The organism is Methylobacterium sp. C33D, assembly GCF_053345825.1.
Map to the genome: position 1 here is coordinate 1 of NZ_JBKFAV010000040.1, position 55,581 is coordinate 55,581.

General features: G+C 71.3%; 48 protein-coding genes and 1 pseudogene. 26 read left to right on the top strand and 23 right to left on the bottom strand.

Annotated features, from left to right (window positions below):
• Positions 1–329: 329 nt before the first annotated feature.
• From ACLBXO_RS25415 to ACLBXO_RS25425, 3 genes are all read right to left on the bottom strand, one after another.
• On the bottom strand, positions 330–1,697 hold the full coding sequence (locus tag ACLBXO_RS25415; protein ID WP_331314838.1) for an aminotransferase class I/II-fold pyridoxal phosphate-dependent enzyme: 1,368 nt from the start codon (positions 1,695–1,697) through the stop codon (positions 330–332).
• Complete coding sequence (locus ACLBXO_RS25420) at positions 1,694–9,136, bottom strand: SDR family NAD(P)-dependent oxidoreductase (RefSeq protein ID WP_447687132.1); 7,443 nt, start codon at positions 9,134–9,136, stop codon at positions 1,694–1,696. The genes ACLBXO_RS25415 and ACLBXO_RS25420 overlap by 4 nt, the downstream gene beginning before the upstream one ends.
• Before the next feature lie 368 nt (positions 9,137–9,504).
• Positions 9,505–10,848 carry a UDP-glucose dehydrogenase family protein gene (locus ACLBXO_RS25425; RefSeq protein WP_447687133.1) on the bottom strand — a complete coding sequence of 448 codons (1,344 nt, stop codon included), beginning with the start codon at positions 10,846–10,848 and terminating at the stop codon, positions 9,505–9,507.
• A gap of 311 nt (positions 10,849–11,159) precedes the next feature.
• Here ACLBXO_RS25425 and argB point away from each other — a divergent pair, with 311 nt between their 5' ends.
• The 3 genes from argB (at position 11,160) to rplS (ending at position 13,624) form a co-directional block, all read left to right on the top strand.
• The gene (gene argB / locus ACLBXO_RS25430; RefSeq protein WP_012317957.1) at positions 11,160–12,053 is read left to right on the top strand and encodes an acetylglutamate kinase; all 894 of its coding nucleotides are present in this window, start codon (positions 11,160–11,162) and stop codon (positions 12,051–12,053) included.
• Between the two features lie 199 nt (positions 12,054–12,252).
• The gene (locus ACLBXO_RS25435; protein WP_447687134.1) at positions 12,253–13,002 is read left to right on the top strand and encodes a pyrimidine 5'-nucleotidase; all 750 of its coding nucleotides are present in this window, start codon (positions 12,253–12,255) and stop codon (positions 13,000–13,002) included.
• A gap of 220 nt (positions 13,003–13,222) precedes the next feature.
• Positions 13,223–13,624 (top strand): 50S ribosomal protein L19, encoded by a 402-nt coding sequence (gene rplS, locus ACLBXO_RS25440; protein ID WP_091683176.1) that lies wholly within the window; start codon positions 13,223–13,225, stop codon positions 13,622–13,624.
• Between the two features lie 1,108 nt (positions 13,625–14,732).
• Here the strand turns inward: rplS and ACLBXO_RS25445 are convergent.
• Complete coding sequence (locus ACLBXO_RS25445; RefSeq protein ID WP_331314825.1) at positions 14,733–15,116, bottom strand: RidA family protein; 384 nt, start codon at positions 15,114–15,116, stop codon at positions 14,733–14,735.
• Positions 15,113–16,327, bottom strand: a complete 1,215-nt coding sequence (locus ACLBXO_RS25450) for a lytic murein transglycosylase (protein WP_447687135.1) — start codon at positions 16,325–16,327, stop codon at positions 15,113–15,115. The genes ACLBXO_RS25445 and ACLBXO_RS25450 overlap by 4 nt, the downstream gene beginning before the upstream one ends.
• 171 nt (positions 16,328–16,498) lie before the next feature.
• Between ACLBXO_RS25450 and ACLBXO_RS25455 the strand changes: the two are divergent.
• Positions 16,499–16,838, top strand: a pseudogene (locus ACLBXO_RS25455) (carboxymuconolactone decarboxylase family protein).
• A gap of 54 nt (positions 16,839–16,892) precedes the next feature.
• Here ACLBXO_RS25455 and ACLBXO_RS25460 read toward each other — a convergent pair.
• Entirely contained in the window at positions 16,893–17,546 is a 654-nt protein-coding gene (locus ACLBXO_RS25460; RefSeq protein WP_447687136.1) for a TetR family transcriptional regulator, read from the bottom strand.
• Positions 17,547–17,640: 94 nt separating this feature from the next.
• Between ACLBXO_RS25460 and ACLBXO_RS25465 the strand changes: the two genes are divergently transcribed.
• Positions 17,641–18,312 carry an O-methyltransferase gene (locus ACLBXO_RS25465; protein WP_447687137.1) on the top strand — a complete coding sequence of 224 codons (672 nt, stop codon included), beginning with the start codon at positions 17,641–17,643 and terminating at the stop codon, positions 18,310–18,312.
• A 73-nt stretch (positions 18,313–18,385) separates the two neighbouring features.
• On the opposite strand, the gene leuD is transcribed toward ACLBXO_RS25465, so the two are convergent.
• Entirely contained in the window at positions 18,386–18,988 is a 603-nt protein-coding gene (gene leuD, locus ACLBXO_RS25470) for a 3-isopropylmalate dehydratase small subunit (protein WP_029359938.1), read from the bottom strand.
• A gap of 69 nt (positions 18,989–19,057) precedes the next feature.
• Positions 19,058–19,789 (bottom strand): HisA/HisF-related TIM barrel protein, encoded by a 732-nt coding sequence (locus tag ACLBXO_RS25475; protein ID WP_331314813.1) that lies wholly within the window; start codon positions 19,787–19,789, stop codon positions 19,058–19,060.
• 9 nt (positions 19,790–19,798) lie between these two features.
• Between ACLBXO_RS25475 and ACLBXO_RS25480 the strand changes: the two genes are divergently transcribed.
• From ACLBXO_RS25480 to ACLBXO_RS25495, 4 genes are read left to right on the top strand one after another with little or no spacing between them, the layout of a single operon-like run.
• Positions 19,799–20,848 carry a hydantoinase/oxoprolinase family protein gene (locus tag ACLBXO_RS25480; protein WP_447687138.1) on the top strand — a complete coding sequence of 350 codons (1,050 nt, stop codon included), beginning with the start codon at positions 19,799–19,801 and terminating at the stop codon, positions 20,846–20,848.
• Complete coding sequence (locus tag ACLBXO_RS25485) at positions 20,845–21,045, top strand: hypothetical protein (protein WP_012317969.1); 201 nt, start codon at positions 20,845–20,847, stop codon at positions 21,043–21,045. The genes ACLBXO_RS25480 and ACLBXO_RS25485 overlap by 4 nt, the downstream gene beginning before the upstream one ends.
• A gap of 23 nt (positions 21,046–21,068) precedes the next feature.
• Positions 21,069–21,851, top strand: coding sequence for a hypothetical protein (locus ACLBXO_RS25490; protein WP_447687139.1), 783 nt, complete (start codon positions 21,069–21,071; stop codon positions 21,849–21,851).
• Positions 21,852–21,885: 34 nt separating this feature from the next.
• Entirely contained in the window at positions 21,886–22,506 is a 621-nt protein-coding gene (locus ACLBXO_RS25495) for a GNAT family N-acetyltransferase (RefSeq protein WP_447687140.1), read from the top strand.
• A gap of 80 nt (positions 22,507–22,586) precedes the next feature.
• On the opposite strand, the gene hpnH is transcribed toward ACLBXO_RS25495, so the two are convergent.
• The gene (gene hpnH / locus ACLBXO_RS25500; RefSeq protein ID WP_331313932.1) at positions 22,587–23,750 is read right to left on the bottom strand and encodes an adenosyl-hopene transferase HpnH; all 1,164 of its coding nucleotides are present in this window, start codon (positions 23,748–23,750) and stop codon (positions 22,587–22,589) included.
• 620 nt (positions 23,751–24,370) lie between these two features.
• Between hpnH and ACLBXO_RS25505 the strand changes: the two genes are divergently transcribed.
• Positions 24,371–27,037 (top strand): MMPL family transporter, encoded by a 2,667-nt coding sequence (locus ACLBXO_RS25505; RefSeq protein ID WP_331314400.1) that lies wholly within the window; start codon positions 24,371–24,373, stop codon positions 27,035–27,037.
• A gap of 91 nt (positions 27,038–27,128) precedes the next feature.
• On the opposite strand, the gene ACLBXO_RS25510 is transcribed toward ACLBXO_RS25505, so the two are convergent.
• From ACLBXO_RS25510 to ACLBXO_RS25535, 6 genes are all read right to left on the bottom strand, one after another.
• Complete coding sequence (locus ACLBXO_RS25510; protein WP_447687141.1) at positions 27,129–28,004, bottom strand: bifunctional helix-turn-helix transcriptional regulator/GNAT family N-acetyltransferase; 876 nt, start codon at positions 28,002–28,004, stop codon at positions 27,129–27,131.
• Positions 28,005–28,036: 32 nt separating this feature from the next.
• Positions 28,037–28,879: a hopanoid biosynthesis-associated protein HpnK gene (gene hpnK, locus ACLBXO_RS25515; RefSeq protein ID WP_447687142.1), complete on the bottom strand. Its 843-nt coding sequence runs from the start codon at positions 28,877–28,879 to the stop codon at positions 28,037–28,039.
• A gap of 106 nt (positions 28,880–28,985) precedes the next feature.
• Positions 28,986–30,419 carry a hopanoid biosynthesis associated radical SAM protein HpnJ gene (gene hpnJ / locus ACLBXO_RS25520; RefSeq protein WP_012317976.1) on the bottom strand — a complete coding sequence of 478 codons (1,434 nt, stop codon included), beginning with the start codon at positions 30,417–30,419 and terminating at the stop codon, positions 28,986–28,988.
• Positions 30,420–30,476: 57 nt separating this feature from the next.
• Positions 30,477–31,685 (bottom strand): bacteriohopanetetrol glucosamine biosynthesis glycosyltransferase HpnI, encoded by a 1,209-nt coding sequence (hpnI, locus tag ACLBXO_RS25525; protein ID WP_331313936.1) that lies wholly within the window; start codon positions 31,683–31,685, stop codon positions 30,477–30,479.
• 87 nt (positions 31,686–31,772) lie between these two features.
• Positions 31,773–32,396, bottom strand: a complete 624-nt coding sequence (locus ACLBXO_RS25530) for an MlaC/ttg2D family ABC transporter substrate-binding protein (protein ID WP_331313937.1) — start codon at positions 32,394–32,396, stop codon at positions 31,773–31,775.
• Entirely contained in the window at positions 32,387–33,499 is a 1,113-nt protein-coding gene (locus tag ACLBXO_RS25535) for a flippase-like domain-containing protein (protein ID WP_331313938.1), read from the bottom strand. Before ACLBXO_RS25535 ends, ACLBXO_RS25530 begins: the two co-directional genes overlap by 10 nt.
• Before the next feature lie 210 nt (positions 33,500–33,709).
• Here ACLBXO_RS25535 and ACLBXO_RS25540 point away from each other — a divergent pair, with 210 nt between their 5' ends.
• Positions 33,710–34,885, top strand: a complete 1,176-nt coding sequence (locus ACLBXO_RS25540) for an amidinotransferase (RefSeq protein WP_091980931.1) — start codon at positions 33,710–33,712, stop codon at positions 34,883–34,885.
• Positions 34,886–34,951: 66 nt separating this feature from the next.
• Here the strand turns inward: ACLBXO_RS25540 and ACLBXO_RS25545 are convergent, their stop codons facing one another.
• Positions 34,952–35,971, bottom strand: a complete 1,020-nt coding sequence (locus ACLBXO_RS25545) for an alpha/beta fold hydrolase (protein ID WP_447687143.1) — start codon at positions 35,969–35,971, stop codon at positions 34,952–34,954.
• Positions 35,972–36,137: 166 nt separating this feature from the next.
• Here ACLBXO_RS25545 and ACLBXO_RS25550 point away from each other — a divergent pair, with 166 nt between their 5' ends.
• Positions 36,138–36,626: a hypothetical protein gene (locus ACLBXO_RS25550; protein WP_447687144.1), complete on the top strand. Its 489-nt coding sequence runs from the start codon at positions 36,138–36,140 to the stop codon at positions 36,624–36,626.
• Positions 36,627–36,636: 10 nt separating this feature from the next.
• Positions 36,637–37,491, top strand: coding sequence for a 3-deoxy-8-phosphooctulonate synthase (kdsA, locus tag ACLBXO_RS25555; protein ID WP_331313941.1), 855 nt, complete (start codon positions 36,637–36,639; stop codon positions 37,489–37,491).
• A gap of 5 nt (positions 37,492–37,496) precedes the next feature.
• On the opposite strand, the gene ACLBXO_RS25560 is transcribed toward kdsA, so the two are convergent.
• Positions 37,497–38,171, bottom strand: coding sequence for a class I SAM-dependent methyltransferase (locus tag ACLBXO_RS25560; RefSeq protein WP_447687145.1), 675 nt, complete (start codon positions 38,169–38,171; stop codon positions 37,497–37,499).
• Between the two features lie 330 nt (positions 38,172–38,501).
• Between ACLBXO_RS25560 and ACLBXO_RS25565 the strand changes: the two genes are divergently transcribed.
• On the top strand, positions 38,502–38,840 hold the full coding sequence (locus ACLBXO_RS25565; RefSeq protein WP_331313943.1) for a hypothetical protein: 339 nt from the start codon (positions 38,502–38,504) through the stop codon (positions 38,838–38,840).
• A 64-nt stretch (positions 38,841–38,904) separates the two neighbouring features.
• Here the strand turns inward: ACLBXO_RS25565 and queF are convergent, their stop codons facing one another.
• Positions 38,905–39,357, bottom strand: a complete 453-nt coding sequence (gene queF, locus ACLBXO_RS25570; RefSeq protein WP_331314401.1) for a preQ(1) synthase — start codon at positions 39,355–39,357, stop codon at positions 38,905–38,907.
• 195 nt (positions 39,358–39,552) lie between these two features.
• On the opposite strand from queF, the gene eno reads away from it, so the two are divergent.
• Both eno and ACLBXO_RS25580 read left to right on the top strand, forming a co-directional pair.
• Positions 39,553–40,842, top strand: coding sequence for a phosphopyruvate hydratase (eno, locus tag ACLBXO_RS25575; RefSeq protein ID WP_447687146.1), 1,290 nt, complete (start codon positions 39,553–39,555; stop codon positions 40,840–40,842).
• Positions 40,843–40,946: 104 nt separating this feature from the next.
• A complete protein-coding gene (locus ACLBXO_RS25580) occupies positions 40,947–41,243 on the top strand; it encodes a DUF3574 domain-containing protein (protein ID WP_447687154.1) in 297 nt (98 codons plus the stop codon).
• Between the two features lie 117 nt (positions 41,244–41,360).
• Here ACLBXO_RS25580 and ACLBXO_RS25585 read toward each other — a convergent pair whose 3' ends face one another.
• Positions 41,361–42,596, bottom strand: a complete 1,236-nt coding sequence (locus tag ACLBXO_RS25585; protein ID WP_331313944.1) for an adenylate/guanylate cyclase domain-containing protein — start codon at positions 42,594–42,596, stop codon at positions 41,361–41,363.
• Between the two features lie 112 nt (positions 42,597–42,708).
• Between ACLBXO_RS25585 and ACLBXO_RS25590 the strand changes: the two genes are divergently transcribed.
• The 8 genes from ACLBXO_RS25590 (at position 42,709) to lpdA (ending at position 50,322) form a co-directional block, all read left to right on the top strand.
• Positions 42,709–43,020 carry an FtsB family cell division protein gene (locus ACLBXO_RS25590; RefSeq protein ID WP_012317989.1) on the top strand — a complete coding sequence of 104 codons (312 nt, stop codon included), beginning with the start codon at positions 42,709–42,711 and terminating at the stop codon, positions 43,018–43,020.
• A 160-nt stretch (positions 43,021–43,180) separates the two neighbouring features.
• Positions 43,181–44,266 carry a pyruvate dehydrogenase (acetyl-transferring) E1 component subunit alpha gene (gene pdhA / locus ACLBXO_RS25595; protein WP_331313945.1) on the top strand — a complete coding sequence of 362 codons (1,086 nt, stop codon included), beginning with the start codon at positions 43,181–43,183 and terminating at the stop codon, positions 44,264–44,266.
• A 54-nt stretch (positions 44,267–44,320) separates the two neighbouring features.
• Entirely contained in the window at positions 44,321–45,763 is a 1,443-nt protein-coding gene (locus tag ACLBXO_RS25600) for a pyruvate dehydrogenase complex E1 component subunit beta (protein WP_331313947.1), read from the top strand.
• Between the two features lie 58 nt (positions 45,764–45,821).
• Positions 45,822–46,109, top strand: coding sequence for a DUF5076 domain-containing protein (locus ACLBXO_RS25605; RefSeq protein WP_058607365.1), 288 nt, complete (start codon positions 45,822–45,824; stop codon positions 46,107–46,109).
• Between the two features lie 15 nt (positions 46,110–46,124).
• The gene (locus ACLBXO_RS25610) at positions 46,125–46,718 is read left to right on the top strand and encodes a Uma2 family endonuclease (RefSeq protein ID WP_331313952.1); all 594 of its coding nucleotides are present in this window, start codon (positions 46,125–46,127) and stop codon (positions 46,716–46,718) included.
• A 4-nt stretch (positions 46,719–46,722) separates the two neighbouring features.
• A complete protein-coding gene (locus tag ACLBXO_RS25615) occupies positions 46,723–48,156 on the top strand; it encodes a pyruvate dehydrogenase complex dihydrolipoamide acetyltransferase (RefSeq protein ID WP_447687147.1) in 1,434 nt (477 codons plus the stop codon).
• Positions 48,157–48,412: 256 nt separating this feature from the next.
• Entirely contained in the window at positions 48,413–49,012 is a 600-nt protein-coding gene (locus ACLBXO_RS25620; RefSeq protein ID WP_447687148.1) for an endonuclease domain-containing protein, read from the top strand.
• On the top strand, positions 48,907–50,322 hold the full coding sequence (lpdA, locus tag ACLBXO_RS25625; RefSeq protein WP_447687155.1) for a dihydrolipoyl dehydrogenase: 1,416 nt from the start codon (positions 48,907–48,909) through the stop codon (positions 50,320–50,322). The genes ACLBXO_RS25620 and lpdA overlap by 106 nt, the downstream gene beginning before the upstream one ends.
• Before the next feature lie 59 nt (positions 50,323–50,381).
• On the opposite strand, the gene ACLBXO_RS25630 is transcribed toward lpdA, so the two are convergent.
• A complete protein-coding gene (locus tag ACLBXO_RS25630) occupies positions 50,382–50,555 on the bottom strand; it encodes a hypothetical protein (RefSeq protein ID WP_447687149.1) in 174 nt (57 codons plus the stop codon).
• A 154-nt stretch (positions 50,556–50,709) separates the two neighbouring features.
• Complete coding sequence (locus ACLBXO_RS25635; protein ID WP_447687150.1) at positions 50,710–50,928, bottom strand: hypothetical protein; 219 nt, start codon at positions 50,926–50,928, stop codon at positions 50,710–50,712.
• A gap of 238 nt (positions 50,929–51,166) precedes the next feature.
• Here ACLBXO_RS25635 and ACLBXO_RS25640 point away from each other — a divergent pair, with 238 nt between their 5' ends.
• A complete protein-coding gene (locus tag ACLBXO_RS25640; RefSeq protein ID WP_447687151.1) occupies positions 51,167–52,183 on the top strand; it encodes a threo-3-hydroxy-L-aspartate ammonia-lyase in 1,017 nt (338 codons plus the stop codon).
• 132 nt (positions 52,184–52,315) lie between these two features.
• The gene (locus ACLBXO_RS25645) at positions 52,316–52,693 is read left to right on the top strand and encodes a HesB/IscA family protein (protein WP_331313961.1); all 378 of its coding nucleotides are present in this window, start codon (positions 52,316–52,318) and stop codon (positions 52,691–52,693) included.
• 117 nt (positions 52,694–52,810) lie between these two features.
• Here the strand turns inward: ACLBXO_RS25645 and ACLBXO_RS25650 are convergent, their stop codons facing one another.
• Together ACLBXO_RS25650 and ACLBXO_RS25655 are read right to left on the bottom strand one after the other, a co-directional pair.
• Positions 52,811–53,869, bottom strand: a complete 1,059-nt coding sequence (locus ACLBXO_RS25650; protein ID WP_331313962.1) for a GGDEF domain-containing protein — start codon at positions 53,867–53,869, stop codon at positions 52,811–52,813.
• Positions 53,870–53,970: 101 nt separating this feature from the next.
• A complete protein-coding gene (locus tag ACLBXO_RS25655) occupies positions 53,971–55,542 on the bottom strand; it encodes a DEAD/DEAH box helicase (RefSeq protein ID WP_447687152.1) in 1,572 nt (523 codons plus the stop codon).
• Positions 55,543–55,581 lie beyond the last annotated feature (39 nt).

The window sequence follows — 55,581 nt, forward strand, 5'->3', positions numbered from 1 at the left end:
TGCGCAACCGCGACCTGGTCTACGTGTCGAACGCGCCCTTCACCGAGGTCCAGAAGGTCCTCACCGCCTTCAACGGCGTCACCGGACCGGTCGCCTCCGCCGCGACCGCCTACGCCTACGCGAAGTAAGTGGCCGCCCGGCGACGGGGGCGCTCGCTCCCGTCGCGCGAGGGACGCCGGAATCGTGCCGCGTCGCTCCGGTCGACGCGCGCGTCCGATCGCGGCTGCTGAACTCGGTCGCTCGAATGCCGAAGGGGGCGCGGATGACATCCGCGCCCCCTTCGGTTTCGTGGCGGCTCTCGGTAGACCGGGGCGCGGCCCCGGCCGGGCTCAGACCCGCTTGGCCAGCAGCTGCTCGATCAGCGAGCCGCCCTTGTCGATGGCCGCCAGTTCCTCGGCCACCGCGTTCACGGTGTCGCGGATCTGGTCGGGCGTGTGCTCGGAGGTGAGGAAGAAGCGCAGGCGCGAGGCCCGCTCCGGCACCGCCGGGTGGATGATCGGCTGCACGTTGATGCCTCGGCGGAACAACCGGTCCGACAGGGTGACGGCCTTGAGCGAATCGCCGACGATGATCGGCACGACCGCGAGGCCGAGGCTGAAGCCGGTGTCCAGGCCGAGCTTCTTGGCGGTCGCCAGGAACAGGGTGCCGTTCTGGCGCAGCCGCTCGACCCGCTCCGGCTCGGCATGCATCACCGCGAGGGCCGCCTCGGCGGCCGCCGCGAGCGGCGGCGACATGCCGACGCTGTACACGAAGCCGCCGGCCGTGTGCTTGAGGTACTCGATCAGCGCGATCGGGCCGCAGATGTAGCCGCCGCAGGTCGACAGGGTCTTCGACAGCGTGCCCATCCAGATGTCGACCTCGCGGGGATCGACACCGCAATGCTCGAACAGGCCCGCGCCGGTGCGGCCGGTGACTCCGAGGCCGTGCGCCTCGTCGACCATCAGCCACGCGTCGTAGCGCTTCTTGAGGGCCACGAGCCCGGCGAGGTCCGGCGCGTCGCCGTCCATGCTGTAGAGGCCCTCGACCACGATCAGCGCCCGGCGATGCTCGTGGCGGGTCGACTGGAGCAGGGTCTCCAGGGCGTCGAGGTCGTTGTGCGCGAAGGAGCGGCGCTGGGCGCCCGACAGCTGCGCGCCGGTGACGATGCTGTTGTGGGACAGCGCGTCGTGGAAGATCACGTCGCCGGCTTCCAGCAGGGCGCCGATGGTCGTGACGTTGGTGGCGTGGCCGCTCACCATCACGATGCAGCCCTCGGACTGGTAGTGCTTGGCCAGCGCCTGCTCGAGGCTGATGTGTCCGGGCCGCTCGCCCGCCACCACGCGGCTCGCCGAGGCCGACGTGCCGTAGGCGTCGATCGCCTCGCGGGCGGCGTTGCTCACGCGCGGATGGCCGTTCAGGCCGAGATAATCGTAGGACGAGAAGTTGGTGAAGCTCTTCTGGTCGATCCGCGTGGTCGCGCCGGCCTTGGCGTCGTGGACGCGGAAGAACGGGTTGCCCAGGCCGATCAGCTCGGCCGCCTGGCGCTGGAGCTTCAGCTCGCGGTAGCCCGGCAGGTTCTCGAAGTTCTGCGCCGCCGACTTGCCGGCGGGAGAGGCCGTCTTGACGGGGGCCGGGCGCGGCGTGGCGCGCCCGAGCCGGTTGGTCACGAAGCCGGCGAGCGCCGCGCGCCCGCCGTCCGGCCGTGCCGTGTCGGTCATGAGTTGGTCTCTTTGATCTCGCTGGACGTCTGCTCGATGAGTTCCTTGAGAGGCGCGAGGATCTGCGCATCGACCTCACCGCCGACATGCTTCGAGACGAGGCTCATCGCGACGCCGGCCGTCTCGTCCATAGGCGCGGAAACCGCCTGAATTAAGGACTCCGACAGCTCATTGACGGTCATGCCCGACGAAAGTCCGGCGGGCGGCGCGTCGAGGGCGAAGCGCTCCTGCAGGCTGGCACCGAGTTCGACACCCATCAGCGAGTCGAGGCCGATCTCCGAGAGCTGGCGCACGCGGCTGATGTCGTCCTTCGGCAGGCGCAGGATGCGGGCGATGTCCTCGACGATCGCGTCCGACACGGTCTTGCGGACCGCGTCGATGTCGCCGCCCTTGAGCAGCGCCCCGATGTTGATCGCCTGGACGCCGCCGGCCTCGGTCTGCTGATCGGACCCGAGTTCGGCGTAGCTCGGCGAGCGCATGGTGGCGAGACGCTCGCGCGCCTTGCCCCAGTGCATCGCCGCGATGGCGATGACCGCCTCGTCCGGGGACGCACCCTGGCTGCCCAGCGCCTCGGCCATCAGGTCGAGGCAGCGACGGGCCTCCATCGGCGTGACGCCGACGCGGCCGGCGAGCCCTTCCATGACCGCCTTGTTGCGGGCGAGCATGCCGACATCGCCGATCGCGCCCCAGGCCACCGCCAGAGCGGGCAGGCCGCGGCGGCGACGCTGCCGCGCGAGGCCCTCCATGAAGCCGTTGGCGGCCACGTAGGAGCCCTGGCCCGGATTGCCGATGAAGGTCGTCGCCGACGAGAACAGGACGAAGTAGTCGAGGCTCCGGTCGCGGGTGGCGGCGTCGAGGTGCTGGGCGCCGATCACCTTCGGGCCGATCACCGCGTCGAGCGCCGCGGCGTCGATGTTGGAGATCAGGCCGTCCTGGAGCACCGCCGCGGCGTGGAGCACGCCGGCCAGCTTCTTGCCCTTCTGCTCGATCTCGGCGAGCAGCCGGTCCACCGAGGCGCGGCTCGTGATGTCGACGGCCTTCGCCTCGACGGTCACGCCCCGGGCCGACAGCTCGGCCACGATCGCCTTGGCCTCGTCGGTGGCCGCGCCCTTGCGGCCGGCCAGCACGAGATGCTTGGCACCCCGGTCGATCAGCCAGCGCGCCGCCTCCAGGCCGAAGCCGCCGAGGCCGCCGGTGAGAAGGTGGACACCCGTCTCCGAGACCGTGAACGGCTTCGCCGTGTCCTTCATGATCGTGCCGGCCTTGGGCGGGCTGATCACGATCTTCCCGATGTGACCCGACTGCTGCATCAGCCGGAACGCGTCCGAGGTCTCGGCCGCCGTGAAGGGCTGGTAGGGCAGGGGCTTCAGGCCGCCGTCGTTGAACAGGGCCATGACCTCGCGGAACATCCGCGCGCCGTCGTCGCCCTGGTGCTGGATCACCTGATCGAGGTCGACGCCGAAGTAGCTGAGGTTCCGCCGGAACGGGCGCAGGCCGATATGGGTGTTGGCGACGTAGTCGCGCTTGCCCAGCTCGATGAAGCGGCCGAACGGCCGGAGCGCGTTGAGCGAGCGCTCCATCGCCTCGCCGAACAGGCTGTTCAGCACGATGTCGACGCCGTCGCCGGTGATCGCCCGGACCTCGTCCACGAAGGCGAGCGAGCGGGAATCGAGCACGTGCTCGGCACCCAGCGCCTTCACGAGCGCCCGCTTCTCGCGGGAGCCGGCGGTAGCGATGACACGCGCACCCTTGAGCTTGGCGATCTGCAGGGCCGCCAGACCGACGCCGCCCGCACCGCCATGGACCAGCACCCACTCGCCGCGCCGCATCCGGGCGCAGGAGACGAGGCCGTAATAGGCGGTGAGGAAGGCGACCGGCACGGTGGCGGCGGCCATCGGGTCGAGGCCCTGCGGCATCGGCGCGACGACGAGGTCCGGCACGACGATGTGCGTGGCGAAGCCCGACTGGGCGAAGGCGACGACCGGGTCGCCGACCTTGAACCCCTTCACGCCAGGGCCGACGGCCGTGACGCGGCCGGCGCATTCGAGGCCGAGGCGGGGGCCGGCGAAGCCGTCCTCCAGGATTTCTTCCGGGAGCATCGAGAGCGCCCAGAGAACGTCGCGGAAGTTGAGGCCGGTGGCCTCGACCGCGATCTCCATCTCGCCCTTGCCGGGGGTGCGGCGCTCGGCCGGACCCCAGACCATCTCGCTGAGGCCGCCGGTGTTGCTGCGCTCCAGGCGCGCGGCCTCGGCCGGGACCAGATCCGCCGGATCGCGGTGCTGCGGCCGGCCGGCGTGGAAGCGCACGACCTGCGTCCGCTCGTCGTCCAGCACGATCTCGGTCTCCGGGGTGCCGGAGAGGATGAGGTCGCGCAGGCGCTCGGAGGCCCGCTTCGACGACATCTCGGGGGAGAGGTCGATGCGGCGGACGTCGAGGTTCGGGGCCTCGTTGGCGAGCGTGCGGGAGAAGGCCCACACGCCGGCCTCGATGTTGGTGGTCTGGCCGCCGCGGTCGCGGGTCGCGCCGGGGGCGACGACCCAGAGGCGGGTCTGGCGGGCACCGAGGTGCTCGGTGCAGCGCTTCAGGCTGAGGCAGCGGTCACGCAGCCGCTCGGACGCCTCGCCGCCGCGGGTGAAGGCGCCGGCCAGGAACACCACCGTGTCGGGGGTCTCCTTCTCCAGCTCCATCAGGGAGGTCTCGGAGTCGAGGATGATCGAGACGTGCACGCCGCCCGCGACCAGCAGGGTCGCCAGGGAGGAGGCGGTCTCGGCCGCGAACTCGTCGTCGGAGCCGATGATGAAGGCGAAGCTCTGCGCCGGGGCCGGGCCCGGACGCACCGGCGCCTCGGCCGTCAGCAGCAGGTCGTCGCCGTTGGCGGACGCCGCCCGCTCGACCTCGACCTTGACGAGGCCGTGGGCGCTCAGGATGCGCTGCCAGCCCTCGATATCCTCGAGACGGCCCACGGGCAGGCCGCCCGCGGCCTCCTCGAACCAGCCGGCCGTCAGCCCGAACACGAGGTCGCGGAACAGGGAGGCGCCCGGCTCAACGGCCACCAGCAGGCCGCCGGTGGCGAGCGCCCCGGCGAGCTGTCCCGGCAGGCCGCGGTCGCCGCGGTGCAGGCTGCCCGACGCCAGGATCAGGTCGAAGCTGCCGGGCGCGAGCTCCTCGGCGGTCTCGACCACGGCGGCGGCGCGGCCGAGGGACAGGCGTGCGCGCTCGGCGAGCCGGCGGTCGGTCTCGAACACGGTGAGCCGGGCCTCGGCTGCGGCCGCGAAGGTCGCGGTCTGGGCCGAGAGCGGACCGAAACCGACCTGGAGGACCCGCAGCGCACGCTCCTTGGGGAGCTGGGCGCGGCTGCGCTCGATCAGGCCGGCGACGACGTCGGCGCCGTGGCGCGCGGTGGCCGAGCGCAGCACGAAGGCGTCGATCGCCCCCTGCGGCAGGGACGGCGCGTCGCTCAGCGTGCCGGCGAGCAGCCGATCGACCAGGGCGCCGACATCGGCGATGAGCACCAGCTCGGCCGAGAGGTCCGGGTGGTCGCCGGCGATCCAGCGCATGATCTCGTCGGGCGCGGGCAGGGCGGCGCCGTCGCCGAGCGTCCAGTTCTGGCCCGCGCGCTCGGCGAGGCCGCTGCTCTCCAGGGCGTAGAGGGCGTTCAGCAGCCAGGGGCGCAGGACCTCCGGCACGCGGCTGTCGGTGATCGAAACGCTCTCGCCCTGCGCCAGCCCGGAGGCGAGGCGGTAGGCGAGCGAGGTTGCCCAGCCCTCCAGCAGGAGATGGCCCGGCGACAGGGCGGCGTCGGACGGCCCCTTCGCCTCGGCGGCGAGCGGGCGCAGGCGCGCGGCCACGCTCGGGCGGCGCTCCATCGGGATCGCGGTCGGCTCGGTGGCGAGTTCCGGCACCTGCGAGATCGCGAAGGCCGAGAGGTCGCCGCCGTTCTTGGCGCGCAGGGCCTGGAACCGGCCCTCGCGGATCGTGGCGATGACCGCACCCTCGGGGTCGAGGAGCGTGAAGTCCGCCAGGATCGAGCGCTCATTGCAGCGGCGCGTGCGGATGATCGAGCGGGCGATCACCGCGCCGGGGCGCAGCAGCCGGACCTCGCCGAAGCGCACCGGGATGTAGGCCTTGCCGCCGTTCTCGCCGAGCAGGTCGGCGAACAGCAGGATCAGCCCGTGGAAGCAGGCGTCGAGCCGGTTCGGCACGAGGCCGTAGCGGGTGTCGGGCTCGGCCGGCAGCAGGTCGGACACGATGGTGGCGTCGTCCAGACGGGCGCTCAGGGCGACCTGCTGGAAGCTCGGGCCGAAGGCGAGGCCGGAGGCCAGGGCCTTGGCGTAGAGCGCGTCGCCGCTGAGCACGTGCTCGCCCGCGGTCTCGAAGCTGAAGCCGTCGAGATCCGGGCTCTTCGGCGCCGAGAAGGTCCCCTCGACGATCTTGGCCTGGGCGTGGAGCTGCCAGGGCGTCTGGGTCAGGCGCGGGCGGCTCAGCACCTGGATGCCGTTGCCGGAGCCCGACAGGCGCACCGCGACCTCGCGCAGGGCGTCCTCGGTGAACACCATCGGCGCCACGATCTCGAAGTCGGCCAGCACGACCTCGTCGTCGCGCAGGGCCTCGCGGACGCAGGCCAGAGCCATCTCGACGAAGCCGGCGCCCGGCATGATCACCTGGCCGTCGACCTTGTGGTCCTCCAGTTCCGGCACCATCACCGGATCGACGAAGCCGTTCCACTCCAGCCCGTCGAAGGTCGTGCGCGACCCGATCAGCGGGTGGTAGGGGCGGGGGCTCATCGCGCCGACGCCCTCGGTGGTGTCGGCGAGGCGGAACGGGCGGCGCTGCCACGGGTAGGAGGGCAGGCGGACATCGCCCTTCGGCGCGTCGCCGAACAGCACGGTCTCGTCGACCTGCGCGCCCTGGACGAGGGCGGCGCTGACCGCCTTGGCGATCGGGTCGCCGCCGGAGGCCTTGCGGTGCATCACGCCGACCGTGGCGGTCTCGATGCCCAGCGGCTCGACCGCGTCGCCGACGTGGGACATCAGGGTCGCGCGCGGTCCGACCTCGACGAAGACGCGGGCGCCGCGGCGGGTGGCGTCCTGCACGGCCTCGCAGAAGCGCACCGGCTCGCGGATGTTACGCCACCAGTAGCCGGCGCCGAAATTCTCGCCGCCCAGCACCGAGCCGGTCACGGTCGAGACCATCGCGGTCGTTCCGGTCCGCGACTTGAGGCCCGCGAGGTCGCGCAGCAGCGGCTTCTCGGTCGGATCCATCAGCCGGCCGTGGAAGGCGTAGGCGAGGTCGAGCTTGCGGCCGCGGCGGCGCTTGCGCGACAGGGCCTTGATGGCGGCGTCGATATCGGCCACCGGGCCCGCGACCGTGACGGCCTTGGGGCTGTTGTAGGCGGCGATGTCGAGGGTCGGGTAATCCTTGAGGAAGGTCTCGACCTCCTCGGACGGCATCAGCAGCACCGCCATGGTGCCCTGGCCGTGCGTCGTCTCCTGGTGGTGGCTGCGGTAGTAGATGACCCGGACCGCGTCCTCCAGGCTCAGGATCCCGGCGGCCTCGGCGGCCGCGATCTCGCCCACGCTGTGGCCGAGGACGTAGGACGGGATCAGGCCCTTGGCCTTGAGGGCGGCCGTCGAGGCGCTCTCGATGGCGAAGATCAGCGGCTGCGAGACGCTGGTGAGCGCGAGGCGCTCGTCCAGGTCGTCGGCGTAGAGCGCCGCCTTCAGCGACCAGTCCGAGTAGGTCTGGAACAGGGTATCGATCCGGTCGAAGGTCGCGCGGAAGACCGCGTTCTCCTCGTAGGCCTCGCGGCCCATGCCGGCCCACTGGCTGCCGTTGCCGGAATAGATGAAGGCCACCTCGGCGACGCGGTCGACGGCGGTGCCGGTGAAGGCGTCCTGCGTGTCCTCGCCCTCGCCGACGGCGCGCAGCGCCGCGGCGACGTCGGCCTTGCCGTCGAGCGCGACGGCGAGGCGGGCGGGCATGCGTTCGCGACGATGCGCCACCGCGGCCGCCACGGTCGCGACCTGCTCCGGCGCGGCCTCGAGGCGCTCGGCGTAGTCGAGGGCCAGCTCGTTCAGCGCGGCGCGGCTCTGGGCCGAGAGCAGCAGCACCTGGGCCTGGGGCTCCGCGGTCGCCGGGGCGGGCTTCGCCCAGGCGGGGGCGTCGGTGATGACGACGTGGGCGTTGGTGCCGCCGAAGCCGAAGGAGTTGACGCCGGCGAAGCGCTCGCGGGCGCCGCGGCCGATCTTCAGCGGCGCGCGCACGACGTCCAGGTTGAGCTCGCCGAACGGGATCTCGGGGTTGAGCTCGGCCGCGTGCAGCGACGGCGGCACGAGGTCGTGCTCCAGGGCGAGCGTCGCCTTCATCAGTCCGGCGAGGCCGGAGACCGGCTCGGTGTGGCCGATATTGGTCTTGATCGATCCGATCGGCAGCGGCGCCTGCCGGCCGCGGCCGAGCTTGGAGCCGATGGCCGAGGCCTCGATCGGGTCGCCCACCGGCGTGCCGGTGCCGTGCGCCTCCATGAAGGCGAGGTCGTCGAGCCGGATCTCGGCCTCGCGGTAGACCTTCTCCAGCAGGGCACCCTGGGCGTAGCCCGAGGGGAGGGAGATGCCGGTGGTCCGGCCGTCAGAGTTGATGCCGGAGGCGGCGACCACGGCGCGCACGGTGGCACCGTTGCGCCGCGCGGCCTCGGCCGACTGCAGCACGAACACCACGCCGCCCTCGGAGCGCACGTAGCCGTCCGCGTTCTTGGAGAACGCCTGGCACAGGCCGGTGCGCGAGAGCATCTGCGCGGTGGAGAAGCAGATGAAGTTGAACGGGCTCGCCAGCACGTTGACGCCGGCGACGACGGCGGTGTCCACGCGGCCCGACCGGATCGCCAGAACGGCGTTGTCGAAGGCGACGAGCGAGGACGAGCAGGCCGTGTCGACCGTGAAGCTCGGGCCCTTGAGGTCGAAGATGTAGGAGATGCGGTTCGAGATGATCGAGAGCGTGTTGCCGGTCGCCGCGTAGGCGTCGCCCGACGGCGCGTCGAGGATGCGCAGGTTGCCGTAATCGAGCGAGGAGGCGCCGACGAACACGCCGATATTGCTGCCGGCGACGCTCGACGGGCGCAGGCCCGCGTCCTCGAGCGCTTCCCAGGTCAGCTCCAGCAGCATCCGCTGCTGCGGATCCATCTGCTCGGCCTCGCGGGGCGAGATGCCGAACACCGCCGGGTCGAACGACCACACGTCGTCGATGACGCCCGCCGCCCAGGTGTAGCTCTTGCCGCGCTCATGGGCCCGCGGGTGGGCGAACCGCTCCAGGGAGAACCGGTCGGCCGGCACCTTGCTGACAGCGCAGCGCCCCTCGGAGAGGAGTGACCACAGGCTGTCCACGCTGGGGGCCCCGGGCAGTCGGCATGCGCGTCCGACGATCGCAATGTCTGTACGTTGTGTCACGTTCGGTTCGCACACGCTCGTTATCGGAAGTCGGCTCGGCTCTCGACGAGTGAGTACCCTCTCACCCCTTACTGTGGCACCATTGCGGTGTCCAACCAGCCCCGGCGCGAGGTCATCCCCGCGTGGCAAAATTGCCAGAGGCTGTGACATGTATTCATCAGAAGCTTATCCAATTCCTGCGGCCAAAACGCCAAGTTTGAACCGCCGGACCGGCTTCCGAGACGCGGGCTCGATCACGAGAAAGCCACAGTTGCGGCTCCGCGGCCGCCGCCCGTCTAGCGGCATCGACGCCGATTCCGGAAGAAATCTTCGCGATGTCGCGCAGGTCCCGCACAGGAATCCGGGCCCGCGATGCCGCGCGGCGACGATCAAGACCCGATCCGGGCGACGCTGTCCTTGGTTCGTCCGACCCCGCAATAGGTGAAACCGTGACGGGCGGCGCTCACCGGGTCGTAGATGTTGCGCAGGTCGATCAGCACGGGGGCCGCCTCGCCGGACGCCATGGCCCGACGCAGCCGGTCGAGGTCGAGGGCCCGGAACGCGTTCCACTCGGTGACGATCACCACCGCGTCCGCGCCCTCGGCGCAGGCGTAGGCGTTCTCGGCGTAATCCACAGCCGGCATCAGGATCCGGGCCTGCTCCATGCCCTCGGGATCGTAGGCGCGGACGACGGCGCCGGCGTCCTGGAGGCCGGCCACGATCGCCAGCGAGGGCGCGTCGCGCATGTCGTCGGTGTTCGGCTTGAAGGTCAGGCCGAGCAGCGCCACCGTCCGGCCCCGCACCGACCCGCCGCAGGCCCTGATCACCTTGCGCGCCATCGCGCGCTTGCGCTGGTCGTTGACCGCCACAACCGTCTCGACCAGCCGCAGCGGCGTGCCGGCATCCTGGGCGGTCTTGACCAGCGCCAGCGTGTCCTTGGGGAAACACGAGCCGCCGTAGCCCGGCCCGGCGTGCAGGAACTTCGACCCGATCCGGTTGTCCAGGCCGATGCCCCGCGCCACCGCCTGGACGTCGGCGCCCACCGCCTCGCACAGGTCCGCCACCTCGTTGATGAACGTGATCTTCGCCGCCAGGAACGCGTTCGCCGCGTACTTGGTCAGCTCGGCCGTGCGCCGCGACGTGACCATGATCGGCGCCTGGTTGAGGTAGAGCGGCCGGTAGACCTCGCGCATCACCGCCTCGGCGCTGGCCTCCTCGGCGCCGACGACGATGCGGTCGGGCCGCTTGAAGTCGGCGATGGCCGCGCCCTCGCGCAGGAACTCGGGGTTCGACGCGACCGCGAACTGCGCCGCGGGGTTGGTCTCGCGGATGATGCGCTCGACCTCGTCGCCGGTGCCCACGGGAACGGTCGACTTCGTCACCACCACCGTGAAGCCGGACAGCGCGCCGGCGATCTCCCGGGCGGCGTCGAACACGAAGCTCAGGTCGGCGAAGCCGTCGCCGCGGCGGGAGGGCGTGCCGACCGCGATGAACACCGCGTCGGCCTCGGCCACGGCCTCCCGCATGGTCGAGCGGAAGGCGAGCCGGCCCTGGCGGACGTTCTCGGCGACGAGGACGTCGAGTCCCGGCTCGTAGATCGGCATCCGGCCGGTGTTCAGGCTGGCGATCTTGTCGGGGTCCCGGTCGATGCACACGACCGTGTGGCCGAAATCGGCCAGGCAGGCGCCGGAGACCAGGCCGACATATCCGGCCCCAATCATCGCAATCCGCATCGGGCCCTCCCGGCAGCTCGCCCTCGGCTTGCTGCGATGCAACATGATCCGGGCCGCACGCGGATGCAACCCGGGCCAGCCTGGATCTGGTCCAGTCTGTCACGGGAATGCAACACCCGCGAAGGATGACTGTAGTTTGACAGCGGGGCGGTGCGCGCCCCGCCCCGGCCGCCGGGCCGCGCACCGCCCGTCCGCGAAGGCGCGCGGGGCGTCTTCGCAGCGGGGGCGGCTTCCTGTAGAAGCGCCCCGCCCGACGGGGAGGCCCGGATCCGCCCCCGAGGACCCGACCCAAGGATCGGTGAAGGACCGCGATGACCGAATTGCCCAACGTGCACGTGCGTGCCGAGGTCCTGGCCCAGGCGCTGCCCCACATGCAGCGCTACGACCAGGAGATCGTGGTCATCAAGTACGGCGGCCACGCTATGGGCGACCGGGCCGCGGCCGAGGACTTCGCCGAGGACATCGTCCTGCTGGAGCAGTCCGGGCTGAAGCCGATCGTCGTGCACGGCGGCGGGCCGCAGATCGGCAAGATGCTCGACCGGCTCGGCATCCAGTCCGAGTTCCGCGGCGGCCTGCGCGTCACCGACGAGGCCACCGTCGAGGTGGTCGAGATGGTCCTGGCCGGCCTGATCAACAAGCAGATCGTCGGGTGGATCTCCGCCGAGGGCGGCCGGGCGGTCGGCCTGTGCGGCAAGGACGGCAACATGGTCCGGGCCAAGCGGGCGATGAAGACCGTCGTCGATCCCGAGAGCCACGTGGAGCAGACCGTCGATCTGGGCCTCGTCGGCGAGCCGGACCACGTCGAGCGCGGCGTCCTCGACGCGGTGCTCAAGGCCGAGCTGATCCCGGTCCTGGCGCCGGTCGCCTACGGGGCGGACGGGCAGACCTACAACGTCAACGCCGACACGTTCGCGGGGGCGATCGCCGGGGCGCTCCGGGCCAAGCGCCTGCTGCTGCTCACCGATGTGCCGGGCGTGCTCGACAAGGACAAGAAGCTGATCCCGGAACTCACCGTGGAGGATTGCCGGCGCCTCATCGCCGACGGCACCATCACGGGCGGGATGATCCCGAAGATCGAGACCTGCATGTACGCGATCGAGCGCGGCGTCGAGGCGGTCGTCATCCTCGACGGCAAGGTCAACCACGCCGTGCTCCTCGAGCTGTTCACCGATTACGGCGCCGGCACCCTGATCCGCCGGGGCTGACATCCGGGCCACCCGCGCACCGCGCCGGAACCGGCGCGGTGCGCGGACGCAACCTCCGCGCGCGCAGCGCATTGTCGTACCCCGCCCGCCCCGGAGGGGCCGGCCAGCAAGGTCCGGGCAAGGTACCGGCAAGCATCGAACTTGCGAGCTTGACCGTTCCGGTCCAGATTCCGGGGCAGCAGCAACCTGAGGGGTTCCGGTGCACCACCCCGACAAGGCCCAGTTCACCACGCCCGCGGCGCGCGGCTTCGCCGACGTCGACACCTGGGTGTTCGACCTCGACAACACCCTCTACCCGAGCGACGCCGCGGTCTGGCCGAAGGTCGACGAGCGCATCACCCTGTACGTGATGCAGCTCTACGGGCTCGACGGGCTCTCGGCCCGCGCCCTGCAGAAGTACTTCTACCACCGCTACGGCACGACGCTGTCGGCGCTGATGATCGAGTCGCGGATCGACCCCCACGACTTCCTCGACTTCGCCCACGACATCGACCACTCGTCGATCAAGCTCGACAAGAGCCTCGGCGACGCGATCGAGCGGCTGCCCGGGCGCAAGCTGATCCTGACCAACGGGTCGCGCCGGCACGCCGAGAACGTCGCCGGCAAACTCGGCATCCTCGACCATTTCGAGGACGTGTTCGACATCGCCGCCGCCGACTTCGTGCCGAAGCCGGAGCGCACGACCTACGAGCGGTTCCTGGAGAAGCACGCCGTCGAGCCGACCCGCGCGGCCCTGTTCGAGGACATCGCCCGCAACCTCGCGGTGCCGCACGACCTCGGCATGGCGACCGTGCTGGTCGTGCCGAAGGTCACCGATCCCTACCGCGAGGCCTTCGAGCAGGAGGCGGTGCGCGAGCCGCATATCGATCACATCACGGACGATCTCGCCGCCTTCCTCTCCGCCTGCGTGCTGCCCGAGGCGCGGTCCGCGTCCGAGGAGCGTCGCTGAGGCGGAGCCGGGCGGCGCGGCGCGCGGCGTCGCCGCATCCGGGGGAGGAGCAGGCCGCAGACCCGGCCCGCGCCCGGACGGGCGGCCAATCGCGTCCGCAACCCGATCGACAAGCCGGCAACGATCCTGTAGAGAGCGGCCCAACTCACAACAGGATCGCCGAAATCCTGGCGCCGATCGCCCATGAGGGGCGGAACGGCGCGACGGCCGGAGCTATGCCATGAACATCATCGAGCAGCTGGAGCGCGAGGAAGTCGCGCGCCTCGCCAAGACCATCCCGGATTTCGAGCCGGGCGATACGCTCATCGTCAACGTCCGCGTGAAGGAAGGCGAGCGCACCCGCGTTCAGGCCTACGAGGGCGTCTGCATCGCCCGCTCGGGCGGCGGCCTCAACGAGAGCTTCACGGTGCGCAAGATCTCGTACGGCGAGGGCGTGGAGCGCGTCTTCCCGGTCCATTCCCCGATGATCGACTCGATCAAGGTGGCCCGCCGCGGCAAGGTGCGCCGCGCCAAGCTGTACTACCTGCGCGACCGGCGCGGTAAGTCGGCCCGCATCGTCGAGCGCACCGACCGCTACAAGGCCAAGGACACCCCGGCCCAGGCGCCCGCCGCTGCCGAGTAGGCTGCCCGATCCGCTCCGCGGGTCGGAGCCATCGCCCCGTCTCAGACCGGTCCGGCTCAGCCGGGCCGGTTTTTTCGTGGCCGACGCCCCTCAGGCAGCCCGGATCCCGTCGCGGAACCGCTGGATCTCGGCGGAGAGCTTCTCGGACCTGCGCGACGGGTCGATCGCGGCGCCGAGGACACGCCCGGCCTCGCCGGCCCGGGCCGCCTCGATCGTGGCGCTGAGGGCCAGGAGTTGGTCTGGCGGGCGATGCCCGCGATCAAGCTGGCGAAGGCCCCGATCTGCTCGGCCCCATCCGCGAGTTCGCCCACGAGGGCGTCCGTGCGTCGCGCCTCGGTCGCCGCCGGCGCGGTCTCGGCGGAGGATCGCGCCATCCGCCCGGAGATCTCCTGGATGGCGATCGCCATCTCCTCGGGGGCCGCGGCGACGCTCTCGACGCTCCCGGCGGTCTCTCGCGCATCGCTGCCGACGAGCCGGCGGTCGGGAACCGCAGAACCGTGCCGTCCCTCGCGCAGATGGCGACGGAGTCGGCCCCTCCATAGAGGCGGATGTCCATGGCGGTCTCGGCCGGCGCCGCCAGGGCGGCCTCGCGGGACCGGGTGCCGCGCCCGACCCGGATCTCGAGGCTTTGAGCGTAGGTGAGAGCAGCTCGGTGACCGTGCGCGGGGATTGCAGCCGCTCCGACAGCAGTGTCTCGCAATACAGTCGCGGTCCGGCAGTGCCGATGAACCCGAAGAGCGATACCGTGAGCGCGATCCGCGCGATCAACCTGATTTACAGAGTATTACTCGAGAATATCCTGATCGTGATACCTTCCGAAGGATTGCCGACAACGGCAACGCCGCGGTGAGAACTGATGAATCCGCGCGCCCATGTCAACGCGGACTCGGGGACCCGATACGAGATCTGAAAGGTGGAGGGACCATCGACGCAGGGCGGGCGAAGAGGCGCGGCGTCGCCACGCGGTCTGCACCGGGCGCAGGAACGGACGGCCGAGCGGCGATGGAAGACCTGAGATCGCGCCGCCTCTGCCGCGACGCAGGGGCCCGACCGCCCGCGACGGCCGGTCCCGCCCGGCCGTCGCGGGCGGTCGGGCGCGATCGGGCGTCTAGCCGATCCGCGCGGTCACCTCGATCTCGACGCGCATCTCGGGGCGCAGGAGGCCCGCCACGATCACGATCGTGGCGGCGGGCCGGACATCCGCCAGCACCCGCCCGCAGACCGCCAGCACGGCCTCGGCATCGTCCCGGTCGGTGACGTAGTAGGTGGCGCGCACGAGGCCGCCGAGACCGGTCCCGGCCTCGGCGAGAACCGAGCGGATCGTCCGCCAGCAGGCCTCGGCCTGCGCGGCAGCGCCCTCCGGCATGGTCATCGTGGCGTAGTCGTAGCCCGTCGTCCCGGACAGGTAGACGGTGTCGCCGTCGACCACCGCCCGGGAGTAGCCGTAATCCCGCTCGAACGGGGAGCCCGAGGTGATCAGCCGCCGGCTCATCCGCCGCGCAGGGCCTCCAGAACCTTGCCGCCGGCACGACCCGTGGGCGTCATGCCGAGCCGGCGCTCCACGTCCTTGATGGCGTCGCGCGTCTTCTGGCCGACCTTGCCGTCCGGCTCGCCGACGTCGTAGCCGCGGGCGGCCAGCCGGGTCTGGAGGTCGCGGCGCTCGGCCCGCGACAGGGGCGGGTCGTCGGTCGGCCAGGCCGCCTGGACGCCGGGCTTGCCGCGCAGCCGGTCGGACAGGACCGCGATGGCGAGGCCGTAGGATTCGGCGGCGTTGTACGAGTAGATCGCGTCGAAGTTCCGGGTCACCAGGAAGGCCGGTCCGTCGATCCCGGCGGGCGCGATGATGCCGGCGGGACCCTCACCCGAGAGCGGGCGGCCATCGGCGCGGGTGACGCCGAGCGAGGCCCAGTGGGCGATCGGCTTCTTGTTCTTGCGTCCGGCGGCGCCGACGTTGAAGCCGCGGGGCAGCTTGACCTCGTAGCCCCAGACCTGACCGTGCTGCCACTTGGCGACGTGCAGGAAATTGGCGGTGGACGCGACGGCGTCGGCCACCGAATCGACCACGTCGCGCCGGCCGTCGCCGTCGCCGTCGACCGCGAGGCGGTGATAGGTGGTCGGCATGAACTGGGTCTGGCCGAACGCGCCCGCCCAGGAGCCGGTCAGCCGCTCCGGCGCGATGTCGCCCCGCTCGATGATCCGCAGGGTGGCGATCAGCTCGCCGCGGAAGAAGTCCCGGCGGCGGTTGTTCGAGCAGGCCAGCGTCGCCAGCGACTGCACCAGCGGCATCTTGCCGAGGTTCTTGCCGAAATTCGACTCGACGCCCCAGACAGCCGCGATCGTGTAGCGGTCGACCCCGTAGCGCGACTCGGCCTGGGCGAGCGCGGCCGCGTTCTGGCGCATGGCCGCGCGCCCGTCCTCGACGCGCTCGTCGTCGACGAGCGCCGCCATGTAGTCCCAGATCGGCGTCTTGAACTCGGGTTGCGCCTGGGACAGCTCGATCACCTTGTCGTCGTAGCTGATGCCGCTCGTGGCGGCCCGGAAGGTCTGCGCCGAGACGCCCGCGGCCGCGGCCTGGGACTGGATGCCGGCGAGGCAGCTGTCGAAATCGGCCCGCGCCGGCAGGCTCGCCAGGGGCAGGATCGCGATGCCAGCGAGCAGCCCGAGCGCGCGCGCCATCCTCGGTCCCGTCGGGTGCTTCGGCATGCTGACGATCCTCACGATGCGGAACGGAGTCTGGGCGCGGATTCAGGCGACATGTGGGTTAACGAACGGTGAGGAAACCCGCCGCACCTTGACCCACTTGCCTACCAATCGGTCGGTTGACTCGGACCCGGTCCGTCAACGGCCGGCCCACAGGGCAGGGAGACGGGACGCCTGATGAAGGACTGGAATCAACGGCGCCGAACTCGTCAGCACGCACGGGCGCATCGGTGCGGTGAGTCCAGAACTCCTCGAGGCCCACGTCCAGCTCGCCGCGGCGGCCCCGGCCGCGCGCGAGCCGGACGCGAAGACCCGCGAGCTGATCGCCCTCGCGGTGGCGGTGACGACCCGGTGCGGCGGCTGCATCGCCGTGCATTCCGATGCCGCCCGCAAGGCCGGCGCGAGCGAGGAGGAGGTCGTGGAGGCGCTGGGCGTGGCGGTGGCGCTGAACGCCGGCGTCGCCCAGGTCTATAACGCCCGCGCCTTCGAGGCGTTCACCGGTGAGTCCGTCTGAGCCGACCGGGACAGGGCCGCGCGCCACCCTCCTCGCAGGGCGGGGGGCGCGCCTTCAGGACGGCCCGCCAACCCGGCCTGGGCTGCCGAAGCGGTCCAGATAGGCGCAGAGCATGTCGGCCAGGGCATCCGCGAAGGTCATCATGTCCGCCTCGGTCCGGACCATCTCCGAGATGCGCTCGCCGACCTCGCCGAGCGTCATCGCGATGATCTCGCCCGCGACCCGCAGGTCGGCCTCGGGAGCCGCGGGCCGTGCCGCGCGCAGGAAGTCGCGGAAGGCCTGTGAGCCGGCCAGCTGCGGCTCCGCGGCCTCCGGCGCGTCGCGATAGGCCGGGGCGGCCGCGTCGAGGGCCCGGCGCATCGCGGCCTCCGCACATTCCGAGCGCACGAAGGCGTGGACGGCGGCGCGCAGGCGCGCCCCGGGCGCCAGGTCGGGATCCGTCAGGATGCCGGCGAGGAGCGCGGAGGTGTCCCGCCACTCGTCGCTCTGGAGCTGGAACAGGATCGCCGCCTTGTTGGGGAAGTACTGGTAGAGCGAGCCGATGCTGACGCCGGCGCGCTCGGCGACCCGCGCGGTCGTGAAGCGCGCCGCGCCGACCTCCGCCAGAACCTGAGCGGCGGCCTCCAGAACGGCCGCGACGAGGTCGCTGGAGCGCGCCTGCCGCGGCTGCTTTCGCTTGGAGATTCCGAGGCTTGGCCGGTCGGGCATGGGGCGGGGCTCGGAACGCGAATAGGCGCGGGCAGGGGGCGCCGGTACTCTGCGTCGCGTTCAGTCGAACACGCAAGACGGAAAGCAACGCGCCATGTCACGCTCAGCATCCACACTCGCCGAACCGCGTATCGCGTCACTGTTGGACAGTCTCTTCGCGCACGCGGAGGCTTCTTCTCCGTTGAGCGCCATCGGCGATCTCTCGGCGGACGAGCGGGCGCGCCTCATGGGCAGCCGCACCGGCTACCGGGACTTCTACGGCCGGCTCAAGGACATGCCCCTCGCGGTCTCGCGGGAGACCGGCCGGCTGCTCTACATGCTCGCCCGGACCCGCCGGGCGCGGACGATCGTCGAGTTCGGCACCTCCTTCGGCCTCTCGACCCTGCACCTCGCCGCGGCCCTGCGCGACAACGGCGGCGGGCGGCTCATCACCTGCGAGTTCGAGCCGTCCAAGGTGGTGCGGGCGCGGGCGAACCTGATGGAGGCCGGGCTGGCGGACCTCGTCGAGTTCCGGGAGGGCGACGCCCTCCAGACCCTCGGCCTCGACCTGCCCGACTCGGTCGACCTGCTGCTCCTCGACGGGGCGAAGGGCCTCTATCCCGAGGTTCTGAGCCTCGTCGAGAGCCGCCTCGGACCGGGGGCCCTGGTGGTCGCCGACAACGCGGACCACAGCCCGGACTACCTGGCGCGGGTGCGCGCGCCGAGCCGCGGCTACCTGTCGGTGCCGTTCACCGACGACGTCGAGCTGTCCATGCGGCTCGGGTGAGGCCGGGCGCGGGATCCGGACCGGCGGTCGCCTCGGCGCGACGCGGCCGCCGTCGGGACGCGGATCCGGCCGCTCAGGCCCACGCGCGCTGAGCGAGCTTCTGCTCGTAGGCGTCGATGGACGAGACGCGCTCCAGCGTCAGCCCGATCTCGTCGAGGCCGTTCAGCAGGTTGTGCTTGCGGCCCTCGTCGACGTCGAAATGTAGGGTCCCGCCGTCCGGTCCCCGGATCGTCTGCGCCGCCAGATCGACCGTCAGGGTGGCGTTCGCGCCGCGCTCGGCGTCCTCGAAGAGCTTCTCCAGATCCTCGGGCGACACGACGATCGCCAGGATTCCGTTCTTCGCGCAGTTGTTGAAGAAGATGTCGGCGAAGCTCGTGGAGATCACGCAGCGGATGCCGAAATCGGCCAGTGCCCACGGCGCGTGCTCCCGGGACGAGCCGCAGCCGAAATTGTCGCCGCAGACCAGGATCTTGCTGTTGCGGTAGGCGGGCTGGTTGAGGATGAAGTCCGGGTTCTCGGAGCCGTCCTCGCGGTAGCGCATCTCGGCGAACAGGCTCTTGCCGAGTCCGGTCCGCCGGATCGTCTTCAGGTACTTCGCCGGGATGATCCGGTCGGTATCGACGTTGATCGTCCGCAGGGGCGCCGCGACGCCCTCCAGGGTGGTGAACTTTTCCATCGTCTGACGGCTCGTGTCGGTGGTCTCTCTGCCGGGCGGTTTAGCAGCCGCCGGCCCGGGCCGGAAGCGTCAGGCGAGGTCGGGCGCCGTTGCCCGGGACAGGGTGCCGTCGTGGAGAGCCGAGGCGACCAGCGCCCCGGCGATCCCGGCCGCCCGCAGCGCCCGCAGGTCGTCCGGGCCGCGTACGCCACCCGCCGCGTAGAGGCGGCGCTCCGGCGCCCGCGCCCGCAGGGCTCCCAGGGCCGCGAGGTCCGGGCCCGCCCCGGCGCCGACCTGCGCCAGCGTCATGGCGATCACCTCGGGGGGCCAGAGCGCGGGATCGTCGTGGAGGGCCGCCGGGCCGAGCCGCTCCGCGCCGCGCGTGTCGAGGGAGAACACCGCCCGGTCGCCGAGCCGCGTCACGAGGTCGGCATCCGCCTGGCTCTCGCTGCCGATCACCGGGCGGCCCACGCCGGAGGCCAGGAACGCGTCGACGCCCGCAGGCTCAGCGAAGCCCGCATCGACCCACAGGCTGACGCCCGGGCAGGCGCGGGCGATCGCCTCCAGGGCGCGGAGATCGGGTGGGGCGCGATCGATGATCGCGTCGAGATCGGCGACGTAGAGGATCGCGGCGGGCCACGCGTCGACCAGCCCGCGGGCCACCGCGTCCGGCGCCGAGCCCTTTGCCAACGGCGTCTCGATCGGGGCATAGGAGGAGCGCTCGCCCCGGCGCGCCCGCACCACGCGGCCGCCCCGGAGATCGAGCACCGGGATCACCGCGAAGCCGGGGCGCCCGATCCTGTGGTCCATCGAGGCGCTCATCGCGGTCCCATGCGCTCATCAAACCCAACGACGATCGGGTGGGACCTCGGCGGGGTCCACGTCAAGGTCGCCCTGGTCGAGGACGGCCGGGTCGCGGCCGCCGCGCAGGTGCCGTGCCCGCTCTGGCAGGGCCTGCCGGCCCTCGACCGGGCGCTGGAGGCTGCCCCCGCCTGGGCCCGCGGCGCGGCCCTCCACGCCGTGACCATGACGGGCGAGCTGACCGACTGCTTCGCCGACCGGCGCGACGGCGTCGCGGCGCTCGCCGGATGGGCCGGGTCGCACCTCGCCGGGACCGTGCGGATCTATGCCGGCCGCTCCGGCCTCGTCACCCCCGAGACGGCCGCCTCCCTATCGGCGGACGTGGCCTCGGCCAACTGGCACGCCACCGCGGCGCTCGCCGGCCGGCACGTCCTGGACGCGCTCCTGGTCGATATCGGCTCGACCACCGCCGACCTGATTCCCGTCGTCGGCGGGCGGCCGGCCGCGACCGGCTACAGCGACGCCGAGCGGCTGGAGACCGGCGAGCTCGTCTATACCGGCGCGGTGCGCACGCCGGTGATCGCCCTATCCGACCACGCCCCCTTCGCGGGCCGCCGGACCCGGCTGATGACCGAGACCTTCGCCCACATGGCGGACGTCTACCGCATCCTCGGCCAGCTCCCCGAGGGCGCTGACCAGCAGCCGAGCGGCGACCGCAAGGGCAAGACGGTCGCCGAGAGCGTGACCCGGCTCGCGCGGATCGTCGGGCGGGACCGGGCCGAGGCGCCCGAAACGGCCTGGACGGCGCTCGCCGCCCACTTCGCCGAGGCGCAGCTGCGCCTGCTGCACGACGCGGCGGCGGAGATCCTCAGCCGGCCCGATCTGGGCGCCGACGCGCCCCTCGTCCTGTGCGGCGCCGGCGCCTTCGTGGGCGCCCGCCTCGCCGAGCGGCTCGGCCGGTCCGCGACGCCGCTCGTGGCGCTGCTGGCGGACCGGATCGGCGGCGCGCGCGACGGGATCTCGACCTGTGGACCGGCGGTGGCGGTCGGCCTCATCGCCGCGGAGGAGGCAGTCGCATGAGTGCAATCAAGATCCTGGCCCGGATCCTGACCGCCCGGGTCGGGCCGCATATCGAGCTGGCCGTCGAGACGGAGACCGGCGAGGTGCTGAAGGTGCTGGCCACGGAGGATCAGGTCGACCGGCTGGTCGACGAGCTGGAGGATATCCTCAACTCGCCCGCCGACCCGGAGGATGACGGGCCGCCTCAGGCGGCCTGAGGCCCCGGGCCCCGCCGGTCGCCATGAGCCTGATCGCCGCCAAGATCGTCGTCACGCCGACCCTGATGTGGGCCGTGTCGGCGGCCGCGCGCCGGTGGGGCAGCCTCGTCGGCGGCCTGCTCTCGGGCCTGCCGCTCACCTCGGCGCCGATCTCGATCTACCTCGCCGCCGAACAGGGCGAGCGCTTCGCCGCCGACGCGGCGATCGGCTCGGTGGAGGGGCTCGGCGCGGTCACCGTCAGCTATCTCACCTACGCCGTCGCCGCGCCGCGGACGGGAATCCTCGCCTCCGTGTCCCTCGCCCTGGCGGCCTTCGTCCTCGCGGGCGCGCTGCTGCACGGCGTGATCCAGCCCGGCCTGTGGCTCGCCACGGCGATCGACCTGCCGGCGATGGCGCTGGCGGTCGCCCTGTGCCGGCCGGCCGCCGGGACAGCGGCGCCGGTCCGCCGGGCGCGCCCGCCGCGCTGGGACATGCCGGCCCGGCTCGCGGCCGCCACCGCCCTGGTCCTGCTGGTCTCGGGGCTGGCGCCGCATCTCGGCTCCGGCCTGAGCGGCGTCCTGGCGCCGATCCCGATCATCTCCTGGCCGCTCATCGTCTTCGCCCGGGCACAGGACGGGGTCGGCGCCGCGCTGGACGTGGTGCGCGGCAGCGCCCAGGGCGCCTTCGGCGTGCTGGCCTTCTATGTCTGCGTGCACCTGCTGCTCGGACGGATCGACCCGGTCGCGGCCTACGCCGCCGCGATCGCGGTGTCGGCGGCCTGCGTGCTGCCGTGGCTGGTCGCGCGGCGGCGCCCGCTCGCCGCGTGACCGGGCCGCGCCGAGGCGACCGCGGAGAGGATCGATGCTGCCGGATACCGGGATCCCGACCCTCGTTCCGGGCTATGCGGCGGTCCCGCCCGGCCACATCGCCACGATCGTCACCAGCCTGGAGATGCTGCGACCGCCGCCCCCGCGGCCCGGACGGCCGTTCCCGCCCGGGCTCGCCCTCGACCCCCTGGCACGCACCGACCCGGAGACCTACCGGAGCCTGTACCGGGCGGTGGGCGCCGACTGGCTCTGGTTCTCGCGCCTCACCCTGGCGGAGGAGGCGCTGGCGGCGATCCTCGCCGACGACGATGTCGAGATCTTCGCGCTCCGTCGGGACGGGCGGAACGTCGGCATGCTGGAACTGGATTTCCGCCAGCCCGGTACCTGCGAGCTGGTCTTCCTCGGACTGACCGGGGACGCGGTGGGAACCGGGATCGGCCGCACGCTGATGAACGCGGCGATCGGGCGGGCCTGGGCGCGCCCGATCGCGCGGTTCTGGGTGCATACCTGCACCCTGGACCATCCTGGCGCGCTCGCCTTCTACCGGCGCTCCGGCTTCGTGCCCTTCGCGGTCCACGTCGAGGTCGCGCCCGATCCGCGGCTCGACGGGACCCTGCCGCGCGACTGCGCCCCGCACGTGCCGCGGCTCGGCTGAGGCGCCGCGGGGCCCGGACACGAAGAGACCCGCGGCCTCGCGGCCGCGGGTCTCTTTGTGTCGTCAACCGTGCGCGCCGGTCAGGCGGCGGTGCGCTTGCGGGCTTCCTGCTTCGTGTCGACGCCGGCCGCTTTGATCTCGGACAGCTTCTGCGCGACGTTGCGCGAGAACACGAACTCGGCCGGGCGCTGGTTCTCCAGGCTGACCTCGGGGGCCATCGCGCCGTCGGTCTTGATGCCGCGAATCGCGTGCACCAGCGGCTTCCAGGGCTTGCGGACCGAATCGACCACCGAGGAGGCCTCGTAGCCCGAGTGGACCATGCAGTCGGCGCACTTCTCGTAGTTGCCGGTGCCGTAGGAATCCCAGTCGGTGGTCTCCATCAGCTCCTTGAAGGTCGCCGCGTAGCCCTCGCCGAGCAGGTAGCAGGGCTTCTGCCAGCCGAACACGGTGCGGGTCGGGTTGCCCCACGGGGTGCAGTGGTAGGTCTGGTTGCCGGCCAGGAAGTCGAGGAACAGGCCCGACTGCTGGAAGGTCCACTTCTCGCGGCCCTTCTCCTTGCCGTGCCGGAACACGCCGCGGAACAGCTCCTTCGTCGCCTTGCGGTTCAGGAAGTGCTTCTGGTCGGGCGCGCGCTCGTAGGCGTAGCCGGGGGAGACGGTGATGCCGTCGATGCCCATCCGGGTCACGCTGTCGAAGAAGTCGGCGATCTTCTCCGGCTGGGAATTGTTGAAGAAGGTGCAGTTGATGGTGACGCGGAAGCCCATCTCCTTGGCCTTCGCGATCGCCGCCACCGCCTTGTCGTAGACGCCGCGCTGGCACACCGACTGGTCGTGCATCTCCTTGTCGCCGTCCAGATGGATCGACCACGTGAAGTACGGGCTCGGCTTGTACTCCTTGATCTTCTTCTCGAGGAGCAGCGCGTTCGTGCAGACGATCGCGAACTTCTTCTGGGCGATGATGCCCTCGACGATCTGCGGCAGGTCCTTGTGCAGGAGCGGCTCGCCGCCGGCGATCACCACCACCGGGGCGCCGCACTCGCGCACGGATTCGAGCGCGTCGGCGACCGGAAGGCGCTTGTTCAGGATCTCGTCCGGGTAGTCGATCTTGCCGCAGCCGGCGCAGGCCAGGTTACAGCGGAACAGCGGCTCCATCATCATCACAAGCGGGTAACGCTTGCGGCCCGTGAGGTGCTGCTTCAGGATGTAGCCGCCGATCTTCGCGACGTACCGGAGGGGGATACCCAAGATTGCGGCTCCTTACTTCGTCGACCCCGGGGCATCGGGGTGCTTAACGCGAAAAAATCTCGAATTCCAGCGATCTAGCTTGGAACTAATCTGAAACGACCCCGTTTCGGCGGGGCGATGACATCTTATTCCGTGCCTGACGCAACGGCGCCACATGGACCGCGCGTGCGAAGCCCGTGGGCGGACGCGCCCGATCGTTGAGGACAGCACGTGCATTGCGTCGGCAATACGACCGGAATCCCACGATTCGGGTGGCCGCGCCAGAAACGCCGTGCGCTAGCGCACACGGGCGGGCGCGGGATGCGCGCCACGGCGGCCGCGTTGCAATCTGGCATCGCCCTCTTTACTGAGCCTCGTGGCCGCGATGCAAGTCCCGGCCCGCGGCGGGTGTCCCGATCGCGGACCGCGTCGGGCGCAATCAGTCGGGTGGCGGGCGCGCGCGGCGCGCTCGGATCGGGCGGTGTGGCGTTCCTCGAACCCGATGCGAACCCGGCCGAATCGCGGAGCGTCGCGCGGCGGGGCCCTGAGCCCACCCGCGCCGGTGGCCCGGGTTCGGACTTGACGGATGGCAGGAGCCGGTCGCGCGCGGGGCGCGTCCGGCGCGAACAGGCAGGGTGCTCGTGATCGAAAGTCTCGTCGCGTTCTCGGTGCGGTATCGGTGGATCGTGATCGCCCTCACGGCGCTCCTCACGGTCGCGAGCCTCGGAGTCGCGGCGCACCTGTTCCGGATCAACACCGACGTCGAGCGGCTGATCGACCCGAAGGAGCCGTGGCGCCAGGACGAGATCAATTTCGAGAAGGCGTTCCCGCAGCGCAGCAACACCATCGTGGCGGTCATCAACGGCGAGACGCCCGAGGAGACCGAGGAGGCGGCCGCCAACCTCGCCAAGGCGCTCACGGCGCACAAGAACCTGATCGAGACGGTCTACCGGCCCGACGGCGGCCCGTTCTTCAACAAGAACGGCCTGCTGCTGATGTCGCAGGCGGACCTCGACAAGACCCTGGAGGCGCTGACCCAGCAGCAGGGCCTGCTCGGGCCGCTCGCCGCCGACCCGTCGCTGCGCGGCATCATGCGGGTGCTGACGCTGGGCGCGCGCGGGGTGAAGACCGGCGACGCCAAGATCGAGGATCTCGAGAAGCCCATGGGGCAGATCGACGCCACCCTGCAGAAGGTGCTGGCGGGTCAGCCCGCGCGGATGTCGTGGCAGGAGCTCCTGTCGGGGGGTGAGACCAGCGTCACCGACAAGATGAAGTTCGTGGTGATCCAGCCGGTCCTCGACTTCAACGCCCTGGAGCCCGGCTACCAGGCGACCAAGCTGATCCGCAACGTCGCCAAGGATCTCGGGATCGACGCCCAGAACGGCCTGCGGATGCGCCTGACCGGCACCGTAGCGGTGGCGGACGAGGAGTTCGCGACACTGTCGGAGGATGCCGGCCTCAACAACAGCATCATCGTGGGCGCGATCGTGCTGTTCCTGTGGCTGGCCCTGCGCTCGGGCAAGCTCGTCGGCGCGGTGATCATCACCACCTTCGCGGGCCTCGTGGTCACGGCCGCCCTGGGCCTCATCATGGTCAAGGAGCTGAACCCGATCTCGGTGGCCTTCGCGGCCCTGTTCGTCGGACTCGGCATCGATTTCGGCATCCAGTTCTCGGTCCGCTACCGGGCCGACCGCTACGAGCAGCCGACGCTGGAGAGCGCGATCCGCGCCGCGGCGCGGGGCGTGGGCTGGTCGCTGACCCTCGCCGCGGTGTCGCTGGTGGCGGGCTTCTTCGCCTTCCTGCCCACGGCCTTCCGGGGCGTGTCGGAGCTGGGCCTGATCGCCGGCGTCGGCATGATCGTGGCCTTCCTGTTCTCGCTGATCCTGCTGCCGGCGCTGATCGCGGTGTTCAAGCCGGCGGGCGAGAAGGCGGCGGTCCAGACCGAGTGGCTCGTCGGCGTCGACCCGTGGATCATCCGGCACCGCAAGCCGATCCTGATCGGCGTCGGCCTTCTGACCCTGGCCGGCGCGCCGCTGCTCTGGCACCTGCCGTTCGACTCGAACCCGATGCACCTGCGCAGCGCCAAGACGCAGTCCATCGCGACCTACCTGGACCTGATCAAGAATCCCGAGACCAGCCCGAACTTCATCGACGTGCTGGCGCCCAACGTCGAGGCGGTCCCGGCGCTGTCGAAGACGCTCCTGGCCCTGCCGGTCACCGCCTCGGTCAACAGCATCGACACCTTCGTGCCGCGGGATCAGGACAAGAAGCTGGCCCAGATCGCCGACACGGCCCAGCTCCTCGACCCGGTGCTCAATCCCGGTCGCCGGCCGCCGCCGCCGACCGACGCCGACAACGTGAAGGCGCTCAAGGACGCCGCCGCGGCGCTCAACGGCCTCTCCGCCGACGCCAAGGGCGACGCGAAGGGCGCCCAGGAGGCGAAGCAGCTCGCCGGCACCCTCGACAAGCTCGCCGCCGGCCCGGTGCAGCTGCGCGAGGCGGCCTCGGTGGCGCTCACCAAGGATCTGGTGCCGCTGCTCGCCCGGCTGCGCGACCTGCTGCATCCCGAGAAGATCACGCTCGACAACCTGCCGCCGCAGCTCAAGGCCGACTGGGTGGCGGCGGATGGCCGGGCGCGCATCGAGGTCCACCCGAAGGGCGACTCGAACGACGACACGGTGCTGCGCCGGTTCTCGGACGAGGTCCTGAAGGTGGCCCCCCACGCCACCGGCGCGCCGGTGGCGACGACGCAGTCGAGCTACACGATCCTGGGCGCCTTCGTGCAGGCGGCGGTGACGGCCTTCGTGCTGATCTTCGTCATCCTCTCGGTCGCCCTGCGCAAGCCGTGGGACGTGGCGATGACCCTCGGCCCGCTGGTGATCGCGACCCTGTGGACGCTGATGGCGATGCGCATCGTCGGCATGCCGCTGAACTTCGCCAACATCATCGCCCTGCCGCTGATGCTCGCGGTCGGCGTGGCGTTCCACATCTACTACGTGATCGCGTGGCGGGCGGGCGTGACCGACATGCTCGCCTCCAGCCTGACCCGGGCGATCTTCTTCTCGGCGCTGACCACGGGCAGCGCCTTCGGATCGCTGGTCCTGTCGAGCCATCCGGGCACGGCGAGCATGGGCAAGCTCCTGGCGCTGTCGCTGTTCTTCACCCTGGTGGCGGCGTTCTTCGTGGTGCCGGCGACCCTCGGCGAGCCGCCGGAGCAGCCCGACGAGGATCGTCCGGAAGCCGAGAAGGCGGCCGGCGCGGCGCTGCGTAAGGCCGCCCCGCACCAGGATCCGGTACCGGCCAAGTAGGCTGACCGATCAGGACTGACCGATCAGGGCCGGCCGAGCAGCGCCGGCCCAGTCGTGGCCGGCCCAGTCGTGGCCGGCGCCTCGGAGGGCCTCAGAGGGCCTTCTCGAAGAAGTGGTCCGGGTAGGGATCGTCGTTGAAGCGGTCGATCTCCACCCAGCCCGACCGCCGGTAGAGCGTCAGGGCCTCGGGGAGGGCGCTGTTGGTGTCGAGCCGCAGCGTCCGGACCCCGAGGTCGCGGGCGGCGGCCTCGGCCTCCCGCATGAGCCGCTTGGCGAGGCCCAATCCCCGGGCCGCGGGATCGATCCAGAGCCGCTTGATCTCCGCCGCCGCGCCGCCGCTCCCCTTGAGCCCGACGCATCCCACCGGCAGGCCGTCGGCGCTCGCGAGGAGGAACACGCCGCGCGGCCGCACCATGGCGCCGGCCTCGGGGTCGCACGACCGGGCGACGTCGAACCCGCCGTCGAATCGGCTGGCCAGCTCGGCGTAGTAGGCGGCGAGGCAGGCGCGGGCGGCCGCGCTCGCGGGATCGGCCTCCCGGATCGCGACGGCGTCGCGGCCGAGGGCCAGGGCGATCCGGTCCATGGCGCGCAGGAGCGCGTCCACCTGCGGGGCGCGCTCCAGCAGGGCGACGGCGCGAGCATCCGACAGCGCCTCGTAGGCCGCGAACTCGCGCCGACCGGCCTCGGTCAGGGACGCGACCCGGCGGCGGGCATCCGCGGGATGCGGGGCGGTCGCGACCAAGCCCTCCTCCTCCAGGCCCCGCAGGAGACGGCTCATCAGGCCGGAATCGAGACAGAGATAGGCCCGGATCTCGCCGATCTCCGCGCGCCCGGCACCGATGGCGTTCAGGACGCGCGCGGCGCCCAGGGGACGGCCCCGGCCGAGGAACGACGAATCGAGCGCGCCCACCTCGGCGGTGACGGCGCGGGCGAAGCGGCGGACGCGGGCGATCTCGGCGGGTCCCATGATCTCTGACTAAAGTCAGATATCGATCCGGGTCAACCGAGGAAGTCGGAGAACCCGCCGCGGACCGCGCCCGACGCGTCGGCGGCCGACCGGGATGCGGGGGCGGTCAGCGCGTCCCGCTCGTCGGCGTAGCGGTAGCCCGGCGCCTCGCCGGGGAAGCCGCCGGCGGTGGCCGGGTGGGTGTAGAGCTCGGTCAGCCCGTCCGGGAGCTCGGCCAGCAGCGCCGCGACCCGGGCCGGTGTCATGGCGCCGGACCACGCGAGGCCGAGGGTGCGGTCGGGGATCAGCAGACCGGCCTGACGGGCGCGGACGGCGAGCAGCGCCGCCCAGGGGGCGATGTCGAGGGCGGCACGCGGCCGGGCGCCGGGCTCGGCGCGCCGCAGGATCTCGCGGGGCTCCCGGGGCACCCGCAGGGCGCGCATCCCGAAATCGCGGCCGATCCGCAGGACCGCGCCCGCGACCAGCGGGTGGACGTGGAAGTGCTTGTGGGCGTTGACGTGGTCCAGCGGCAGGCTGGTCGCCCGGTAGGCCTCGAACTGCGCGCGGATCTCGGCGGCGAGCTGGCGCCGGGCCGCGGGCCTGCGGGCGAAGTCGAGGCCGAGGCGGGCCATGTCGGCCCGCATCAGGCCGGCCGCGTCCGTCAGGTCGGGCAGCTCCGCGGCGGGGAGGGTGGGCCACGCCTCCACGAGGACGAGGTGCAGCCCGACCCGCAGGGACGGCATCCGCCGGGCCCGCGCCACCGCGTCGGCGGCGGCCGGCGCCGAGACCATCAGGCTCGCGGCCGTGAGGACACCCTCGCGATGGGCCTGCTCGACGGCCTCGTTGACCTCGGGGCTGAGCCCGAAATCGTCCGCGGTGACGACCAGACGCTTCACGCAAACCTCGTAAAGGGTGTCGACTGGTCCAGGGCGGAGCCCTGGAAGAAAGAGCGGGGCTCTGCCCCGCGCTCTCCGCCGGGGCGTGAGGCCCCGGACCCCCGACTCACGCCGCCTTGGCGGTGCCCTGACGCTCCTTGAGGAAGCGGTAGAACTCGACGCCCTCGCGCAGGCGGCGCTTCATCATGTCGGGCGAGCGCACCATCTCGCTGACGATCGAGGCGATCTTCGGCGCCCGGAAGTAGAACTTCTTGTAGAACTCCTCGACCGAGGTGAAGATCTCGGTGTGCGAGAGGTGCGGATAGTGCAGCGGCGCGACCTGCACGCCGTTCTCGTCGACGAGCTCGGCGTTCTCGATGTCGAGCCAGCCGTTCTCCACCGCCTGCTTGTACAGGAAGGTGCCCGGATAGGGCGCCGCCAGGGAGACCTGGATCGTGTGCGGGTTGATCCGCTTGGCGAAGGCGATCGTCTCCTGGATCGTCTCCTTGGTCTCGCCCGGCAGGCCGAGGATGAAGGTGCCGTGGATGGCGATGCCCAGGTCGTGGCAGTCCTTCGTGAACTTCTCGGCGACCTCGACCCGCATGCCCTTCTTGATGTTGTGCAGGATCTGCTGGTTGCCGGACTCGTAGCCGACCAGCAGCAGGCGCAGGCCGTTCTCCTTGAGCACCTTCAGGGTCTCGCGCGGCACGTTCGCTTTGGCGTTGCACGACCAGGTGACGCCGAGCTTGCCGAGCTCGCGGGCGATCTCCTCGGCGCGCGGAAGGTTGTCGGTGAAGGTGTCGTCGTCGAAGAAGAACTCCTTGGTCTGGGGGAACTCCTTCAGGCAGTACTTGATCTCCTCGATCACGTGCGCGACCGAGCGGGTGCGGTAGGTGTGGCCGCCGACCGTCTGCGGCCAGAGGCAGAACGTGCAGCGGCTCTTGCAGCCCCGGCCCGAGTAGAACGAGATGTAGGGGTGCTTCAGGTAGCCGATGAAGTACTTCTCCATCTCCAGGTCGCGCTTGTAGACGCTGGTGACGAAGGGCAGCTGATCCATGTCGGTCATGATCTCGCGGTCCTCGTTGTGGACCACGACACCGTTGGCGTCGCGATAGGACAGCCCCTTGATCTCCGACATCGGGACGCCCTCGGCGACCTCCTTGACGGTGAAGTCGAACTCGTTGCGGGCGCAGAAATCGACCACCGGGGCCTGGGCCATCGCGCCGGCGGCGTCGACCGCGACCTTGGCGCCGATCAGGCCGGCGATCAGTTTCGGGTTGGCGGCCTTGAGCGCCTCGATCGTCTTCACGTCGGACTTGAACGACGGCACCGAGGTGTGGAGCACCACGAGGTCGAAGTCGTTGGCCTGGGCCACGATCTCGGCGAGCTTGATGTTGTGCGGCGGCGCGTCGATCAGCTTCGAGTTCGGCACCAGGGCGGCGGGCTGCGCCAGCCAGGTCGGGTACCAGAACGACTTGATCTCGCGCTTGGCCTGGTAACGGGAGCCGGCACCGCCGTCGAAACCGTCGAAGGTGGGGGCCTGGAGGAAGAGCGTGCGCATGGGGTTCAAGGCCTCAGGGCAATGCCGGGGAGAGGGCGGAGGACGAGGGAGCCGGGTTCAGCGGAGCGGCGCGCCGGCATCGCGGCCGAGTTCGGCGTCCGGGATCAGGGTGCCATCCGCAACCACGTGATAATCGTGACCTTTCCATGTCACCGCCCCCGACACGAAGGCCCAGGAGAAGTTCAGGAAGGAGAGGATGTCGCGGATCGGCAACAGTCCGTAGGGGTGCGGGGCGAGGCCGAAGGCCCGCTCCAGCTGCCGGCAGAGCAGGACGCGGCTCGCCAGCGCCGCCGCGGCGACCCAGAGGGCGCCGGTGCCGGCGCCGGGCAGGAGCGCGCCGAGCAGGGCCAGCGGGAAGGCGTGCGTGACGATCGAGCCGGCGTAGCCCGCCGGATCGACGGTGCGGATGGTGCGGTTCCAGCGCAGCTCGTGCCGCCACAGGCCGGAGAGATCGGTGTCGACGCTGGTGTGGCCGATCGTGAAGCTCGGGATCACCACCCGGCCGCCGAGGCCGCGCAGGGCGGCGCCGATGGCGTAGTCGTCCGCCAGATCGTTGCGGAAGGTGCGGAAGCCGCCGACCGCCTCCAGGCTCGCCCGGGTGAAGGCGACGGTGGAGCCGAAGCAGGGCTTCGCCAGACCGAGGCTCAGCCCCATCACGACGTTGGGCAGGAAGTGGGTGTCGATCGCGAGCGTCGAGAGCTGGTCGTACAGGCCCCGGAAGGCCGGGACGCCGTGGTACAGGCAGGTCACGCCGGTGACGCCGTCCTGCGACAGCTCCGCGACGAGGCGCTCCAGGTAGTCGGGTCCCACCACCATGTCGCTGTCGGCCAGGACCACCACGTCGTGGGCGATGGCCTCGGCCATGTTGATCAGGTTCGAGACCTTCCGGTTCGATCCGTGCTGGCGACCGTCGATCACCAGGTCGATGCGGGCCTCCGGATAGGCCTGCTGCAGGCGCTCGACCACGCCGATTGCGGGATCGGTGGGCTTCTGGACGCCGAACAGGACCTGGACAGGCCCGGCGTAGTCCTGGCGCAGCACGGTCTCGAGGTTCGCGTAGAGGTTGGGCTCGAGGCCGCAGAGCGGCTTCAGCACGGTCACGGAGGGCCGCGTCGCGCCGGCGGGGAGCGCCGGCGGGCGGCGGCCCGCGTAGCGTCCGGCGCTAAAGGCGGCGGCCAGCCCGTAGACGCAGCCCGCCGCCGCCAGGATCAGGCAGAGCAGCGAGAGCCACGAGAGGCCGAGCAGCGCCAGGGAGGAGACATCCATCCGGTCGGATCCGTGCGGTCGTCCGGCCGCCGAGGCGGCGATGGCCGCGAACGGCCGGGTTCAGGTCGGCGCGGACGCCGATGCCGCTCAGGGCGTCGGCTTGGCCGCGAGCATGCCGTCGGTCCGCGCCCGGAGGAACTTCACGACGCCGTCGGCCCCACCGGACTTCAGCGGCGCCGACAGGGCGTTCCGCTGCGCGGCGATCTCGCTGACGTCGCCGTTGAGCAGGACGTCCTGGATGCGGTTGTCGGCGTTGACGACGAAGTCCACGGCCGAATCGTCGCCGTCCGCGGCGGTGACGCGGGTCGGCACCACGCGCTGCGCGCCCCGCTCCTCGACCTTCGGGGTCACGTCGAACTTGCCGCCGGCGGCGCGGGCCAGCCGGTTGGCGTAGGTGACGGTCAGGCTGCGCTTGAACGCGTCGATCACGGCGGCCTGCTGCTCCGGGGTGAAGCTCGACCATTTCGAGCCCACCGCGATGCGGGTCATGGCGGGGAAGTCGAACGCCTTGTCGAGCGCGGGGCCGACGGCCTCGACCCGGGCCGGCAGCGGGCCCGGCCCGTCCTTCAGCGCGGCCGAGAAGGCGGCGTAGAGGTCGCGCACGGTCTGAACGGCCGGATCGTCCGCGGCCCATGACGGGGCCGGGACGAGGAAGTTCAGGGCCAAGGGAGCGGCGATGAGGGCGGCCGCGAGCCGGCGGGTCAGGCGCACTTCTTCAACTCCTCGCCGTCGCCGAGCCGCGCCCCCATGCGCGGCGGGGCGTAGCTGTAGAACGGGCCGAGGGTAGCGGGCTGCGCGACCCTCTTGGCCTTGCGCCCGGCCTCCGGCTCCGGCTCGCGCTCCTCTTCCTCGGGCGCCTCGGACCGGAGCCTGGACTCGATCCGGTGCCAGAGGAGGAGGCTCGGGAGCCCGACGCCGAGATCGGCGAAGCGCTTGACCAGTGAGAGGGCGAGGGCCGCCTCGGCCGGGATATTGAACAGGCCGCACAGGGCGATCAGGCCGCCCTCCTGCGCGCCCAGCGCACCGGGGACCGCGAAGGCCGCGCCGCGCACGGCCTGGGCGAGGCTCTCGATCATCAGCGCCTGCGCGAAATCGATCGGGTAGCCCATGAACCGCAGGCAGACGTAGACCTCGAGCGTGCCGATCACCCAACCGGCCAGATGAACCACCAGAGCCAGCGCGAACCGGCCGTGATTGCCGTAGAGCCGGCGCAGGCTGTCGTAGAGCTGATCGATGGCGCCGAAGGCACGCCACTCGCGCCCGGAGGCGAAGCGGCTGAGCAGGCCCTGGATCAGGCGGTGCCCGGCCCGGCGCTGGATCAGGTAGAAGGCGCCGAGCGCCGGCACCGCCAGGGCCAGACCGCCCTCGACCGTGTGGGCGATCGGGCCGTCGCCGGAGATCAGGACCAGCAGGGCGAGGCCGATCACCGTGAACAGGAGCTGCGTGAGCGCCTGGGTCATCAGGTCGACGAACATGCTGGCGCCCGCGAGCGCGCCCGGAACGTCGCGCTTCGACAGGAGCCGGGCGCCGACGAAGTCACCGCCGACGGTGGCCACGGGCAGCAGCGTGTTGATGCCCTCGCGGACGAAGCGGAGCGAGACGCAGTCGGAGAGCTTGGTCGCGCCGGCGGGGAACACGACGTACCAGCCGAGCCCCGCCCAGGCGACGGCCACGACGCGCGCCAGCACCACCAGGGCGGCGCCCCAGCCGGCGCTCACGACGGCGGCCGACACATCCTCCAGGCCGGAGGACATGAACAGGCCGACGACCGTGCACAGACCGGCGATCGAGGCCAAGGTCGTCAGGCGCTTCATTGTCGTCTTTCAAGCTCGCGTAAGGCTTGATGCGGGAAATCGGTCACGGTCGCGGCAGAAATAGGTCCGTCGGCCCGGGAACGTTTCTGTCACGTTGCAGCACGGATTAGCGGTGTCTATCACCCGTTTGACACACCGGGGGCCAAAGCGGCGGCGGGGCTGAAGAGCCCGCGCAGAAGGCCGCGGCACGTCGCAGAAGGGGCACACGTCATGGAGCGCGAATCACCGATCACGGCCCTCGAGGCCGTGACCGACGACACGCATGCGGGCGGGCTCCCGGGCGGGACCGGACCGGGCGTGCCGGCGCCCCAGTCGCCGGTGATGGCCTGGAACGAGTGGGATCCGCTGGAGGAGGTGATCGTCGGCTCCCTGGACGGCGCCACGATCCCGACCCACCACCTGACGGTGATCTTCAACCTGCCGCGCGCCGCGCAGCCGTTCTACCGGCTGGCGAGCGGCTGGAAGTATCCGAAGTTCATGAAGAAGCTCGCCCAGGCCGAGCTCGACAACTTCATCACCATCCTGGCCGGCGAGGGCGTGAAGGTCCGCCGCCCCGACGCGGTGGACTTCTCGAAGAAGTTCAAGGCGCCGCGCTGGTCGTCCCGGGGCTTCTGCGTCGCCTGCCCGCGCGACCCGTACCTCGTGATCGGCGACGAGATCATCGAGAGCCCGATGTGCTGGCGCTCGCGCTACTTCGAGGGCGACGCCTACCGGTCGCTGTTCAAGGAGTACTTCCGCGCCGGCGCCCGCTGGACCTCCGCGCCGCGGCCGCAGCTGACCGACGACCTCTACAACTACGATTACCGGGTGCCGAACCTGAAGGCCGGCGAGCCCATGCAGTTCACGGTCAACGAGTTCGAGCCGGTCTTCGACGCCGCCGACTTCGTCCGCTGCGGCCGCGACCTGTTCGTGACCCGCTCGAACGTGACCAACCTGATGGGCATCGAGTGGCTGCGCCGCCACCTCGGCCCGGGCTTCCGCATCCACGAGATCGAGAGCCGCTGCCCGCAGCCGATGCACATCGATTCGTCGTTCATGCCGCTGGCCCCCGGCAAGGTGCTGGTGAACCCGGACTACGTCGACGTCGAGAAGCTGCCGGCCGTGCTCAAGAAGTGGGACGTGCTGGTCGCCCCGCGCCCCGACCCGGTCGAGGGCTTCATGAGCAAGATCTCCATGTGCTCGCCCTGGACCTCGATCAACGTGCTCGCGATCACCGAGAAGAAGATCGTCGTCGACCAGAGCCAGCCGACGCTGATCAAGGCCCTGAAGGACTGGGGCTTCGACCCGATCCCGGCGCCGTTCCTCAGCTACGGCCCGTTCGGCGGCTCGTTCCACTGCGCGACCCTCGACGTCCGCCGCCGGGGCGTCCTGAAGTCGTACTTCTAGGACCGGCCCGCCGTCGTCCCGGGGCGCCGCGAGCGCCCCGGGACGACGGGCCACGTCACGCGGCGCCTACCGCGCCGCGATCCCCGCGATCAGCGCCGCGTTGAACCCCTCCGGGTCGGACATCTGCGGCGCGTGGCCGAGATCCGGGAACTCCACGAGCCGCGCGCCCGGGATCGCCCTGGCGGCCGCCTTGCCGAGTTCGGGATAGTTGCCGAGGCTCGCCCGCACCTCCGGCGGCGCGAGGTCCTTGCCGATCGCCGTGTTGTCCTTCTGGCCGATCAGGAGCAGCGTCGGCACGGCGATCTGCGGGAACCGGTAGACCACCGGCTCGGTGAGGATCATGTCGTAGAGCAGCGCCGAGTCCCAGGCGACTGCCTCCTTGCCGGGGCCGCCGTTGAGGCCCGCCAGCATCGCCACCCACGGCTCGTAGCGGGGCTCCCAGGCGCCGGCGTAGTAGGTCGCCGTCTCGTAGGCCCGGATCGAGGCCGCCGTCACCTTCAGCTCGCGCTGGTACCACTGCTCCACCGAGGTCGGCGGCACGCCCTTGGCCGCCCAGTCCTCCAGGCCGATCGGGTTGACCAGCACGAGCTGCTCCACCGCCTTCGGGTAGAGCAGGGCGTAGTGGGCGGCGAGCATGCCGCCCGTGGAGTGGCCGACCAGGATCGGGCGCTCGATCCCGAGCTTGGCCAGGAGCGCGTGGGTGTTCTCGGCGAGCTGCCGGAAGGTGAAATGGTAGGCCGCCGGCTTGCTCGACTTGCAGAAGCCGATCTGGTCCGGCGCGATCACCCGGTAGCCGGCCGCGCTGAGCGCCCGGATCTGGCTCTCCCAGGTGGCCGCGCAGAAGTTCTTGCCGTGCAGCAGCACCGCGGTGCGGCCGTTCGGCGTCCCCGGGCGGATGTCGAGATAGGCCATCTGCAGCGGCTGGCGCTGCGACGTGAACTGGAACCGCTCCACCGGGAACGGGTAGGCGAAGCCCTCGAGCTCCGGCCCGTAGGTCGGATGCGGCGGTGGCTCCGCGGCAGCGGGTCCCGCCGGGAGCAGGGCCAGGGGGGCCAGCAGGACGGAGGCGAGGAGGATTCGGAGCATGGCCTGCGTCGGAGCCTGATCTGCGAGCGGCGTGCGGCGCCGCGCCGCTCGCTCAGATCGGTCATCCGGGCGCCCCTGTCCACGCCCCGCCGAGCGCCGCGGCTTCGCGCCCGCCGCGGGGCGCGCTATCTCCCGGGCGCGACCGTCTCCCGCCGCGGATGTCCCGATGCTGCGCCTCACCGCCCTGACCGCCCTCGCCGGCGCGCTCCTCCTCGGACCGGCCCCCGCCCGGGCGGCGGATGCCTGCGACGCGCTCGCCGCGCGGGTGATCCGCACCACCGGCGCCTCCCTGGCCGGCCGGGCCGGCCCCCTCGCGGTGTTCCGGGCGCAGGATGCCGAGCGGCTGAGCCTCGATTGCCGCGCCCCCGCCCGGATCACCGTGGCCTCCCGCGACCGCGAGCCGTCGCCGGCCTACTTCGTCCTGATCGGCCGGGCCGCGCAGGCGCTCGCCGGGGCGGACGCCGCCGCGGTCGAGGTGCTGGCGCTCAACCTCCACCAGGCCAGCCTGCTGGCGGATGCCCCGCGCCGGGGCGGCGCCGGCCGGATCCTGATGCTGTGCGAGACCGGCGCGCGCGCGGACGCGCTCCGGGACGACCGCACGGTCTGCCGCGTCGCGCCCCGGCCCGGGCTTTCGCGGATCCGCCGCGCGGGCTAGACCGGCCGGCATGTCGAAGATCGAGACACCCGGCCCCGTCGTCCAAGTCGGCGACGCGCGCTTCGCCAACCACCTGCCGCTGACGCTGATCGCCGGACCGTGCCAGCTCGAGGGGCGCCAGCACGCCCTGGAGATCGCCGCCGCCCTCAAGGAGATGGCCGCGGGCCTCGGCGTCGGCCTCGTGTTCAAGACGTCCTTCGACAAGGCCAACCGCACCTCGGGCAGCGCCGCCCGGGGCATCGGCCTCGACGGGGCGCTCCCGGTCTTCGCCGAGATCCGCGAGACCCTCGGGCTGCCGGTGCTGACCGACGTGCACGCCGCCGAGCAGTGCGCCCGCGCCGCCGAGGCGGTGGACGTGCTCCAGATCCCCGCCTTCCTGTGCCGCCAGACCGACCTGCTGCTGGCCGCCGCCGCGACCGGCCGGGCGGTCAACATCAAGAAGGGCCAGTTCCTGGCGCCCTGGGACATGAAGCACGTCGCCGCCAAGGTGACGGAGGCCGGCAATCCCAACGTCATCGTCACCGAGCGCGGCGCCTCCTTCGGCTACAACACCCTGGTCTCGGACATGCGCAGCCTGCCGATCATGGCGCAGGTCACGCAGGGCGCGCCGGTGGTGTTCGACGCCACCCACTCGGTGCAGCAGCCCGGCGGGCAGGGGGCGAGCTCCGGCGGCCAGCGCGAGTTCGTCGCCGTCCTCGCCCGCGCCGCCGTGGCGGTGGGCGTGGCGGGGGTGTTCATCGAGACCCATCCCGACCCGGACCGGGCCCCCTCCGACGGCCCCAACATGGTGGCGCTGAAGGACCTGCCGGCGCTGCTGGAGGAGCTCCTCGCCTTCGACCGGCTGGCCAAGCGCCGGACCGCCTGACCGTCTCAGGCGGCCGCCGGCTCCAGGACGTGGATCCGCAGGGGCTGGACGAGGCCGAACGGCCCGTCGGCCTCGCGCGCCGCGGCCCCCAGGAAGGCCTCCTCGATCACGGATCGCCGGTCCCGGATCGTCGCCTCGCGGGCCGGGTCCACGGCGCTGACGCGGGCCAGGAACGCGTCGAAGGAGTCGAAGCGCTCCCAACGCTCGATCGTCGCGTCGCGGCGGCACGTGTAGGCACCGCGGGCGAGGGCGGCCGCGATGGCCTCCTGGGCGGCGGCGCGGACCGCCGTCTCGTCCTCGATCGGCCGCAGCGCCGCGAAGAAGCTGCCCTCCGCCAGGGGCTCAACCACGACCAGCCGTCCGCCCGGGACCAGCACGCGGGCCGCCTCGGCGAGGGCCGCCGCCGGGTCCGGGACGTGGTGGAGGGAATTCAGCATCACGGCGCCGTCGAAGCTGGCGTCGCGGAAGGGCAGGGCCTCGCCGGTCGCGGCCTCGAAGCGCGCCTCCGGCGCGGCGTCCCGCGCCCGGGCGAGCGCTGCCGCGCCGGGATCGATCCCGGTGACCCGCGCGCCGGCGTCGACCAGCCGCCGCGCGAGCGTCCCGGGGCCGCACCCGATGTCGACGACCCGCTTGCCGGCCAGGGGCGCGAGACTCTCACGGATCAGGGTCAGGGCATCCATCGTCGGTCCTCCCGGCCGATCCGTAGCACGGCCGGGTGGAAGGCGGATGGATTTCCTCCGCGCCCGGCGCGGTCGTGGCGGCGTCAGGACAGGAGTCTCGCGCCTGTAGTCGTCAGGTCTGCCCCGAACGGCCGCGCGCAAGAGTACGGAGACTCTTCCCGTAGAGACGCGCAAGCTTGACCGCAGTCACCGGCGAACTGGGAACGATGAACGGCGGTTCATAATCCAGGCCGGGTGCGAACCCGCACGCACGCACGTCATGAAATCTGGAACTGTCCGGATGCGGCCACGTTATTGGGCATGTTCGATCGAGGATCGAGAAGGAAGACTATGCGCAAGATCGGTATCATCGCCACCGCCGCCGTCATGGCTCTCGGCAGCGTCGCCGTCACCAGCAGCGCCGAGGCCCGTCCCTACGGCTACCACGGCGGCTACGGCGGCTACGGCCACGGCTACTACCGCGGCCGTCGCGGCATCGGCACCGGCGCGGCCATCGGCCTCGGCATCGCCGGCCTCGCGGCCGGCGCGATCGCAGCGGGCGCGGCCCGCGACAGCTACTACGGCGGTGGCTACGGCTACGCCCCGTCCTACGGGTACGGCTACGCCCCGGTCTACGGCGGCTACGGCTACGCGGCCCCGGGCTACGGCTACTACGGCTACGGCTACTGAGAACGGAGATCCGTCAGGATCGGGGGCGACCGGCGCGAGCCGGTCGCCCTTTTCGTTGGGCCGGTCAGCGCCCGCGGTAGGGCGGCACACCTGGGTCCGGCAGCCACGCGGTTTTCGGCAGCTCGCCGGTCTGCCAGAAGACGTCGATCGGGATGCCGCCGCGCGGGTACCAGAAGCCGCCGATGCGCAGGTAGCGCGGCTCCAGGAGGTCGCGCAGCCGCTTGCCGATCGCCACGGTGCAATCCTCGTGGAACGCGCCGTGATTGCGGAACGACCCGAGATAGAGCTTCAGCGACTTCGATTCGACGAGCCAGTCGCCGGGCACGTAGTCGATCACCAGGATCGCGAAATCCGGCTGCCCGGTGACCGGGCAGATCGAAGTGAATTCGGGCGCGGTGAACCGGGCGACGTAGTCGGTATCCGCGTGCGGGTTCGGGACCCGGTCGAGCCGCGCCTCCTCGGGTGAGGTGGGGAACGGCGTCGGCTGGCCGAGCTGGAGATGGTCGGTGGAGGTCATGGCGGGCATATAGAGCCTGCCGACGCGGCGCGCATCCGCCCGATCCGCGTCGCCGGCCCGGGCGGGCCCGGCTGTGCGCGGTCACCCTCCCGGCGCTTGCCGCCGGCCGCGGCTTGACGGATAAGCCGCCGCGATGCGCCGCACCCCTGATCTGGGCGCGGCCGCCGACCCGCGGCCCCCGCGAGAGGACGTTCCATGACCGCGATCACCAATATCAGCGCCCGCGAGATCCTCGACAGCCGCGGCAATCCCACGGTCGAGGTCGACGTCATCCTGGAGGACGGCTCCTTCGGCCGCGCCGCGGTGCCGTCGGGAGCCTCCACGGGCGCCCACGAGGCGGTGGAGCTGCGCGACGGCGACAAGAATCGCTTCCTCGGCAAGGGCGTTCTGAAGGCGGTCGAGGCGGCTCAGACCGAGATCCTCGACGCGATCGGCGGCATGGAGGCCGAGGATCAGGTCGCGGTCGACGAGGCGATGATCGAGCTCGACGGCACGCCCAACAAGGCCCGCCTCGGCGCCAACGCGATCCTCGGCGTGTCGCTCGCGGTGGCGAAGGCCGCGGCCGAGGCCTCGGGCCTGCCGCTCTACCGCTACGTCGGCGGCGTGCAGGGCCGGGTCCTGCCGGTGCCGATGATGAACATCATCAACGGCGGCGCGCACGCCGACAACCCGATCGACTTCCAGGAATTCATGATCATGCCAGTGGGCGCCGATTCGCTCGCCGAGGCCGTGCGCATGGGCTCCGAGGTGTTCCACACCCTCAAGAGCAAGCTCAAGAAGGCCGGCCACAACACCAATGTCGGCGACGAGGGCGGTTTCGCCCCGAACCTGCCGTCCGCCGAGGCCGCCCTCGATTTCGTGATGGACGCGATCAGCGCCGCCGGCTTCAAGCCGGGCCAGGACATGGCGCTCGCCCTCGACTGCGCCGCCACCGAGTTCTTCAAGGACGGCGCCTACGCGTACGAGGGCGAGGGCAAGACCCGCACCATCGAGGCGCAGGTCGACTACCTCGCGCAGCTCGTCGCCACCTACCCGATCGTCTCGATCGAGGACGGCATGTCGGAGGACGACTGGGCCGGCTGGAAGCTCCTGACCGACAAGATCGGCGACCGTTGCCAGCTCGTGGGCGACGACCTGTTCGTCACCAACGTCGAGCGCCTGTCCCGCGGCATCGCCGAGGGCACGGCCAACTCGATCCTGATCAAGGTCAACCAGATCGGCTCGCTCACCGAGACCCTGGCGGCGGTCGATATGGCCCAGCGCGCCGGCTACACGGCGGTGATGTCGCACCGCTCGGGCGAGACCGAGGACTCGACCATCGCGGACCTCGCGGTCGCGACCAATTGCGGGCAGATCAAGACCGGCTCGCTGGCGCGCTCGGACAGACTGGCCAAGTACAACCAGCTGATCCGGATCGAGGAGGGCCTCGGCCCGCAGGCGCTCTACGCCGGCCCGTCGGCGCTCAAGCAGCTCGCCCGCCGCTGATCCGGCGGATCCTGCTGGCCGGCCCGCTCGTCCTCGGAGCGGCCGGCCCGGCCTGCGCGGACCCGCTCTGCGACGGCGCCCGACCGACGCTCAGCGCGCAGCTGCTGTTCGGCCTGTCGCGGCCGGATGGCCGCCGCGTCCCGGGCGCCGCCTTCGACCGGTTCCTGGCCGAGCGGATCACCCCGCGCTTCCCGGATGGGCTGACGGTGTTCTCCGGCCGGGGACAGTGGCGGGGGCCGGACGGCCGCCGCGTCCACGAGGCCGCCCGCATCGTTCTGATCGTCACCGAACCGACGCAAGAAGCGGTCGCGGCCCTGCGCGCCGTTCAGGACGAGTACCGGTCGCGCTTCGCGCAACGCGCGGTCGGGCTGGTGCTGCAGCGGAGCTGCGCGCTCTTCTGAGGTTGCCGGCTAAGTCGTCCGTGGCCGCCGTGCGTCTCCCTCCCCCCTCTGCGGGGGAGGGAGGGCGCGTGACTCCAGATCCGGCTCCCCATCTCCAGCGCAGATCCACGAATCCGGTTAGCCTGTCCCGGAGATTGGCTCTGCGCCTCCTCCGACAGCCACGCCGTCGGACGGCTCTCCCGGCACGGTCCAGACCCGCATCGGCCGCGACAGGCCCCGCAATTCGATCGTCCCGACCGGCTCCAGCGGCCGGTCGCACCGCTCGGCGAAGGAGTCCGACACGAGAAGGTCGTGGCCGAGGGCCGCGCACTGGCTCTCGATGCGGCTGGCCTCGTTGACCGCCCGCCCGATGATCGTGAAGTCGAGCCGCCGCTCGGTCCCGACATTGCCGTAGATGACGGTCCCGAAATGCACGACGCACTCGGCCGGGAGCTCGGGCAGCCCCGCGGCGCGGCGGCGGGCGTTGAGCGCCGCGTTGGCGGCGAGCCCCTCGGTCGCGGCGGCGAGGGCGCCGCCGCAGACCGGGCAGGGGAGGGTGTCGGCGTCCGGGACCGGGAAGATCGCCAGGAAGCCGTCGCCCAGGAATTTCAGGATCTCGCCGCCGTGCCGCGCCACCGGGTCGCCGAGGGCGTCGAAATGCTCGTTGAGCCACGTGACCATGTCGGCCGGATCCACCCGGTCGGCCAGGGCCGTGAAGCCGCGCAGGTCGGTGAGCAGGATCGCCGCCGGCACGGCCCGACCCTCGCCTCTCCGGATCTGGCCGTCGAGGATGCGCTCGGCGGTCGACCGGCCGAGATAGGTCGCCGACACTTCGCGGAACGTGTGGGCAAGGCCCATCTTGGCCATCGCCAGCGTCAGGAACGGGAGGACGTCGACGATGGCCGACAGGTGCGCGTCGGTGAAGCCGGCGGCCTCGCGGGTGCAGAACGAGACCGCGATGCCCCGCAGCGCGGTGCCGGGCGCGTACTCGGCGATGTGCAGCGCGTAGTCGACGCCGCCCTGCGCGCCGAGGGCCTTCAGGACCGGGAAGTCCACCGCCAGCCCGGGCGCGTCGAGGCGCCAGCGGCCGAAGGTCTCGCCCGTCTCCACCAGGGCGTAGACGGGGCTCAGGAGCCAGTCGCTCTCCTCGTCGGCGCCGTGGGCGTTGCCGACGAAGGAGATGCCCTCGCCCGCGTGCCAGTTCAGGCTGACGCCGCGCAGCGTCGGGTCCAGGGCCGGCGCCATGACGCTGACCCGCCAGACGGGGAGGCCGGCCTCGACCAGCGACTCGCAGAAGCCCGAGAGCAGGGTGTCGTGGTCGTCGGTCGCGGTGGCGTGCGCGGCGATCCAGCGTCCCAGATGCGTCAGGTCCATGCCTCAGGCTCGCCCGTGTCCGTCCCGGCCGCGGTCCGGCCCTGTCCCGGCCCCGCCTCGACCGCGCCGCGGTCGAAAAGAACCGTTAACCTTTCCGCGCGAGGGTCGCGCCATGGTCGTGCGCCGCCGAGTCAGAATGGTCGTGTTGCCGCTGGGTCTCTGGACCCTGTCGGCGCTCGTGGTCGGCTATTTCGTGTGGCAGGCCGAGAGTGGCAACCGCGGCCTCGAGGCCAAGAAGGCCCTGAAGATCCGCGCCTACGGCCTCAGCCAGGAACTCGCCGCCGTGAAGGCCGAGCGCGCCGTCTGGGAGCACCGGGTGAACCTGCTCAAGAGCGACCAGATCGACCGCGACCTCCTTGAGGAACGCGCCCGTATCGTCCTGGGCCGGGTCCACGCCAACGACGTGGTCATCATCACGCCCTGACAGTCGAGCGGGTGTCCGCCGGAAGTCCAGGGGATCGTTTTCCGGAGTCCCGAAAGTCCTCTGACAAGAGCGGCTTCCTGTCAGAGCGGCAGCCCTCGCTTTCCAATCGTCGCTGTCCTACACCCCCACGAAGTCGCGTGGAATCACGGGGAGAGCGCCGATGGACGCCGCCAAGGAGCCTGCCAAGGAGCCCGCCAAGGACGCGTCGTCCGCGCCGGTGCAGGCCGCGAGTCCTCAGGCCGCCGAGGCGCACCGCCCCGCGCCGAACATGCCCCAGTTCACGCGGGACGAGGACCTCCACGCCTATCACGAGATGCTGCTGATCCGGCGCTTCGAGGAGAAGGCCGGCCAGCTCTACGGCATGGGCCTGATCGGCGGCTTCTGCCACCTGTATATCGGCCAGGAGGCCGTGGTGATCGGCATGCAGATGGCCTCGGTCGAGGGCGACCAGGTCATCACCGGCTACCGCGACCACGGCCACATGCTGGCCTGCGGCATGGACCCGAAGGGCGTCATGGCCGAGCTGACCGGCCGCCGCGGCGGCTACAGCCGCGGCAAGGGCGGCTCCATGCACATGTTCAGCCGCGAGAAGCAGTTCTTCGGCGGCCACGGCATCGTCGGCGCGCAGGTCTCGCTCGGTACCGGCCTCGCCTTCGCGGACCATTACCGGGAGAACGGCAAGGTCAGCCTGACCTACATGGGCGACGGCGCCGCCAACCAGGGCCAGGTCTACGAGAGCTTCAACATGGCGGCCCTCTGGAAGCTGCCGGTCGTCTACGTGATCGAGAACAACCGCTACGCCATGGGCACCTCGGTGGCCCGGGCCTCGGCGCAGACCGACTTCTCGAAGCGCGGCCTCTCCTTCGGCATTCCCGGTGAGCAGGTCGACGGCATGGACGTGCGCACGGTGCGCGAGGCCGCCACGCGGGCGATCGAGCACGCCCGCACCGGCCAGGGCCCGTACATCCTGGAGATGCAGACCTACCGCTACCGCGGCCACTCCATGTCCGATCCGGCCAAGTACCGGACCAAGGACGAGGTCTCGAAGATGCGCGACGAGCACGACCCGATCGAGATGGTGCGCAAGCGCCTGCTCGAGCTGCACGCCGTGCCCGAGGCCGAGCTGAAGGCCACCGACGCCAAGGTCCGCGAGGTCGTCAACGCCTCGGCCGAGTTCGCCACCAACGATCCCGAGCCGGATCCGTCCGAGCTGTGGACCGATATCTTGTTGGATGCGCACGCCTAGCGCGATCCTGGACCCCTGGCCGCCCCGACCGAAAAGACGACCGCAGAGCTGAGCATGGCGACCGACATCCTGATGCCCGCCCTCTCGCCCACCATGGAGGAGGGCAAGCTCGCCAAGTGGCTGAAGAAGGAGGGCGATCCGATCAAGTCCGGCGACGTGCTGGCCGAGATCGAGACCGACAAGGCCACCATGGAGGTGGAGGCGATCGACGAGGGCGTGCTCGCCAAGATCCTGATCGCGGAGGGCACCGAGGGGGTCGCGGTCAACACGCCGATCGCCGTCATCGCGGGCGAGGGCGAGGATCCGGCGAGCGTCCAGTCCGGCGGCGGCGCCAAGCCCAACGGTGCGGGCGGCCATCCGGCCCCGACCCCCGACATGCAGGCCGAGGGGATGGCCGACAAGGCCGCCCCCGCGGCCAAGACCGGCGACGACGCCCCGAAGGCGCCGGCCGCGCCGGCCGTCATCACCAACAAGGCGCAAGAGCCGGTGATGGAGGAGTTCCCGGCCGACACGCCGATGGTCACCCAGACCGTCCGCGAGGCCCTGCGCGACGCCATGGCCGAGGAGATGCGCCGCGACGGCGACGTCTTCGTCATGGGCGAGGAGGTCGCCGAGTACCAGGGCGCCTACAAGGTCACCCAGAACCTGCTGCAGGAGTTCGGGCCGAAGCGCGTCGTCGACACCCCGATCACCGAGCACGGCTTCGCGGGTATCGGCGTCGGCGCGGCGCTCGCAGGCCTGAAGCCGATCGTCGAGTTCATGACCTTCAACTTCGCCATGCAGGCGATCGACCACATCATCAACTCGGCGGCCAAGACCCTCTACATGTCCGGCGGCCAGCTCGGCTGCCCGATCGTGTTCCGCGGGCCCAACGGCGCCGCGGCCCGCGTGGCCGCCCAGCACAGCCACGACTATTCCGCGTGGTACTCGAACGTGCCGGGCCTCAAGGTGATCGCGCCCTACACGGCCTCCGACGCCAAGGGCCTGCTCAAGGCCGCGATCCGCGACCCGAACCCGATCATCTTCCTCGAGAACGAGATCCTGTACGGGCAGTCCTTCCCGGTGCCGAAGCTCGACGACTTCGTGCTGCCGATCGGCAAGGCGAAGATCCACCGCACCGGCAGCGACGTGACCATCGTGTCCTTCGCGATCGGCATGACCTACGCCCTCAAGGCCGCGCAGGCTTTGGCCGAGCAGGGAATCGAGGCCGAAGTCATCGACCTGCGCACGATCCGCCCGATGGACACCGAGACGGTGGTCGCGTCGGTCAAGAAGACCGGCCGCTGCATCACGGTCGAAGAGGGCTTCCCGCAATCCGGCGTCGGCGCCGAGATCGTGGCCCGCCTGATGGTCGACGCGTTCGACTTCCTGGACGCGCCGGTCCTGCGCATCACCGGCAAGGACGTGCCGATGCCCTACGCGGCCAACCTCGAGAAGCTCGCCCTGCCGACGGTCGCGGAGGTCGTCGAGGCCGCCAAGAGCGTCTGCTACAAGTGACCGGCGCGCGGGCGACGTGTCGCCCGCCCCGGCCAGATCGAGGAACAGCCGGCGCGCCATGAGCCAGGATCCCAGCAGCGACTTCGCCGAACTCGCCATCCCGCCCGACGCCCTCGAGCAGGGCGGCATCGAGGTGCTGCGCGCCGCCGTGGTCGACGGCGCGGTCAGCGTGGCGCTGCGCCGCTCCTTCGACGACCCGGCGACCTGGGGAAGACTGCTGATCGACCTCGCCCGGCAGGCGGCCCGCGCCTACGCGCTGGAGACCGACCTATCGGAGGAGGAGGCCCTGGAGCGCATCCGCGCCGGCTGGGAGGCCGAGGGTCTCGACCCCGGCGGCCTCAACTAGCGATGGCGTGCGACCATGGCTGAGGCGGCTGTCCGGCAGGCGACCTACGCGGACCTGGAGGCGGTCCCGGAGCATCGCGTCGCGGAGATCATCGACGGCGTGCTGGAGACGCATCCCCGGCCGAGGCCGCGGCATGCCGGCGCGGCTGTGCGGTTGGGGGGCGAGCTCGATCTCACCTTCAGCCGGGGACGCGGCGGTCCAGGGGGCTGGATTATCTTGATCGAGCCGGAGCTCCATCTCGGATCTCAGATTGTGGTGCCCGACCTCGCGGGCTGGCGCCGTACACGCATGCCCACCGAGCCCGAGGGCGCCTATATCGAGACTTGCCCCGACTGGGTCTGCGAGATCCTCTCGCCATCCTCGACCAGCCTCGACCGGGGTCCGAAGCGCCGCATCTATGCCGAGGCCGGGATCGGCCACCTCTGGCTCCTCGATCCGGCCGCGGGCGTACTCGAAGGCTTCGCCCTCGCGGACGGGCGCTGGGTGCTCCTCGCCACGATCCAGCGCGGCGAGACCGTGGCGCTGCCGCCCTTCGACGCCGTCCCGTTCCCCTTCGACGATCTCTTCCCCTTCGACGATCCGGCCGCCCCGGCCCAGCCCGAGACCTGATGCCATGCCGATCAACGTGCTGATGCCCGCGCTCTCCCCGACCATGGAGAAGGGCAACCTCGCCAAGTGGCTGAAGAAAGAGGGCGACGCGATCAAGTCCGGCGACGTGCTGGCCGAGATCGAGACCGACAAGGCCACCATGGAGGTCGAGGCGATCGACGAGGGCGTGCTCGCCAAGATCCTCGTGCCCGAGGGCACCGCGGACGTGCCGGTCAACGACCTGATCGCCATCATCGCCGGCGAGGGCGAGGACCCGTCGAGCGTGCAGGCTGGCGGCGCGCCGAAGGCGGCCTCGAATGGCGAGGCCAAGGCCGAGTCCAAGCCGGAGCCCAAGTCTGACGCGTCGGCCGCGTCGCAGAACACCACGCCCGGCGGCGGCCACATGTCGTACGAGCGGGTGAACGCCGCACCGGAGGGCGCGCAGCCCGGCGGCGCCCCGCAGGCGGGCGCCCAGGCCGGCTCTGGCGGCCGGGTCTTCGCCTCGCCGCTCGCCCGGCGCATCGCCAAGCAGGAGGGCGTCGATCTCGGCGCCGTCCAGGGCAGCGGGCCGCACGGCCGCATCATCGCCCGCGACGTCCAGGCCGCGAAGGCCGCCGGCACCACCAAGGCGCCCGCCGCCGCGCGGCAAGCCGCCGAGGCGCCGAAGGCCGCGGCCCCCGCCCCGAAGGCCGCCCCCGCGGGCGGCGCGCCGGCCGGGCTCACGACCGAGCAGGTCAAGGGCTTCTTCGCCAAGGACGCGTACGAGGACGTGCCCCTCGACGGCATGCGCAAGACCATCGCCAAGCGCCTCACCGAGGCGATGCAGGTCGCCCCGCACTTCTACCTGACGGTGGATTGCGAGCTCGACGCGCTGATGAAGCTGCGCGAGACGCTGAACGGCTCCGCCGGCAAGGACAAGGACGGCAAGCCCGCCTTCAAGCTCTCAGTGAACGACTTCGTCATCAAGGCGATGGGCCTCGCGCTGACCCGCGTGCCCGCCGCCAACGCGGTCTGGGCCGAGGACCGGATCCTGCGCTTCAAGCACGCCGAGGTCGGCGTCGCGGTGGCGATCGACGGCGGCCTGTTCACCCCGGTGATCCGCCGGGCGGACGAGAAGACGCTCTCGACCATCTCCAACGAGATGAAGGACTTCGCCGCCCGCGCCCGCGCCAAGAAGCTGAAGCCCGAGGAGTACCAGGGCGGCGTCACCTCGGTGTCGAACCTCGGCATGTTCGGCATCAAGCACTTCACCGCGGTGATCAACCCGCCGCAATCGAGCATCCTGGCGGTGGGCGCGGGCGAGAAGCGCGTCGTCGTGAAGGACGGGGCACCGGCCGTGGTCCAGGTGATGACCTGCACCCTGTCGTGCGACCACCGGGTGCTCGACGGGGCCCTCGGTGCGGAGCTGATCTCGGCCTTCAAGGGGCTGATCGAGAACCCGATGGGCATGCTGGTGTGAGCAGGCCACTCTCCTCCCCCTTGTGGGGAGGAGTTGGAGGTGGGGGGTGGTTCAGGATCGAGCGGTACGGTGCCTACTACACCACCCCCACCCTCACCCCTCCCCACAAGGGGGAGGGGAAAGCGCGTCCTGGAATTTCGAGGTGGGGGAAGGTGGCAGGCATCGGTCAGAACACGCAATCCTGCTGCGATGAGCCGTGCTCCATGCGCACGGTTAGCTTGCGCCCATCAGCCACGTTCGCTTGATCTGCCGCCCGATGCCCTGGAACCAACAGCCCAGAAGAGCAGCCTCGCCCAGAGCGGCCGCGAACGCGAAGACGCTGCGGCATTCGCTCACCGAAGCGGAGAAGCGGCTCTGGTGGCACTTGCGTCACCGGCTGCCGGTGGACGGCTCGCATTTCCGCAGGCAGGTCGCCCTCGGCCCCTACGTGGCGGATTTCTGCTGTCTGTCCGCCCGGTTCATCGTCGAGGTCGATGGCGAGCAGCACGGCTTCGAGGCTGGGTCGGCCTACGACACCCGTTGCGACGCCTATCTCCAGTCTGAAGGCTTCCGCGTCCTGCGCTTCCCGAACCGCATGGTCCTGCGGGAGATCGACACCGTCCTCGACACGATCCACGCGGCGCTCGCCGCACCCGACACGCCTCTTCCGGATTCAGCCGGCCTGGCGGAGCCACCCCCACCCCATGCCCCTCCCCGCAAGGGGCAGGGGCGTTCGCGGAGCGGTAAATGTCCGACACCTACGACGTCCTCATCATCGGCGCCGGGCCCGGCGGCTACGTCACGGCGATCCGCGCGGCGCAGCTCGGCTTCAAGACCGCCGTGGTCGACCGCGAGCATCTCGGCGGCATCTGCCTGAACTGGGGCTGCATCCCCACCAAGGCCCTGCTCCGCTCGGCCGAGATCTTCCACTACTTCCAGCACCCCGGCGATTACGGTCTGACAGCCGACAAGGTCGGGTTCGACACCGCCGCCATCGTGAAGCGCTCCCGCGGCGTCTCGGCCCGGCTGAACGGCGGCGTCGGCATGCTGCTCAAGAAGAACAAGGTCGACGTGATCTGGGGCGAGGCCGCGGTCGACAGCGTCGCGCAGGGCAACCAGCCCGGCCAGGTCACCGTGAAGGAGACGAAGCGCGCCGAGCCGCCGAAGGGCGCCAAGGGCGCCGGCACCTACCAGGCCAAGCACATCATCGTGGCAACCGGCGCGCGCCCCCGCGCCATCCCCGGGATCGAGCCCGACAAGAAGCTGATCTGGACCTACTACGAGGCCATGGTCCCCGAGACCATGCCCAAGAGCCTTCTGGTGATGGGCTCGGGCGCGATCGGCATCGAGTTCGCCTCGTTCTACCGCACCATGGGCGCCGAGGTGACCGTGGTCGAGCTGCTGCCGCAGATCCTGCCCGTGGAGGATGCCGAGATCGCCGGCCTCGCCCGCAAGCGCTTCGAGAAGCAGGGGATCAAGATCCTCACCGGCGCCAAGGTCACGAAGGTCGAGAAGGGCGCGAATTCCATCACGGCGACCATCGAGGGCGGCGACGGCAAGACCCAGCAGATCACCGCGGAAAAACTGATCTCGGCCGTGGGCGTCGTCGGCAACATCGAGAATATCGGCCTCGAGAAGCTCGGGGTGAAGATCGACCGCGGGATCGTGGTGACGGACGGGCTCGGCCGCACCAACGTGCCCGGCCTCTACGCGATCGGCGACGTCGCCGGCCCGCCGATGCTCGCCCACAAGGCCGAGCACGAGGGCGTCATCTGCATCGAAACCATCAAGGGCCTGCACACCCACCCGATGGACAAGGCCAAGATCCCGGGCTGCACCTACTGCCAGCCGCAGATCGCCAGCGTCGGGCTCACCGAGGCCAAGGCCAAGGAGCAGGGCTTCTCGGTGAAGGTCGGCCGCTTCCCCTTCGCGGGCAACGGCAAGGCGATCGCGCTGGGCGAGCCGGACGGGCTGATCAAGACCGTGTTCGACGCCAAGACCGGCCAGCTGCTCGGCGCCCACATGGTCGGCGCGGAAGTGACCGAGCTGATCCAGGGCTACGTGGTGGCGATGAACCTGGAGAGCACCGAGGAGGAACTGATGCACACGGTGTTCCCGCACCCGACGCTCAGCGAGATGATGCACGAGAGCGTGCTCGACGCCTACGGCAAGGTCATCCACACCTGAACGGCGGCCGGCGCGGCGCGCGGGTCGGACCGGAATCCGACCCGCGCGCCATCGACCGGTCAGTGCGGACCGGACCGCGCCGCGAGCCTCAGGCTCACGGCCTGGAACAGCAGGATCACCAGAACCGTCGCCGCGCTGCCGCCGATCGGGATCAGCAGCAGAACAAGGAGCGGATCGAGCCCCCGGACAAGCAGGAGCGTGATGCAGCTGCCGATCACGGAGGCGATGGTCATCCGAAAGATGCAGCATTCGGACGGTTGCATGCGCCCTCCAATCAGGCCCCCGTCGGGAGTGTGAAGACCCGCGTCCGAAAATGCAACCAAAGATAGTACATATTGAATAAGCAATCTTAGGTTAAGATCCCTGCGCCCCGCGAGCGCCAGCCCCTCAGGAGCATGCGCGATCCACGGGCTCGGCTTGGTCCGGGGACGGCACATAGGCGCACCACTCGCAGATGCCGCGCTCGGCCCCCCGTCGGGCGTTGCGCTGCGAGCAGAGCGGGCAGACCAGCAGGATCAGGCGCGAGCCGGTGCGCAGCGCCAGCCCGCGCCCCCGGAAGGTCACCTCGGTCGCCGCGTCGCCCGAAGCGCGGTCGCGGGCGCTCACGGCGTGTCCCCGCTGCCGCGCGGTCGGCGCACCGGTCTGCGCGTCGTCTCGGTTGCCATGGCGATGCCGCCCCCCAGCGTTCCTGCCAAGTTGTCGCTGGGTATAAGCGGCGAAGCGGCGAATGGCTCCGCTTGCGCGTGTGGAACGGCGGGGTGCGCGCGGGCCGAAAGGCCCGTATGAGGAGCTGCGCCCCCGCCTCGCTCCCGCGCGGCCCCGGGCTGATGGTACGCGGACGAAGATGCAGGCGACGATGCACGACACGCAGCACGGCGAATCCGGCGCGGCCGCCGGCGGCCTTCCCACCTTCGCCGACGTGGCCCGCGCCGCGGAGCGGATCGCCGGGGCCGCGCACCGCACACCGGTCCTGACCTCGCGCACCGCGGACGCGATGACCGGCGGCCGCCTGTTCTTCAAGGCGGAGAACCTCCAGCGGGCCGGCGCCTTCAAGTTCCGCGGCGCCTACAACGCGATCAGCGCCCTGCCGGAGGCGGCCCGCACCCGCGGGGTGATCACCTACTCGTCGGGCAACCACGCCCAGGCGATCGCCCTGGCGAGCCGGCTTCTCGGGGCACCCGCCACCATCATCATGCCGGGCGATGCCCCCGCGGCGAAGATCGCCGCCACCCGCGGCTACGGCGCCGAGGTGGTCCTGTACGACCGCTACACCCAGGATCGCGAGGCCCTCGGCCGCGAGATCGCCGGGGCCCGCGGCCTGACGCTGATCCCGCCGTTCAACCATCCCGACGTCATCGCCGGGCAGGGGACGCTGGCGCAGGAGCTGATCGAGACGGTCGGCCCCCTCGACGTGCTGGTGGCCTGCCTCGGCGGCGGCGGCCAGCTCGCGGGCTGCGCGCTCGCCGCCGCGGAGCTGTCACCGGGCTGCCGGGTGATCGGCGTCGAGCCGGAGGCGGGCAATGACGGGCAGCGCTCGTTCCGCGAGGGCCGGATCGTCACGATCCCGGTGCCCCGCACCATCGCCGACGGGGCGCAGTCGACGGCGCTGGGCGACATGACCTTCGCGATCATCCGCGCGCAGGTGTCCGACATCCTCACCGTCACCGACGCGCAGCTCGTCGAGACCATGCGGTTCTTCGCCAGCCGGATGAAGCTCGTGGTCGAGCCGACCGGCTGCCTCGCGGCGGCGGCGGTGCTGAGCGGCCTCGTGGACGTGACGAACAAGCGCGTCGGCGTGGTGATCAGCGGTGGCAACGTCGATCTCGGGACCTTCGCGCGGCTGACCGGCGAGGCCGCCTGAGGCGGGCTCGGGCAGCGATTGCCGGGCCGGTGTGACCCCGCCGCGGTGGACCGGGCCCGGGCCAATGCTTATCTTGTGCGGGTCGGAATGCGCGTCCCCGGGCCTTGAACCCGGATGGGCGGGAGGGTGACGATGTCCGCTGGTTTCAAGGTTCTCTCGCTGACCGATCGCGCCGCCGATCGGATCAAGGCGATCATGGCGGAGGCCGACCGGCCGATCGCCGGGCTGCGCGTCGGCGTTCGCAACGGCGGCTGCGCCGGGATGTCCTACACGATGGAATATGCCGAGGCGGCCAAGCCCGGCGAGGACGTGGTCGAGGATCGCGGCGTGCGCGTGTTCGTCGATCCGAAGGCGGTGCTGTTCCTGCTCGGAACCGAGATGGACTTCACCACCAACAAGCTGGCGTCGCAGTTCGTGTTCAACAATCCGAACCAGACGTCGGCCTGCGGCTGCGGCGAATCCGTGGCGATCACGCCGGTCTCGGCCGACCGCTTGGCCGCCCAGGTCTGAGGGGAGGGCACCGGTCCGCGCGGGCGATCCGGTCCCCGCGGACCCGGGACGACGGGCGGGGGCCGCGACGGTCCGTGCCGACGCGTCGCCGATCCCCTCGACGGGACCGGGCCGAGCCTACGCCACCTGCATCAGCGACTCGGCGGCGTCGTCCAGGAAGCGGTTCCGGCCGGCGCGCTTCGCCGCGAACATGCACAGGTCGGCCCGCTCCATCAGGGAAGCGGGCGTGTCGCCCGGGCGCAGCACCGCGACACCCAGCGAGATGGTGACCTTGCCGAGCGACTCGCCGGTCGAGCGCTTGACCAGCTCGCGCCCCATGACGCTGGCGCGGACCGTCTCGGCCACCTGCTTGGCCAGGACCCGGTCGGCTCCGGGCAGGATGATGCCGAACTCCTCGCCGCCGAACCGGGCGAGCTGCGCCTGCTTGCCGGCATTCTCGCGCATCACGATCGCCACGAGGCGCAGGACCTGGTCGCCCGTGAGATGACCGTACAGGTCGTTGAAGCGCTTGAAGAAGTCGATGTCGAGGATGATCAGGCTCATGGGCGTGGTGCGCGCTCGGGCCGTCTCCATGGACGCCTTCAGCGTCTCCTCGAAATGCTTGCGGTTCGCCAGCCCCGTCAGGGCGTCGGTCAGACTCTCGCGCCGGGTCGCCTCGAGCTTCTCCCGGAGGGTCTCGATCTCGCTGCGGGTCTCGCGCATGCGCGCTTCGAGAATCCGGTTGTTGGCGGCGACCTCCCGGGTCGTGGCGGCCAGGGTCGCGACGATCTCGCCGAACCGCGCCCGGCTCGGGACGCCCTGGGACAGATCCTGGGCGACCCCGCGCAGGGACTCGCTGTACTGCGCCGTCGAGCCCAGGGAGAGGTCCAGGATCTCCGTGACGGCCGCGATCTCGCTGAGGACGATGCGGCTGACGTCGTCGGTGGTGCTCGCGAGGCGGCGCCCGTCGAGATAGGTCTCGTGCAGGTCGTCGATATCGCCCTCGGTGAGGCAGCCATTCTGGGTGGTGAGACGCTTCACCGCATCGGCGAGAAGCGGCATCTCCCCCGAGACGTAGGCGTACCAGACGGCGTAGGCGCGCGGCGTCGCGGACGGGCCGTAGTCGCGAATCAGATCGTGGCTGCGCTTCGCCAACGCGAAGCTGCGATCGCGATCCGAATAGGTCTCCTGGCTCATCCGTATCCCGTGGTCCGGGGCGGCTGACGCGCCTGCGTCGTCGCCCTGTGCCAATATACGGCTGCCTGGTAGCCGGACAGTTAAGCCCGAACTGATCTCTGTTACTTTTCCTTCTTCACCAAGACTGGTCGAAGCAGGAATGCCGGGACGTGAGCGCCGAGGCCCACGGGCGTGTCCCCGTCCGCCTCGACCCGGCGCCCGCGCTCCTCGCGCGCCTCGCCACCGCGACCCGACGCGCGGCCCGACGTCCTCGGCTCGGGGCGGCTCTCGGGGCGGCTCTCGGGGCGATGTTCGGCGCGGCTCTCCTGGCGGCTCTCGGAACGCTCGTCCGGGCGGCTCTCCGCGCGCGATGCGCCGCGGCCCCCGCGGGACCGGCTCGGACGCTCGCGAACCTCCTCGGCCTCGCCGGCGCTCCGGGCGTTCTTCTCGGCGACGCCCTTGTCGCCGCTCCGGCCGCCGCTCTTGGCGGAGCGCCCGCCGCGCCGTCCGTCGCTCGACCGGCCGCGGTGGCGCGTGCCGGTGTCGGCGGACGCGTCGGGCACGCTCGTCAGGTCGCCGTCCAGCCAGGGGATCGGCTGGCCGATCAGCGCCTCGATAGCGCCGAGGGAGCGCGCGTCGTCCGGGGCGACCAGCGTGTAGGCGGTGCCGCTCCGGCCCGCGCGGCCGGTCCGGCCGATCCGGTGGACGTAGTCCTCCGGGTGATGCGGCACGTCGAAGTTGAAGACGTGGCTGACCGCGGGGATATCGAGGCCGCGCGCCGCCACGTCGCTGGCGACGAGCAGGGCGGTCTCACCGTTGCGGAACCCGTCGAGCGCCGTCGTGCGGGCGCGCTGGTCCATGTCGCCGTGGAGGGCCGCGGCGTCGAAGCCGTGGCTGACCAGGGATTTCTGCAGCAGCGCCACGTCGCGCTTGCGGTTGCAGAAGATGATCCCGTTCTTAAGCTCGCCCTCGCCGCGGATCAGCCCGCGCAGGCGCTCGCGCTTGGCGTGGCCCTCGGAGCCGGTGGCGACGAGGCGCTGCGTGATGGTGGTCGCCGTGGAGGCGGGCCGGGCCACCTCGACCCGCTGCGGGTTGTGGAGGAACATGTCCGCCAGCCGCTCGATCTCCGGCGGCATGGTCGCCGAGAAGAACAGGGTCTGCCGGGTGAACGGCACCATCTTCACGATGCGCTCGATATCGGGGATGAACCCCATGTCGAGCATGCGGTCGGCCTCGTCGATGACCAGCAGCTCGACGCCGGTGAGCAGCAGCTTGCCGCGCTCGAAATGGTCGAGGAGGCGCCCCGGCGTCGCGATCAGCACGTCGGTGCCGCGCATCAGCTTGGCGTCCTGGTCGGCGAAGGAGACGCCGCCGATGATCAGCGCCACGTTGAGCTTGTGGTTGGTGCCGTAGCGGTCGAAATTCTCGACCACCTGGGCGGCCAGCTCGCGGGTCGGTTCCAGGATCAGCGTGCGCGGCATCCGGGCGCGGGCGCGGCCGTTCTCCAGCAGCGTCAGCATCGGCAGCGTGAACGCCGCCGTCTTGCCGGTGCCGGTCTGGGCAATCCCGAGGACGTCGCGGCGCGCCAGCACGTGGGGGATGGCCTCGGCCTGGATCGGCGTCGGCTCGGTGTAACCCGCCGCTTCGACGGCGTTCAGGACTTTCTCGCTCAGTCCGAGGTCGGAAAAAGGCATCTGCGTTCAGGAACCGTTGCGCGCCCGGCCGGCGCGAAG

What these genes read in the sequence shown, in the direction of transcription:
- ACLBXO_RS25415 (WP_331314838.1), bottom strand. Translation starts at nt 1,697, where the DNA reads ATGACCGACACGGCACGGCCGGACGGCGGGCGCGCGGCGCTCGCCGGC.
- ACLBXO_RS25425 (WP_447687133.1), bottom strand. Translation starts at nt 10,848, where the DNA reads ATGCGGATTGCGATGATTGGGGCCGGATATGTCGGCCTGGTCTCCGGC.
- argB (WP_012317957.1), top strand. Translation starts at nt 11,160, where the DNA reads ATGACCGAATTGCCCAACGTGCACGTGCGTGCCGAGGTCCTGGCCCAG.
- rplS (WP_091683176.1), top strand. Translation starts at nt 13,223, where the DNA reads ATGAACATCATCGAGCAGCTGGAGCGCGAGGAAGTCGCGCGCCTCGCC.
- ACLBXO_RS25445 (WP_331314825.1), bottom strand. Translation starts at nt 15,116, where the DNA reads ATGAGCCGGCGGCTGATCACCTCGGGCTCCCCGTTCGAGCGGGATTAC.
- ACLBXO_RS25450 (WP_447687135.1), bottom strand. Translation starts at nt 16,327, where the DNA reads ATGCCGAAGCACCCGACGGGACCGAGGATGGCGCGCGCGCTCGGGCTG.
- ACLBXO_RS25460 (WP_447687136.1), bottom strand. Translation starts at nt 17,546, where the DNA reads ATGCCCGACCGGCCAAGCCTCGGAATCTCCAAGCGAAAGCAGCCGCGG.
- ACLBXO_RS25465 (WP_447687137.1), top strand. Translation starts at nt 17,641, where the DNA reads ATGTCACGCTCAGCATCCACACTCGCCGAACCGCGTATCGCGTCACTG.
- leuD (WP_029359938.1), bottom strand. Translation starts at nt 18,988, where the DNA reads ATGGAAAAGTTCACCACCCTGGAGGGCGTCGCGGCGCCCCTGCGGACG.
- ACLBXO_RS25475 (WP_331314813.1), bottom strand. Translation starts at nt 19,789, where the DNA reads ATGAGCGCCTCGATGGACCACAGGATCGGGCGCCCCGGCTTCGCGGTG.
- ACLBXO_RS25480 (WP_447687138.1), top strand. Translation starts at nt 19,799, where the DNA reads ATGCGCTCATCAAACCCAACGACGATCGGGTGGGACCTCGGCGGGGTC.
- ACLBXO_RS25485 (WP_012317969.1), top strand. Translation starts at nt 20,845, where the DNA reads ATGAGTGCAATCAAGATCCTGGCCCGGATCCTGACCGCCCGGGTCGGG.
- ACLBXO_RS25490 (WP_447687139.1), top strand. Translation starts at nt 21,069, where the DNA reads ATGAGCCTGATCGCCGCCAAGATCGTCGTCACGCCGACCCTGATGTGG.
- ACLBXO_RS25495 (WP_447687140.1), top strand. Translation starts at nt 21,886, where the DNA reads ATGCTGCCGGATACCGGGATCCCGACCCTCGTTCCGGGCTATGCGGCG.
- ACLBXO_RS25510 (WP_447687141.1), bottom strand. Translation starts at nt 28,004, where the DNA reads ATGGGACCCGCCGAGATCGCCCGCGTCCGCCGCTTCGCCCGCGCCGTC.
- hpnJ (WP_012317976.1), bottom strand. Translation starts at nt 30,419, where the DNA reads ATGCGCACGCTCTTCCTCCAGGCCCCCACCTTCGACGGTTTCGACGGC.
- hpnI (WP_331313936.1), bottom strand. Translation starts at nt 31,685, where the DNA reads ATGGATGTCTCCTCCCTGGCGCTGCTCGGCCTCTCGTGGCTCTCGCTG.
- ACLBXO_RS25535 (WP_331313938.1), bottom strand. Translation starts at nt 33,499, where the DNA reads ATGAAGCGCCTGACGACCTTGGCCTCGATCGCCGGTCTGTGCACGGTC.
- ACLBXO_RS25540 (WP_091980931.1), top strand. Translation starts at nt 33,710, where the DNA reads ATGGAGCGCGAATCACCGATCACGGCCCTCGAGGCCGTGACCGACGAC.
- ACLBXO_RS25545 (WP_447687143.1), bottom strand. Translation starts at nt 35,971, where the DNA reads ATGCTCCGAATCCTCCTCGCCTCCGTCCTGCTGGCCCCCCTGGCCCTG.
- ACLBXO_RS25550 (WP_447687144.1), top strand. Translation starts at nt 36,138, where the DNA reads ATGCTGCGCCTCACCGCCCTGACCGCCCTCGCCGGCGCGCTCCTCCTC.
- kdsA (WP_331313941.1), top strand. Translation starts at nt 36,637, where the DNA reads ATGTCGAAGATCGAGACACCCGGCCCCGTCGTCCAAGTCGGCGACGCG.
- ACLBXO_RS25560 (WP_447687145.1), bottom strand. Translation starts at nt 38,171, where the DNA reads ATGGATGCCCTGACCCTGATCCGTGAGAGTCTCGCGCCCCTGGCCGGC.
- ACLBXO_RS25565 (WP_331313943.1), top strand. Translation starts at nt 38,502, where the DNA reads ATGCGCAAGATCGGTATCATCGCCACCGCCGCCGTCATGGCTCTCGGC.
- queF (WP_331314401.1), bottom strand. Translation starts at nt 39,357, where the DNA reads ATGACCTCCACCGACCATCTCCAGCTCGGCCAGCCGACGCCGTTCCCC.
- eno (WP_447687146.1), top strand. Translation starts at nt 39,553, where the DNA reads ATGACCGCGATCACCAATATCAGCGCCCGCGAGATCCTCGACAGCCGC.
- ACLBXO_RS25585 (WP_331313944.1), bottom strand. Translation starts at nt 42,596, where the DNA reads ATGGACCTGACGCATCTGGGACGCTGGATCGCCGCGCACGCCACCGCG.
- ACLBXO_RS25590 (WP_012317989.1), top strand. Translation starts at nt 42,709, where the DNA reads ATGGTCGTGCGCCGCCGAGTCAGAATGGTCGTGTTGCCGCTGGGTCTC.
- pdhA (WP_331313945.1), top strand. Translation starts at nt 43,181, where the DNA reads ATGGACGCCGCCAAGGAGCCTGCCAAGGAGCCCGCCAAGGACGCGTCG.
- ACLBXO_RS25600 (WP_331313947.1), top strand. Translation starts at nt 44,321, where the DNA reads ATGGCGACCGACATCCTGATGCCCGCCCTCTCGCCCACCATGGAGGAG.
- ACLBXO_RS25605 (WP_058607365.1), top strand. Translation starts at nt 45,822, where the DNA reads ATGAGCCAGGATCCCAGCAGCGACTTCGCCGAACTCGCCATCCCGCCC.
- ACLBXO_RS25610 (WP_331313952.1), top strand. Translation starts at nt 46,125, where the DNA reads ATGGCTGAGGCGGCTGTCCGGCAGGCGACCTACGCGGACCTGGAGGCG.
- ACLBXO_RS25615 (WP_447687147.1), top strand. Translation starts at nt 46,723, where the DNA reads ATGCCGATCAACGTGCTGATGCCCGCGCTCTCCCCGACCATGGAGAAG.
- ACLBXO_RS25620 (WP_447687148.1), top strand. Translation starts at nt 48,413, where the DNA reads ATGCCCTGGAACCAACAGCCCAGAAGAGCAGCCTCGCCCAGAGCGGCC.
- ACLBXO_RS25630 (WP_447687149.1), bottom strand. Translation starts at nt 50,555, where the DNA reads ATGACCATCGCCTCCGTGATCGGCAGCTGCATCACGCTCCTGCTTGTC.
- ACLBXO_RS25640 (WP_447687151.1), top strand. Translation starts at nt 51,167, where the DNA reads ATGCAGGCGACGATGCACGACACGCAGCACGGCGAATCCGGCGCGGCC.
- ACLBXO_RS25645 (WP_331313961.1), top strand. Translation starts at nt 52,316, where the DNA reads ATGTCCGCTGGTTTCAAGGTTCTCTCGCTGACCGATCGCGCCGCCGAT.
- ACLBXO_RS25650 (WP_331313962.1), bottom strand. Translation starts at nt 53,869, where the DNA reads ATGAGCCAGGAGACCTATTCGGATCGCGATCGCAGCTTCGCGTTGGCG.
- ACLBXO_RS25655 (WP_447687152.1), bottom strand. Translation starts at nt 55,542, where the DNA reads ATGCCTTTTTCCGACCTCGGACTGAGCGAGAAAGTCCTGAACGCCGTC.